Origin of the sequence: Sinorhizobium kostiense (genome assembly GCF_017874595.1) — a bacterium.
GTDB lineage: Bacteria > Pseudomonadota > Alphaproteobacteria > Rhizobiales > Rhizobiaceae > Sinorhizobium > Sinorhizobium kostiense.
Genome location: NZ_JAGILA010000008.1, coordinates 221558 through 276403 on the forward strand (window position 1 = coordinate 221558; position 54846 = coordinate 276403).

Sequence of the window (54846 nt, forward strand, 5' to 3'; positions counted from 1 at the left end):
CGTGGCGAAATTCATAATCGCGATAGCCCCTATCATAACAATCGGTTGGACCGATATTGCCGGGGCGGGTATTCACGAGTCAACGAGAGCGCTCTCGGTTTCGAGCTTCAAGGAGAAAAACGATGAATAATGAGCATTACCCCGGCGATGCCATCGATTGGAACGGCGTCAAGTACAGCACAATCCTGTCTACCGAGGCTACCGGTGGCAAGATGTCGATCGTCGACAGCCTCTCGCCCGTCGGCAGCGGCCCTCCTCGGCACGTACACGAGAGGGAAGACGAGATATTTGTGATCGTCACAGGCCGGTGCAAATTCTGGCTGGAGGGCGAAGAGTTGAGCCGCGGTCCGGGCGAGACGGTGTTCATCCCGCGTGGATCAGAACATACGTTCCAAATCGTCGGGGACGTCCCCTGCCGCCATCTCGTGATCCTGACGCCGGGGGGCTTCGAAGGCTTCTTTACGGAAATGGCGGCTGGCCAGTACTCCGTCGCAACCGATATGCCGGCGATCATGGAGGCCGCGGGCCGCCATCATCTCCGCTTTACCGGACCGCCGCTGGCGATCGACTGAAGACCGGGCAGGGGCGGAAAGCCCGCCCCCGCGTTCTCATCTCGCATCAGACCTGAGCGCCGTGGTCATGCGCCACATCCTTGTCTCCCGGGTGGGTGAAGAGCTTGCCTCTCTCCGCCCAGAGCGTCGCTACGATGGTCAGCAGGCCGAAGATCGCGAAGCCGCCGAACAGCGGCTTCAGCGTGCCATCGAAGAGCTGGCCGACTGTGCCGCCGATCAGCGCCCCGCCGGTCGTAGAGACGAAGCCGGTGATCGCGGTCGCGGTTCCGGCGAGATGTCCCATCGGTTCCAGGCTGATGGCGGTGAAGTTGGTGGCGATGACGGCGAAAAACATCAGCAGAACGGAGAACATGACATAGCTGACGACGAAGGCCGGCGTGCCCGCGAGCGACATGAGAAAGCCGGCGGCCGCCAGAATTGTGAACAGGATCATCGCCGTATGCGAGATGCGCCGCATGCCGAAGCTGCGGACGAAGAAGCCATTGGCGAAATTGGCAGCAGCAATGCCGCTCGCCGTTGCGGCAAACGCGATCGGCAGCCATTCGCCGAGACCATAGATTTCGCCGAAGACTTGCTGGACGGTCACGATATAGGCGCAGATGACCGCGGTGAAGAGCGTCATTCCGATCATGTAGCCGCAGGTGATGCGGTTCGTCAGCACCGTCCTGAAGCCGGAGAGCACGGCGCTCACCGACAGCGGCAGGCGCTCTTCCCGCGGAAGCGACTCCTTCATCCGCGTCAGCGCCCAGAAGAAGAGAACGGAGCCGATGCAGCCGATCAGCGTGAAGATCCAATGCCAGCTGGCATAGGAGATCACGAGCTGGCCGAATGATGGTGCGACGATCGGGACGATCATGAAGACGATCATCACATAGGACATGACGCGGGCCATCTCGCGGCCGCCGAAGCAGTCGCGAACGATCGCGAGCGTCGTGATGCGGATGGCGGCGGCTCCGATCCCCTGGATGAAGCGCAAGGCGAGCAGCAGCTCGAAGCTCGTCGCTTGCGAGGCGGCGAACATCGAGAGGGTGAAGACGCAAAGGCCGCCCATGAGGACGACGCGCCGTCCGAAGGCATCGGAAAGGCTGCCGAAGAAGATCTGCGAAAAGCCGAAGCCGAAGAAGAACACGCCGATGACGAGCTGCGCATCATTCGCATCGGCGATATCGAACGAATGTCCGATGCTCGGCAGGGCCGGCAGCATACTGTCGATCGCTATCGCGACACTTGCCGTCATGAGGGCGATGGTGATGACGAACTCGGTGAGCCCCATGTGAAGGCGAGCCGCGCCCGAAACCGCGCCAAGAGTATCCGATTGTCTGGTGATGGAAGACATTTCGAGTATCCGTATTGTAACCGGGGACTTGCGGTGCGTTCGAAGACCGTTAGCCCGCAGGGTTGTGCGGCCGGAAAAGCTTTCCGCCTTCGGCAATCAGCACGAAGGCGAGGGCGAAAACGGAGAGAGTGAAGAACCCGACGGCAAGCGGAGTCACTGTTCCGTCGAAGGCCTGACCGATCATCGCACCAATGAACGCGCCTCCGATTGTCTGTGTGAACCCGAGCACGGAAGAGGCGGTGCCCGCAACATGCCCGAGCGGCTCCATCGCCATTGCATTGAAATTGGCCGCCATCAGACCGAACTGAAACATCGCGGCCGATTGCAGGACAACGAAGAGCGCAAGCGGCAGCGGCCCTGCAAGGGACAGCGACATCCAGGCGAGGCTTGCCAGCCCGTAGCCCAGAAGAGCGGCATGCGAAAGCGCTCGCATGCCGAACCGCTGTACGAGGCGCGAATTGGTGAACGAGGCGAGCGCCATCATGCCGGCGAAAGCCGCGAAGACCGCCGGAAACCAGATTCCGAGACCGTAAATGCCGACGAGGATCTGTTGCGCCGAGTTGACGAAGCCAAACAGCCCGCCGAGGAGTACGGAGGTCGCCAGCGTATAGAACAGGGCAAGCCGGTTCGTCAGCACGATCCGGAAACCCTCCAGTATCACCGAGGCGGTGAACGCTCGCCGATAGGCCGGATCAAGCGTTTCGCGGAGGCTAAGGGCGACCGGAATCGAGATGGCGAGCGCGAAAAGCGCAATGACCACGAATATCATGTGCCACTCGGCAAAGATCATGATTACCTGACCGATGCTGGGTGCGACGACCGGAACGATCATGAACACCATCATCACCAGCGACATGATCTCCGCCATCTGACGGCCGCCGTAGACATCACGGACGATGGAGACGGTGACGACACGGGTCGCCGCTGCGCCGACGCCCTGGACGAAGCGGAAGATGAGAAGCGTGGTGAAGGTCGGGACGAAGACGATCGCAAGCGCGCACACGCCATAGAGCGCCAGGCCGCCCAGGAGCGGCGCCTTCCGCCCGAAACGGTCCGAAAGCGGGCCAAATCCCAATTGGGCAAAACCGAGGCCGAACAGGTAGGCCGAGATGATGTATTGGCGATCGTTTTCGTCGGCGACGCCGAGACTGGCGCCGATTTCCTGCAGCCCCGGCAACATGATGTCGATCGAGATCGCGTTGATCGACATGAGCATGGCCATGAGCGCGATGAACTGGGTTTTCGACAGCCCCGACAGGGCAGCAGTGTGGTCTATCGGCTTCGTCATTTCATGAAACCTGTAGTGGTTCTTGAGCCCATCCTTCGGCGAGAAGGCGAGAGGCTAGGCACAATGCCTTGATCATCCAAAGTAACTTCAGTACTGAACCGAACTGTTTGCAGCCGCCGGTAACGGCCGAATTGGCGAGAGGGGCCGGTCTGTTACCGAACGCGGCATGCGTCCGCAGACGCGCTCGGCTCGTATCGCAATGCGAGCATCGCGATTTACTCATGCAGCGCGCCGAAATTTAGCCGGGCGACATATAGGCCCGGAATCAAAAAAGGCGGTCGCCCCGCCTTTTCCGATCTGGCGAAAATGCCGCTGGTCGGGGTCAGGCGGCTCCCTTGACGGAGATCCCATTCTCCTCAAGCATCGACTGGAGTTCACCGGCCTGGAACATCTCCCTGACGATGTCGCAGCCGCCGACGAATTCGCCTTTCACGTAAAGCTGCGGAATGGTCGGCCAGTTGGAATAGTCCTTGATGCCCTGGCGCAGGTCCGCGTCGGCGAGCACATTGATGCCCTTGTAGTCGACGCCGACATAATCGAGGATCTGCACGACCTGGCCGGAGAAGCCGCACTGCGGAAACTGCGGCGTGCCCTTCATGAAGAGAACGACGTCGTTCGTCTTGACCTCGTTGTCGATGAAATCGTGAATTCCGCTCATGATGTATTCCTTCCTGCGCCGGCTTCAAGGACCGGATCTCGATTGCCGCTTAGATAGCATGCATGGGCGGAGTTTTCACCCCATCCAGGCGCAATAATTATTGATGGTCCTCAAAATGTGGCTCTAGGCCGAGCGGCGACGGGATTTGCTTCGGGCCGCTGCCGTGCGGCGACGGCTCGTCTGTTTTTTTGCCGGTTTTCGGATCGCCGCCTCGATGACGTCGGCGAGAATGCTACCGGTCTTCCGCGATCGGCGCTTCGTACGTTTCGTTGTGGTTCTCGTCGCGCCGGTCTTCTTGAGGATCTCCTTCAACGCGCCGTCGATCACGACGCCGACGAGCTCCTTGATCAGGTCTGCCATGCGCTTCAGTCCGGAGCGCTGGTCTGAAGCGCGAGAGCGTGCAGCATGCCGCCCATATTGCCCTTGAGGGCGTTGTAGACCATCTGGTGCTGCTGGACGCGCGTCTTGCCACGAAACGCTTCGGCCACGACTTCGGCGGCATAGTGGTCGCCGTCACCGGCCAAATCGCGGATCGTGACCTTGGCGCCGGGAATCCCAGCCTTGATCATGTCTTCGATATCGCCTGGTGTCATGGGCATGATACGCCAACTCCCTTGTTATTCTGCGAGGCGGCAACGTCTCTTGCCGCCCATCCATGACAGCAAGGGAACCACGATTCAGTGAAGGAAAGCAAATGCTGATTTGAAGCTTTCTGCGGGTGCGGTCGGATCAATTATCCGGCGCCAGATCGCCGCTCATGTAGTCGGGGAACCAGGCTTCATGTGCCGAGCGCAACGCATCGACCGCAACCGCCTTGGCGTCGCCGAGCTTGACTGCCTCCCCACCCGTCCTGCCGATGACGGGCAAGGCGACGCCTGCGGTCTTCGCCCGCTCCGCGACCGCTTCCACATTGCTTGAGGCGACGGTGACGACATAGCGGCCCTGGTCCTCGCCGTAGAAGACCGGAATCGGGTCGCGCCCCGCCGGTGCCTCGATCGTCGCACCGATGCCGGAGGCGATGGCCATCTCCGCCACGGCCATGGCGAGGCCGCCGGAGGAGCAGTCGTGGACCGCCGTCACCAGACCGCTTTCGATCAGGCTTCGGACGAAGTCGCCGACCTTGCGCTCGTGCGCGAGATCCACGTGCGGCGCCGGGCCGTCGGTGCGGCCATGGATATCGCGCATATAGACCGACTGGGCGATATGGCTGCCCAAGCCTTCCGGCGCGCCTGCGAGCAGGACCGTTTCGTCCGGCGCGGCGAAGCGGATGCGCGCCATCTTCGACCAGTCCCGTACCAGACCGACGCCGCCGATGGTCGGCGTCGGCAGGATCGCCTGGCCGTTGGTCTCGTTGTAAAGCGAGACGTTGCCGGAAACGATCGGGAAATCGAGCGTGCGGCAGGCGTCGCCGATACCTTTGATCGCATGCACGAACTGGCTCATGATCTCCGGCCGTTCCGGATTGCCGAAGTTGAGGTTGTCGGTCGCGGCGAGAGGCAGGGCGCCGGTCGCCGTCAGGTTGCGCCAGCACTCGGCAACTGCCTGCTTGCCGCCTTCGTAGGGGTCGGCCTCGACATAACGCGGCGTCACGTCGGAGGAGAAGGCGAGCGCCTTGCTCTGATGCTCATCAACGCGCACCACGCCGGCGTCACCGCCCGGCAATTGCAGCGAATTGCCCTGGATCAGCGTATCGTATTGCTCGTAGACCCAGCGGCGCGAGGAATTGTTCGGAGAACCGACAAGCTTCAGGAGCGCATCGGCGATATCGGCCTGCGGTATATCGTTCGTCTCGAGCGGCGAGGGGCTCTTGGCCGGCGTCCAGGGCCGGTCATATTCCGGTGCCTCGTCGCCGAGTTCCTTGATCGGCAGGTTCGCGACCTCTTCGCCCTGGTGCAGGATGCGGAAGCGCAGGTCGTCGGTCGTCTTGCCGACGATTGCGAAATCGAGGCCCCACTTGACGAAGATCGCCTTGGCCTCTTCCTCCTTCTCCGGGCGCAGCACCATCAGCATGCGCTCCTGGCTTTCCGAGAGCATCATCTCGTAGGCCGTCATCTGTTCTTCGCGCACCGGTACCTTGTCGAGGTCGAGCTCGATGCCGAGGTCGCCCTTGGCCCCCATCTCGACCGCGGAACAGGTGAGGCCGGCCGCGCCCATGTCCTGGATGGCGATCACGGCGCCGGTCTGCATCAGTTCGAGGCAGGCCTCGAGCAGGCATTTTTCGGTGAAGGGGTCGCCGACCTGCACCGTCGGGCGTTTCTCCTCGATCGACTCGTCGAATTCGGCCGATGCCATGGTGGCGCCGCCGACGCCGTCGCGGCCGGTCTTGGCGCCGAGATAGACGACGGGAAGCCCGACGCCCTCCGCCTTGGAATAGAAGATCGCGTCGCTCTTGGCGAGGCCCGCGGCAAAAGCGTTGACGAGGATGTTGCCGTTATAGCGTGCATCGAATTCGACCTCGCCGCCGACCGTCGGGACGCCGAAGGAATTGCCGTAGCCGCCGACGCCGGCGACGACGCCGGAGACGAGGTGCCGCGTCTTCGGATGGTCGGGAGAGCCGAAACGCAGCGCGTTCATGGCGGCGATGGGGCGCGCGCCCATCGTGAAGACGTCGCGAAGAATGCCGCCGACCCCGGTCGCCGCACCCTGATAGGGCTCGATATAGGAGGGGTGATTGTGGCTCTCCATCTTGAAGACAACGCAGTCGCCGTCATCGATGTCGACGACACCGGCATTTTCGCCGGGACCCTGGATGACGCGTGGTCCCTTGGTCGGCAACGTGCGCAGCCACTTCTTCGAGGACTTGTACGAGCAATGTTCGTTCCACATCGCCGAGAAAATCCCGAGCTCGGTGAAGGTCGGCTCGCGCCCGATGAGGCTCAGGATGCGCTCGTATTCATCGGGTTTGAGCCCGTGCGAGGCGATGAGGTCCGGGGAAATGGGGCGGGTGTTGGAAATCGTCATCGTCGACCGTCAATCCTTCGGGCGGCGCGCAAACCCTTCCGGGAGAATACGGCGCGTGCGAACCGCAATAGACACTGATATAAAGTGCTGCAGCGACCAAGGCGCGCCTGATCAAGGCGCACGGCGCTGCAGGGGAGCGTTTCGCGGCTTCTTTAGCCTAAGCGGCGCCGCGGCGCGACAGAAAAATACCGTCGATCAACAGGTCCCCGGCTCGGCGCCCTCGCCAAAGAAGAGGTCAGATCCGAGCCGCGTCTTGCAGGCAGCCTAGAACTGGTAGCCAAGCATCAGCCCGGCCCGGGTGAGGCCGCCATTGGGACCGTCGCAAAGATTGGCGTGCGAATTGTGCTCGATTGTCGCCGACAGGTTCCAGTTGGCGTCGAAACGATAGCCGGCGGCGGCATATTCGCGAAACAAAACACGGCATCCAAGCCGCGGCCCGTCGGAGCCGTCGCCGTCGAGCTCGCCATCGTGGAGCGTCGCGCCGACACCCAGCTCGACGAAGAACCTTTCGGTGAGGTCGGCGTCCCAGCTGAAGCCGCCATAGATCTGGTTGACACCATTCGACGAGGTTGCGACCGAAGTCCCGGCATGGATGCGTGGACGGAGTATCTTGTCCGTCAGGGTGCTCGCACTATTCGCCCCCAGAGGGTCGAAGAAGACCGTCAAAGACGGGAAGGCACCACTCTCCTGGTGCATTCCCTCCGCGACGGGCAGCGTGGCGCCGAAGCGCACTTCGTCGAACACCGGATCTTGCGCATGGGTCGTCGTGGTCGCGATGCCGGCTGCAAGCGCGACAACGGCCGCGACCGATTGGAAACCCGCGACCATAAACCTCCTCGAAAGGGCCATGCCGAAATCCTTCGAAACGAATCAACCTAATGCAACTAGCGCGACTATAGACCGCGCTTGCGTGCAGGAAAGTCGCCTTCGCAAGAAGATTTCAATCGAAGCTGTCGTAGCCGGCGCGGCCGCTATCGAGCAGGCGGCGCAGTATCTGGAAGCCCGTTTCAACCTCGGCGCGCTCGGCCGGCGAAGAGAAGCCGACGCGGATGCGGTGGAACACGCGATCGGACCGACCAGCCTTGAATTCGTCCTCGTCGTCGAGGAGCACGCCTTCCTGCAGCGCTGCCTGCTTGAAGGTTCCGGAAAGCCATGGATCCGGTAGCTTCAGCCAGAAGAACGGCACCTTCGGGTGGGAATTGAACTCAAAGCCGGCGAAGATATCGCGCGCCATCGCGTGACGCACGCCTATTTCCTCGACGCTGCGGCTGCGTAGCGTCGAAGCGGAGCCGGAAAGGACCAGTCGGGCGCACAATTCCGCAAGAAGGAAGGGGAGCCCGCCGCTGACCATCTTGTGGGCTATGCGAATGCGCTGGCTGAAATGCGGAGGGCAGGCGACCCAGCCGCCGCGGACGCCGGCAGCAACCGACTTCGAAAGGCCGCCGACGAGGAAGGTACGCTCGGGTGCGAGCTCCGCCAGCGGCGGAGCGGGATCGCCGGTCATCGCTCCATAAAGATCGTCTTCGATCAGCCAAACGCCATACTTGCGGGCGATACCGGCAATGGCCTGGCGCCGGTCCAACGGCATGACGGCAACCGTCGGGTTCTGCGCGCTCGGCATCAGGAAGGCAAGCTTCGGGTGCTGCTGCGCGCAGACCCGTTCAAATTCCTCCGGTATCAGCCCGAACCCGTCGCTTTCCAACAATACGACGCGCCGACCGATCAAGCCGGCGCTGCGGCTCACCTGCGAGTAGGTCAATGTCTCGAAGGCAATGCGGTCGCCGGGCGAGGTCACGGCGGAGATGACAGCGACCACCGCGGCGTGCGCGCCGAGCGTCGGCACGACATTCTCAGGCGCCGGACGAAAGCTGCCGCGCGCCAGCCATTGCGCGCCTGCCTCGAACCAATGATCCGGAAAATTGCGCGCATAGCTTGCAATGTCCGCGTGGTGCTGACGGCTGATGTCGCTCAGCAATCGCGCAAGGATATCACCCTGGCCGATGTCCGGTGCCGCGGTGCTGTCGAAGCGGAGCTTTCCGACCGGCGCGACGATCGGCCGGGTGCCTGCGAGCGACGTCGTCAGCGGGTCGGCTTGCTCTGGCGGGCGGCTCTCGGGACGATCGAGCACATAGGTGCCGCGGCCGACCTCGCCGCTGACGAGCCCGCGCTCGCGCACGATGTTGTAGGCACGACCGATCGTGCCGATGGTCACGCCGACGTCAAAGGCGAGATTGCGCTGCGGCGGCAGCTTCGCGCCAACGGGCAGCGTACCGTTGCCGATTGCCTGCTCGATCTGGTCCGCAATCCGCGCGTAAAGCGGGCCGCTGCCCTGCTGAATGTCCGGAAGCCAATTTGTCATGGAGACAATTATCTAGATTGCCTCGTCAAATATGTCAATTATCACTGTAACAATGGAGTCGTTAACCGGATGGTGCGAGCTATGGATACAATTGATACAATCCGACCTTTGTGCTCCTATAAGTCCCAGGGCCCGGAAGGAAATGTCTTCGCGCGCCTCTGGCGCTTCTATTGCGCGCGGGCGGCAAAGAGGCGCAGCCGCCTGGCGCTTGGGGAACTGAGTGCCGACCTGCTCAAGGACATCGGCTTGACCGAGGCGGAGGCGAGGCGCGAGTCGGCCGTCCCGTTCTGGCGATAGCGGGCGATATTGCTGCCCGTCAGTGGCTCGATCGCGAATTCGCTTTGGGCGACCAATGCTAAGCGCATTCTTGAGCTCATGATGGGCCTCGCCCCTGTTGCGCACGAGCGGTGGATGACCTGATTGGGTAGATTCCGCCTCCCCGAATGCCAAGGGCTGTAGCGGGTGGTAAGCGGTCGCAGTCAGTGAACTAAATAGAGAACAATGCTACCGATCACCTGGGCGAGTCCGAGCATGATGCAGACAGCAAGCAGGATCGGCTTCCACAGGGATTTTCTCCAGTTGGCCTTTGGTCCCTGCATTTGACGGATCGCCTGGGGCAGGTGCTGCCCGCCTGGGGCAGAAGTGTGTTCAAATCGACTTGAGCTTGACCCGCTGTTCCAGCTTCTCCGCGCTTTCCTTGCGCTCGCTATATCGATCGACGAGATAGGCCGACGCGTCACGCGTGAGCAGCGTGAACTTGACGAGTTCCTCGCAGACGTCAACGACGCGGTCGTAATAGGACGACGGCTTCATGCGACCGTTTGCATCGAACTCCTGGTACGCCTTGGCGACCGACGACTGGTTCGGGATCGTGATCATGCGCATCCAGCGGCCGAGCAGCCGGAGCGTGTTGACGGCGTTGAAGGACTGCGAGCCGCCCGACACCTGCATGACGGCAAGAGTCTTGCCTTGGGTCGGCCGGATCGATCCGATCGACAGCGGTATCCAGTCGATCTGTGCCTTCATGACCCCGGTGATCGCCCCGTGCCGTTCCGGGCTCACCCAGACCTGGCCTTCCGACCATTCCGAGAGTTCGCGAAGTTCCTGCACCTTCGGGTGACTGACGGGAGCGTCATCCGGCAACGGCAGGCCGGATGGATCGAAGAAGCGCACCTCGGCTCCGAGGTGTTCCAGCAACCGACCGGCCTCCTGAGCCAGGAGCCGGGAATAGGAAACCTGGCGCAGCGATCCGTAGAGGATCAGGATGCGCGGCGGCTGGGTCGAGAGCGGCGGCCGCAGCGCGTCGATGTCGGGCCTGCGGAGATGACGCGGATCGGCGGCGGGAAGATCAGACAATGCGGCGACCCGCTTCATCAAGGACCTTCTCGCCATCTTCCTTGACGAACGGTCCCTTGAACGCGTCGGCGGGCAGGATGTCGAGAATCGCCTCGGATGGCCGCGCCAACCGGGTGCCGATCGGTGTGACGACGAACGGTCGGTTGATGAGGATCGGGTGCTCTAGCATCGCTGCCAGGAGCTGGTCGTCGGAGAGTGCCGGATCGGCGAGACCGAGTTCGGCAAAGGGCGTTCCCTTCTCCCGGATTGCCTCGCGAACGGAGAGGCCGGCGTCGCCGATCATCTTCGCGAGTTCCTCGCGGCTCGGCGGCGTCTTCAGGTACTCGACGACCTTCGGCTCGATGCCGGCGTGGCGGATCAGGGCCAAGGTGTTGCGCGAAGTTCCGCATGCGGGATTGTGGTAGATGGTGACGTCCATGGTCATTCGGTTCCCTTGACGATTATGGGGGACACTACGGTGTTCCGGTCGGCAAGCATCCATCCCACCACGGCCGCGGCGACGAGCGCGCCGAGGACCTCGGCGACGATGAAGCCCGGTACGTCCGTCGGGCGGATGCCCGAAAATGTGTTCGAGAAGGCGCGGGCGACGGCGACGGCAGGATTCGCGAACGAGGTGGACGCCGTGAACCAATACGCCGCCGTGATGTAGAGGCCGACCAGCCATGGAATGGCGTCGGCGCGAAACCGCAGGCCCGCGAGGATCGTGAGGACAAGCCCGAAGGTGGCGACCGCTTCGGCGGTCCACTGGCCCAGGCCCGTGCGGACGGTTTCGGACACCTGGAACAGGGGCAGCTCGAACATGGCATGAGCAATCAGCGTCCCGGCGATGCCTCCGGCAATCTGCGCGAGGAGGTAGAGCGACGCCGCGAATGGCTCGATCTCGCGCTTTGCTGCGAATACCAGGGTAACTGCCGGGTTGAAGTGCGCGCCGGAGATCGGCCCGAGAATGCTGATCAGGACGACGAGGATCGCGCCCGTCGGAATAGTGTTGCCAAGCAGCGAGACCGCCACGTCGCCGGAGAGGCGGTCGGCCATGATGCCGGAGCCAACGACGGTCGCGACCAGAGTGGCCGTACCAAGGCCTTCCGCGGCAAGGCGGCGCTTGAGATCGAACGCCATGCGTCAGCCCGCCTTCGGAATGTTGCGGCCGATCTCGTCGAGCCTTCTCTTCAGAGCGAGCTTGTCGAGGCTCGTGACCGGCAGGCTGATGAAGATCGAGATGCGGTTATTGAGCATGTTATGGGCCGCGGCGAAGGCGAAGTGCCGCTCGGCCTCGCTGCCTTCGGCGGCCGCCGGATCGGGCACGCCCCAATGTGCCGTCATCGGCTGCCCCGGCCAGACCGGGCATTCCTCGGCGGCCGCGTTATCGCAGACGGTGAAGACGAAATCCATTTGGGGTGCGCCGGGCGCAGCGAACTCGTCCCATGCCTTCGACCGGGCGAAGGCAGTGTCGTAGTTCAACCCCTCGAGGAGCTGCAAGGCAAACGGATGCACTTCTCCCTTCGGCTGCGATCCCGCGGAGAAGGCCTTGAACCGGCCCATTCCGAGCCTGTTGAGGATAGCTTCGGCAATGATCGAGCGGGCCGAGTTGCCCGTGCAGAGAAAAAGGACGTTGTAAACTTTGTCGCTCACGGGCGCTCTCCAGTTTGGCTTAACAGGCCTGCGTCTCCTGCCTGGGATCGCAACAGGGGGTCAGATCGGTGATCAACGGCGTGCAGAGACTGGCGTTGCCGCCGCAGCAGTCTTGCAGGAGGTAGACCATTACGGCTCGGAATCGATCGAGGTCGACCCGGTAGATGATCGAGCGGCTTTGCCGCTCGCCAGAAACCAATCCCGCCTGCGAGAGCGTCGCGAGATGCGCCGACATGGTGTTCTGCGGCACGTCGACCAGTCTGGCCAGTTCACCCGCCGGCACGCCTTCGGGTTCGCGTTCAACGAGCAGGCGGAATGTCCTAAGTCGCGTCGGTTGGGCAAGGGCCGCTAAGGCAGCTATCGTCTGTTGTTCATCCATATATCCAGATTAATGGATTCATTATACCAAGTCAACGACAGCATCTGTTTCGCGTTTCGTGAACCTTTAAGCAGGGATGCTTTTGGTGGCAGCACCGGGAATTCCGGAACTATCTGCGAGCGGCCGTGTCGCCGCGAGTGATTGCGATCTACCCATGAAAGTCGAGTGAGGCCGACTACTCGATCCCCGGCATGTCGGCTATTCGCTCAGCGAAGTACTGGACCAGCAACTTGACTCGGGAAATGCCCGCACGCTCTGGGACGATCAGCATGCTCAGCGGTATGGATGGCAGCGAATAGCCAGGCAGGACCGCCTCGAGACGGCCTTCGGCCAGGAGATCATCGACCAACCAGCGATGCGCGGGTGCGAAGCCGCGTCCGGCGGCAAGTGCCTCGCGTGCAGCGAGCCCATGGTCGACGCGAAAACGCCCGCCAAAGGGCACCGCATGACGTTCTCCATCCGGCCCGTTCAGGACAAGCGTGTCGCTTCCCGCCACGTTCGTCATCCGGATGCCCTCAAGGCCGGAGAGGTCCCGCGGTGCCGTCGGCCTGCCCCGTGCCGCAAGATACTCCGGCGCAGCTACCAGTAGGCGCTGCGACTGGCCGAGCGGCCTGAGCTTCATGGAACTGTCAGTGAGTGGGCCCAGGCGCAAGGCGATATCGACACCTTCCCGGACCAAGTCCACTCGCTCGTCGGTGAGGCTGAGATCGACCCCGATGTCGGGATAGCGGTCCTGAAAGGCAAAGACCAGCCGGCTGACGTGCAGGACCCCAAAAGCCGCCGTGCAGGAGACCCGGATAGAACCGGCCGGCGCGCTGCGTGTGCCACGAGCTTCATCGACAGCTTGCTCCGCCAAGCGCAGGATCTGGACGCTGTGGGCATAATAGCGGCTGCCTTCTTCGGTCAAAGTGACGCGCCGGGTGGTCCTTGAGAGTAAAGGCACCCCAACGGCGTCCTCCAGTTCCCGCAACTGTCGCGAAACTGTTGACTGTCCGACCCCAAGTTCGCGCGCCACACCGGACAGGTTGCCGCGCTCGGCGACGCGGACAAATGTGCGCATGCGCTCGAGAGTGACGTCCGATTTATCCATGTTCCGGCACAATCTTATGCATTGCCTACATCTAGTGGATCATCTTTGCCTTGGCTAGATGAATGGGTAGTTTCCAATCGAGGATCGACGCCCATGAAAATTCTGCTTGTCTATGCACATCCCGAACCGCGCTCGCTGAACGGCGCCCTCCGCGACGTCGCCGTGCAGGAACTAAAGGCCCAAGGCCATGAGGTGCAGGTGTCTGATCTCTATGCCGATGGCTGGAAGTCGCAGGTCGACCGTGCAGATTTTCCCACGCTGGGGCAGGACGAGCGCCTTGTCCCGGCAGCCGCCTCCAAGAAGGCCTTCGAGGCCGGCACTCTCACCGAGGACGTCAGGGCCGAGATCAAGAAGCTTCTGTGGGCCGATGCCCTAATCCTCCAGTTCCCCATGTGGTGGTTCACTATGCCGGCGATCCTCAAGGGCTGGGTCGACCGCGTGTTCGCCTACGGCTTCGCCTATGGCGTCGGTGAGCACAGCGACAGACGCTGGGGCGACCGCTACGGCGAAGGTAAATTGGCGGGCCGGCGCGCCATGTTGGTCGTTACAGCCGGCGGTTGGGAGGAGCACTACGCAGACCGCGGGATCAATGGCCCGATCGATGACCTCCTGTTCCCGATCAATCACGGCATCCTCTATTATCCGGGCTATGATGTCCTTCCGCCGTTCGTGGCTTATAGGGTCGATCGTTTCGACGAGAGCGGGTTTGAGCCTGTCGCCGAGCGCCTGCGCGAGAGGATGCGTACACTCTTCACTGCCCAGCCTATCCCCTACCGGCAGCAGAATGCTGGCGACTATCTAATCCCAAGCATGCATCTTCGCCCAGAACTGGGCGATCCGACCGCAACCGGCTTCGCAATTCATCTGAACGATGAGGCCAGTGCCAACGAACAGTGAGCCAGCCCCGGTTCCAACAGGAGCCGGACGCGGAGCATAGGGAACGGTTACTTTGGGAGGAGTTTGCGCCACCTACTCGATGTCGGATGTCTGCATCCAGTTGGAAGTGGAGCTCACTTTCAGTTCACGAAGCTGGCGAGCAGACAGGTCATGCGGGCGTCATTTTCTTCATGGCTGTTCGGCTGAGCGAACGCGCGGTGACCTAGGTGGCAGCGTGTAGCTCTGTCACCATACGCTTGACCGCGGCTGCCAAGAGTGTCGAGCCACGCCAGTGCTCGTTGTTCTCCTGGCGGGTGACACGACCGCTGGCAATGCCGTCATACATACCAAGCAGCGCTTTGGCGACTTCTGGCGTGACGCCCGCCTCAGTCAAAACCGTAAGGCGCTGCTCTGACGGCAGAAATACCGGCTCGACGGGGCGGCCAAGAATTTCCGCAAAGGCGCTCGCCACATCGCGAGCGCTGCAATCCTCTTGTCCACCAAGCTCCACGATTCGCGTGCCCCCCCACGTCTGGGTCAGGAGCAGAGCAGCCGCCTCTCCGACATCTGTGGTGCTAACCATGGGGATCTTCTGCTCAATGTTCAGGAACGACGGCAGAATGCCCTCCGAGATGGCGGATTGAGCAACCTCCGACCAGGTTTCGATGAAATAGCCACTGCGAAGAAAAGCTGTGGCGCGCGCCGTGCCGGCAAGCGCAGTCTCGATTTCGTGCAGCGTGGCGATGACGCCGGTGTCGGAGGCATGCTGCGCACCAATCGATGACAGGACAACCATCTTGGCAAGGTTTGCGCGCCGTACTGCTTCGGCAAGAGCTTTGCCAAGGTCCGCCGCCTGTGCGAACGGATCACCGTCCAGAGGCGGCGGGCTCAGGAGGAACGCCGCCGACGCACCCTTGAGGGCGCGAGAGACGTGGTCCGCATTGAAAAGGTTGGCGAAGGCAACCTCGGCACCCAGCGCCTTCCATGGTTCACCCTGCTCCGGGCGGCGCAATACGACACGCACCTGCTCGCCACGCTCAATAAGCGCACGTGCTGTTTCGCCGCCAGCCCTGCCGCCTGCTCCAAAGACTACATGCATCGCCCTGTCCTCCAGAAGGTTCGTGAACGTCTCGATCGAGTTTGAAATAACGCTCGGCATTTCATGCGTCCAATGCATGCGTTATATAGTCAGTATGCGCGAAGTGAATTTACGTCAGGCTGACCTGAACCTACTCGTGGTGCTGGAGGCGCTCCTTGAGGAAAGGAGCGTTACCCGCGCTGCCAGCCGCCTCGGCATGAGCCAACCAGCCGTGAGTCGGGCCCTGGCGCGCCTGCGCGAGCTGTTCGACGATGGCCTGCTTGTGGAAGGGCGGGGTGGCTACATGCCGACGACGCGGGCCGAAGACATTCGACCAAAGCTGCGCAGAACTCTCGCGCAAATCGGCGACATGCTGGAGGCGAGTCACTTCGACCCGGCAGCCGCGACCGGCAATGTGCGACTGCTGATGCTGGACCTCGAGACCGCCGCGCTGGTGCCTCACCTGCTTGCCCGCCTCGCCACCGAGGCGCCGCGGCTCGACATCGACATCGCGGCACCGGGGCCTGGGGTCATCGAAGCGCTGGAGAACGATGCCGTGGATGCGGTGATTGGCGTCATCGACTCGGCGCCGGCAGGAATCCAACGACGCGGCCTCTATGACGACACTTTCGTCACGCTGATGCGCACCGGACATCCCGCGGCAAGCAGTAAGCTCACCCTGAACCGCTATTTGGAACTGGGACATATCGTGGTGAGCGTCACCGGCGAGGGCTCGGCGCCGGTCGACATTGCGCTGGCCAAGATGCCCCGCAAGCGGCGGGTGCGCGTCCGTGTGCCAAGCTTCCTGGCCGCAGTGGAGATCGCCGCCCAATCAGATCTAATCATGACGCTGCCGTCGAGTCTGGCGCGGACGGCGGCGGGGATGGGGCGGTTCGTTGCGCTACCCCCGCCGCTCGATCTTGGCAGCTTCACGATGAGCCTGCTTTGGCACGCGCGCCATCAGGACGAGCCCCGTCACATCTGGTTGCGGCGCACCATTGTCGCTGCGGCCAAGGCCGTCCTTGTGGCCGGGACGCAGAAAGCCGACGAGTAATGCTGCGGATTTGCATTGGTCAAACCGTCACGACGATCTTTCCGAACTGTTCATTGGATTCCAGAAAGCGATGCGCCTCGACAATCTGATCGAACGAAAAGGTCCTGGCGATGACGGGGTGAAGCGAACCCGATATCAGCCCTGCGATAATGAATGCTTTGGCGGCTTCCAACCGGACCGGATCGCCGATCACCTCGTGAACGAGAAAGCCGCGCAGCGTGAGGCTTTTGCTGAGCGCGGTGAACAGCGGAAAAGGCGTCTTCTCGGCGCTCAGGCCGCCATATTCGACGAGAATGCCACCAGGCGACATGGCAGCGGTCAAAGGCTCGAAGATCGGTCCGCCAACCGGATCGAACACCACCTGAATGCCTTGCGGGCCGGAAATTTCCTTCAGGCGGGCTTCCAGGTCTTCCTCCGCCGAGGCGATCACATGCGCCGCGCCGGCCTCCAGCAGAGCCTGTCTCTTGGTCGATGTCCTGGTGACCGCGATCGGTATTGCACCAACCTCGTTGGCAATCTGGATCGCGGCCAGTCCGACACTGCTTGACGCGGCGGTTATGACGACGAAATTCTGACGACCGAGTCCACCGATATCGATCAGCCCGCCATAGGCGGTGAGGTACTGCATCCAGACGGCCGCCGCCTCTTCCCAGCTAAGCGAAGCCGGATGCTTGACGAGGAGGGCGGCGGGAACGTTGGCAAGCTCGCCATAGCATGGCCAGCGGATCATCGATCTCGGCGGCACCAAACTGACCGCATCGCCGGGCACGAAACCTTCCACGCCTTCGCCGACCTTTTCGATGACGCCTGCGGCTTCCAGGCCAAGCCCGGAAGGCAATGTCGCCGTCTCGATATAGTTGCCCGACCGCAGCAGGGCATCGGCCCGGTTAAGGCCGAGCGCTTTGACCTGGATCCTGACCTCGCCCCGGCCAGGCTCCGGAACATCCACATTCTCGATCCGCAGAACTTCCGGACCACCAAGCTCGTGAAAGCGAACAACGCGCGTCATGGCTAGACTCCAAAATGAACGAATGAAATAAGCTATGTCAGCAGCGTTTGAGCGGATAAATGGCCGATTCTGCACCACAGTAGAAACCAGAGGTTTTGAATATGGATCGCCTGACCAGCATGGCCGTGTTCGTCAAAGCCGTCGATCTCGGTTCTTTCGCGGCGGCCGCAAGCGCACTCGATCTCTCCGGGCCAATGGTCGGCAAGCATATTCGGTTTCTGGAGGAGCGGCTTGGCGTGCGCCTCATCAACCGCACCACGCGGCGTCAAAGCCTGAGCGATTTTGGTCGCGCCTATTACGAGCGCTGCCGCGTCATTCTTGCCGAGGCGGAAGCCTCGGATGCGCTTGCGGCCGACCAGCTGTCCGAACCGCGCGGAAAACTGCGCGTCACCATGCCGGTCCATTTCGGCCGGCACTGCGTCATGCCCGTATTGCTGGGACTCGCCCGCCGATATCCAGCATTAGAGCTTGACCTCTCCTTTAACGATCGCCTCATCGATCTTGCAGAAGATGGCCATGATCTCGCCATCCGCACGGGCACACTGGCGGACAGGGCCGGATTGATCGCGCGTCGTGTCGCGCGCCAGCCAATGATCGTTTGCGCCGCTCCGGCCTACCTCGAAACCCATGGCCGCCCGAAGACGGTGGAGGAATTGGCGCAACACAAAGCAGTCGTCTATCGCCGATCCGGCCCTGTTCCGCCCTGGCTGTTCCCACAGCAGGCCCAAACGCCATTCGAAGTGCTTCCGGTGAACCGATTCCGCCTCGATGATCTCGATGCCATCGCCGATGCCGCGACAAGTGGGGCGGGGCTTGCATGGCTTCCATCCTGGCTGGTGAGGGAGCGGATCGAGACAGGCGCTCTTATCCGGGTTCTCCCCGATCAGGCACCGTTCCTTTATGATTGTCATGCCGTATGGCTGCAGACGCGGCATCTGCCGCTGAAGGTCCGCGTTGCCGTCGATGCTTTAGCGACGGAATTGCCCAGGTTCATGATGTGAAATTCAGGAGGCCGCTCATGCAGCACAAAACGGTGCATCACGTTTGCTGCGCAATCTCCCGAACGACGCGTCGAAGCCATTGGTGGCCGGGATCCGCGTCATGACGCGCATGCCAGGCCTGGACAACCCGAAACGGCGGAATGTCGATCGGCGGCGGAAAGAAGCGAAGCGGCAGCGGACTGGGCAGTGACCCAAACAGGCGGCGGGGCTCGGTGGCCACGAGGTTCGAGGATTCGACCAGAAGGGGCGCCATCAAGAAATGCCCAACGGTAACAGCGACCTTCCTCTTCAATCCGCGCTCCGCCAGGACGGCGTCGACATAGCCGTGCGGATTGCCTTTCGTCGACACCTGAAGATGTCGCAGGCATAGATAGCGGTCGAGGTCGAGGGGATCCGCAAGGGCCGGGTGGTCGCCTCGGCCAGCACAGACAAAATCCTCCTCGTAGAGCAGTTCGTCACGCAGGTGAGACGGCGGCTTGGGAAAGTTGCCGGCAATGAGTTCGACAGATCCTTCCTCCAGCATCGGCAGGCCGACACTGTGGCTGGTGTTGCGGATCACGAGCGATATCTTCGGCGCTTCGCGTTCCACCCGTGCGGCCAACTGGGGCAAAAGCACGAAGGCCGCATAATCCGACAGGCCAATCACGAACTGTCGACCGCTCTCTTCCGGTTCGAAGATCCGGCCACCGCGCAGAACACTTTCGACCTGCTCGAGGATTGAGCGGATGGCCGGGGCGGCGTCCAGTGCAGCCGGCGTCGGGATCATTCCGCGTGGCGAGCGGACGAAGAGAGGATCTCCGAAAAGCGCACGCAGCCGGTTGAGCGCGTGGCTGACCGCTGGCTGAGTAAGACCTATCCGCTGTGCAGCGCGGGTGGCATGCCCTTCCGCCACCAGAGCGTCGAACACCACCAGAAGATTGAGATCGATGCTCGCGATATTTACCAGCTTCATGAGAGCGATACTAAATATGCATTGGATTTATTGCAATCGCCGGTCGATGCTTTGGCTGCATCTCAGCGATCGGGTGACGATCGCCCGTGCCGTCCCAAAAGGCACCACATATCAAAACAGACCAAAGGATGCTCAAATCGATGATCAAGACATGGAATGGTGACCGCACCACAGATCGGGGCAGACGAACGATGATCCAAACAGCCATGGGCCTGATGACAGCGGCCGCTCTGGGCAATTCTGCGGCTGCTCAATCCAGCGAGGAACCAGGCGCTGATCGCCGCGCAAGGGGCCTCGAGGCGCTCAGGGCCGTTGGAGGCGGCGACGTCAGCCGGAACCTGGATCCGCTTTCTCCGGATCTTTCCACGCTACTCATCGAACATGCCTATGGCGACGTGATGGCGCGCCCAGGCCTGCCCCTGAAAACTCGCGAACTCATCAATGTCGCCGTCATTACTGCACTCGGCACGGCCCGCCCAGCTCTGCGCTTTCATATCGCCGGGATGCTGGAAACTGGCTGGAGCCCGCGCGAGGTTGTCGAAACCATGCTCCACAGTGTCGTCTATGGCGGTTTTCCTTTCGCACTAGACGCAATGCTACTCGCCCGCGACGTGTTCGCCGAGCGTGGCGTCACCGTCGGAACGGGCACGGAGCGGCCGGACGGCGACGATTGGGTGCTCGGCGTTGAACAACTGCTCAAGACTGGCGGGGATGACGCTGGCGCCTTTGTCCGACGTGTGATTGAAGGCAGCGGCCCATCCCCGGATCTCGATCGGCTGACGGTAGAATTTGCGCATGGCGAAATCTGGAATCGGCCGGGGCTCGCGCTGAAGGATCGCGAACTGGCGACACTCGCCATGGTGATCGCCGTCGGCAACCTCGACAGCACGGTTCGCTTCCATGTCGAGGCATGTCTGCGCACGGGTTGGACACGTGCCGAAATTACCGAATTGCTGATCCAGATGCCGGTCTATATCGGTTGGCCGCAGGCACTGGCGGCAGTAGCACCTGCGTTGGATGTCTTTGCGGAAGTGGAAGCGGGTGGCCTGGCTGCGCCGTCACTCACGGGCGAGGCCATCGCCACGCAACGCTCACAGTCGGAACCGGATGACGTACGCTTCAACCGGGGTGTGTCTGCGATGGCCGCAACCAGCCAGGTATCTGGCGAGGGCGTCGTCGATGCTTTCCGCGACATCGCGCCTGATCTCGGCCGCTATATCGTTGAGTTCGCCTATGGGGAGGTGTTCTCAAGGCCCGGCCTCGATCTCAAATCGCGGGAACTGGCCACAGTCGCCGCATTGACGGCGCGTGGAACAGCAGCGGATGGAACGCCGTTGAAGGTCCACGTTGAGGCGGCCTTGAACACCGGGGCGACAAAGCAAGAGGTGACAGAGGCCATTCTCCACATGCTTCCCTATGCTGGTTTCAGTCGTGTTCAGGCGGCAATGGCGGTGGCGACGCAAGTCTTTTCCGACCAGTAAATCGAAGTCGGAGAACCGCGGAGAGCAGGGATACTCCCTGCTTTCCCCAATGATCGAGAACGCAGGCAGGCTTTTTTGGAATTCTCGATGTGGTGGCAATGGGTCGATCTTTGCCGTCTTTGAGGAGCCTGCCAACGACTGTTGTGTGGCGAAACCGGCCGAAATCCCAGTCGTGTGAAGGCTGTCTTCGTCGCTTAAGTGTCATTTCGCCTTTACCGAAACAGACCCCATTTGTGTGAGCTTCGCCGGTTGCCGCAGTATCAGTGTGGGTGCCGAGGCATGCAAAAAGGGGGCGGGCTTATGTCGCGATTTCCATCCGAATGATATTCTCCCCGACCGTACTGCCTTGCCGAATGCAACGGGAGAAGAAGCGATGGCGAAGGGATACTGGGTGGCCTCCGTCGATGTTACCGATCCGGAGGGTTACGAAGCTTACAAAACGGAGAATGCGATCGCTTTTCAAAAATACGGCGCCCGGTTTCTCACCCGTGGCGGTCAATGTGAGATCGCCGAGGGAAGGCTGCGGTCGCGCATTGTCGTGATTGAGTTCCCCAGCTACGCCGAAGCACTGGAGTGCTATCATTCGCCCGAGTATGCGAAGGCCATGGCGCTGAGGCAAGGCAAGTCGGTGATGGATCTGGCGATCGTCGAAGGTTACGACAGCCAGTAGCGAGGGACAAAGAAGATGCAACTCAAAGTGCTACAGCGACCTTGCGCGTCCGATAAGACCCGCGGCGCTGTAGAACCACATCGCGTCAATTGCAGCCCTCGTCGCCCGCTGCCCAGCGGCGGACATCCGTCGTTATCCGGGCACCGACCGGTTCGCTGAGCAGAGGCCCGAACGCCTGCAGCCGGGCAGGATGGCCTTCGGCTTGGACAACGGCGAGGGGACGCGCCTCGGGCGAATTGCGTGGCACGATCAGGATGCGCGGCCGTCCGGAGAAGGAGTTAAGCTCCGGCGCGAGGCGATAGGCTTTGAAGGCGGGATCGCCCGATTTGAACCAGCAGCCGTTGGCGCCGAGCGCAACCCGTTCCATCGTCGGCAATGCGGCGGAACTCGCGGGTGCTGCGGCCGGACGACTGGACTGGCAACCGGCGATGAAAACGATGCTCGCGACAGCAGAGGCGAGCGCAAGGAAACGTCCGTATGACATGGAGGCGGCTTTACTCGTGACGATCGATGCCAGCTTCTAGCAGCAGGGAGGTTAAGCAGCGATTACGTCGAGCGCTGACGCAAAGAGTCCGCGGCCGTCCGAACCGCCATGGGCGGCCTCGATCAGGTTCTCCGGATGCGGCATCATGCCGAGCACGTTGCCCTTTGCGTTCACGACCCCCGCGATGTCGTTGATCGAGCCGTTCGGATTGGTGCCTTCGGCATAGCGGAAGACGACCTGGCCATTGCCTTCGACTGCCTTCAGCGTCTCCGCATCGGCGAAGTAATTGCCGTCATGATGCGCGACGGGGCTGCGAATGACCTGGCCCTTCGCATAGGCGCGGGTAAATGCCGTATCGGCATTCACGACTTGGAGTTTCACCTCGCGGCAGACGAACTTCAGCGAGGCGTTGCGCATCAGTGCGCCGGGCAGGAGCCCCGATTCGACAAGGATCTGAAAGCCGTTGCAGACGCCGAGAACGCGCACCCCTTGCTCGGCCTTGGCCTTGATCGCCTGCATCACCGGCATGCGCGCGGCGATGGCGCCGCAGCGCAGGTAATCGCCATAGGAAAAGCCGCCTGGAATGACGATCAGGTCGACATCCGGGATCTCCGTTTCGGTCTGCCAGACGGTGACCGGCGCCTTGCCAGAAATCTTGGTGAGCGCTGCGATCATGTCGCGATCGCGGTTGAGACCCGGAAGCTGAACGACGGCGGATTTCATGGACGTGGATACCTCGCCTTGGTCCTCGCGGCCTGAATGGGGCGAGGCAGTTTCAATGCGTTTGCGCATCCCCCGCCATCAGGCGAGGGAGATGCTGTAGTTTTCGATAACGGTGTTGGCGAGCAGCTTCTCGCACATGGCCTTGAGGTCGGCTTCGGCCTTGGCCTTGTCGGCGGTCTGGAGCTCGAGGTCGAAGACCTTGCCCTGGCGTACATGCCCGATGCCATCGAAGCCAAGGGCGCCGAGTGCACCCTCGATCGCCTTGCCCTGAGGGTCGAGTACGCCGTTCTTCAGCGTCACGGTTACGCGTGCCTTGATCACTTTTGCTTATTCCTCGAAATTACTCGACCAGCAGCCTTACTTGACCAGTACGGGGCCGGAACCGCGCGGCGGCTCGTTCTCGTTGATGATGCCAAGCCGGCGGGCCACTTCCTGATAGGCTTCGACCAGACCGCCCATGTCGCGGCGGAACCGGTCCTTGTCCATCTTTTCCTTCGTCTCGATATCCCAGAGACGGCAGCTGTCCGGCGAGATCTCGTCGGCAAGCACGATGCGCATCATGTCGCCTTCATAGAGGCGCCCGCATTCGATCTTGAAATCGACGAGCTGGATGCCGACGCCGAGGAAGAGGCCGGACAGGAAGTCGTTGATGCGGATGGCGAGCGCCATGATGTCGTCGAGTTCCTGCGGGCTTGCCCAGCCGAAAGCCGTGATGTGCTCTTCCGAAACCATCGGGTCGTCGAGCGCATCGGCCTTATAGTAGAACTCGATGATGGAGCGCGGCAGGACCGTGCCTTCGTCGATGCCGAGACGCTTTGCGAGCGAGCCGGCGGCGACGTTGCGCACGACGATCTCGAGCGGGATGATCTCCACCTCCTTGATCAATTGCTCGCGCATGTTGAGGCGGCGGATGAAATGCGTCGGAATGCCGATCTTGTTCAGATGCGTGAAGATGTATTCGGAAATACGATTGTTGAGCACGCCCTTGCCGTCGATGACATCATGCTTCTTCTTGTTGAATGCGGTAGCGTCATCCTTGAAGAACTGGATCAGCGTGCCCGGCTCGGGACCTTCGTAAAGGATCTTGGCCTTGCCCTCGTAGATACGGCGGCGACGATTCATGGATTTGTCTCTGTAGTTGTTGGCGCGCTTGGGCCGCGCATTGGAATTTTCTCAGCGGGTCCATATCCGAAAAGAACGCATTTCACAATCGGCGTATCTTCACTTCCCCCGTTTTAGATCAGCGTATCACGAAAGCCGGCAAAGACGAAAACGCATTGCACTTTCGGCAGGGTTCTGGATTATGGGTTGGCAGCCTCCGGCAGCACAGTTTTCAGGGAGATCGATGAATGACCACGATGAAGGATCGCGAGCAGGCCTTCGAGGCGAAGTTTGCCCTCGACGAGGAGTTGAAGTTCAAGGCCTTGGCGCGTCGCAACAGGTTGCTGGGTCTCTGGGCCGCCGGCCTTCTGAAGAGGGCCGATCCGGAGGCCTATGCCAAGGAAGTGATTGCCGCAGATTTCGAAGAGGCCGGCCACGAGGATGTGGTGCGCAAGATCAAGGCCGATTTCGACGCAGCCGGCGTCCCTCTATCGGAGGACGAGATCCGCGCTCGCATGCTCGAACTCCTTGGGGAGGCCGTCCAGCAGGTTCAGAACAGCTGATCCAGCCATCTCGTTGGGAAACCATCGCCGCCCGGTCAGGCTGATCGGGCGGCTTTTTTTCAACCCGCATGTGCCGGGCCGACATAGGGGAGGTCGGCTTGCAATCCTCGCTCTGTTCCCGAGGTCGGCTCACATGACACAGCCGGCCCTGCCGCATTGCTCATGGCAACCACTGTTTTTGCGCTAGATTGGCTGTTTGCAATACTCGGAACCCCGGTTCGATGTGAAGAGGTTTAGCCATGCCCCCGGATCTCTCGCAGCCATTCGAAGCGCCCCGCGCGCCAATGCCGTCGAACGCCGAGGACGGCCTTCGCCTCCGCCTCAGGCGCAATCGGCTGCTGGCGACATCCCTCCTGCTCTCCATGGTGGCGATTTTCCTGGGCACCCATCTCGTCCCCGAGCCCGGCTTTGCTGTCAGGCTGCTGCGGGCTGCCGCGGAAGCGGGAATCGTCGGCGGTCTCGCCGATTGGTTCGCAGTGACCGCGCTCTTTCGTCACCCGCTCGGCCTTCCGATTCCGCACACGGCGATCGTGCCCACGAGCAAGGAGCGCATCGGCCAAACCCTGGGCCGCTTCCTGGAACGGCACTTCCTGACAGAAGAGGTGCTCGTGCGAAAGCTCAGGAGCGCCAACATGGCGCAGCGTTTTGCCACCTGGCTTGCGGCGCCGTCGACCGCACCGGTACTCGCGGGAGCCGTGGTCTCTGCGCTGCCTTACGTAATCCGCACCCTGGACAACGCGGACCTGCAGGACTTTGCCCGACGCAGCCTCGGCAAACAGGTGCGTCAGGCTGACATAGCACCGGTCATGGGGCGTGCCATTGACGTCCTGACTGCGAGCGGCGAAACGGACGTGCTGTTCGAGCGCGCCCTCGGGGTCGCGGCACAATGGTTGGAGGAAAACCGCGAGCAGATCTTCGACCTGGTCAGGGAACGCAGCCGCTGGTGGATTCCCCGGACCATCGACCGAAAGATCGCGGATGCGATCGTTACCGGCTCCGCAGATCTCCTGAACAAACTGCGCGAACCGGACAGCGACGTTCGGCTGAAATTCCGCGAGGCGCTCCATCGGCTTATCGACGACCTGATCAATTCACCGGAGCAGCGCGAGCAGATCAACGCTTTCAAGAACCGGCTCCTGGAACACCCGGAGCTGCAGGCGTGGATCGCGGCGGCCTGGCATGAGACATCGCGCGTTATGTTGGAAGACCTCTCGCGGCCGAACTCGAAAGTCCGTAACGCGGTGGAGAGAATCTGTCTGCTGGTCGGTCGCGCACTTGCGGCCGACGAGACCATGTTGAAGCATATAGATGCGCTGCTGGAGAGACTTGCCGCCTACCTGGTCTCGTGGCGTCACGAGATCGGTACATTCGTCTCGGAAGTGGTCAGAAGCTGGGACACTCCGACGCTGGTGGATCGGCTGGAATTGGTCGTAGGCAGCGATCTCCAGTATATTCGAATGAACGGGACCATCGTAGGCGCCCTCGCAGGCTGCTTCATCTTCCTTGTATCCCAGATTTTGGGTTGACCGCTTCTTGCGCCCGGCGGCGTGGCGCGGCGGCTTTACATTTCTTTACATCTGCCGGGAAGGCTCGAAACATTGGGCTGTTAGCTTTCTTCCATTGCAGCAGGTGCTGCGGAGTGAAAGGAGACTGACCATGGAAAACGAGGACAAGAACCTGCCAGGCCCGAGCGTCGGCGAACCGGCTTCGAAAGCATGGGGGCGGCGCGTCGCGATCGGCGGCCTCGCGGCCGTCGCCGTTGTCGGCGCGGTCGGATATGCCGCCGCGCGCAGCGACGATTTCGGCTTCGGCATGGGCCGTTTCGGCGGCCAAATGATGCACGCGCATATGGGGGGTGGCTTTATGGAACACCGGATCGGCTCCGTGCTTGACGAACTCGACGCGACGCCAGAGCAGGAAGACAAGCTCTGGGACATCATCGACAAGGCCCGCACCGAGATCAGGCCGACATTCCGGGACTTCCGCGAGACGCGTGAAGAGGTTATCGAACTTCTCGGGCAGTCGACCATCGACCGCGCCGCCGCCGAGAAGCTGCGCAGCGAGCGCGTCGCGGCCATCGACGAGGCCTCGCGCAAGATGACGACCGCTCTCCTCGATGCCGCCGAGGTGCTGACGCCGGAGCAGCGCACCAAGCTCGTCGAGCATTTGAAGGAGCGTGGCGGCCGCGGCCGGTGGTAAGAGTGAGTCGGACGGGCGGCTGAACGGAGTGCAAGGATGGCGGAACGGGTCCTGATAGTTGACGACGACACGCGCCTGTCCGCCATGCTCGCAGACTATCTCTCCGGAAACGGCTACACCGTCCATACCGCGGCAACGACCACGGCGGGTCTTGCCGAGCTTAGCCGCCTTTTACCGGACGTCGTTATACTCGACGTCATGCTGCCGGACCTTGACGGCTTCGAGGCCTGTCGGCGCATGCGCGCCGTCTCCGATGTGCCGATCCTGATGCTGACCGCCAAGGGCGAGGAGATGGATCGCATCATCGGCCTGGAACTCGGGGCCGACGACTATCTGCCGAAGCCTTTCAATCCGCGCGAACTGCTGGCGCGGTTGAAGGCGATCCTGCGCCGCCGAAACGGCAATGCGGGGATTTCGCGGATCCTCCGCTTCGGGCGCCTGGAGATCGATCCGGGCTCGCGTTCGGCCAGGATAGACGGCCGCGAATGTGCGCTGACAAGCTACCAGTTCGACCTGCTGGTGGCGCTTGCCGAAAATGCCGGCCGCACGCTGTCCCGAGAGCAGTTGATGGACGCGGTCAAGGGCGAGGAGCTGGACGCCTTCGACCGCTCCATCGACGTCCACATATCGCGCATCCGCGCGGCCATCGAGAGTGACCCCAAGCACCCGAGGCGCATCATCACCGTCCGCGGCGTTGGCTATGTCTTCGCCCGTTTCCAGGACGACATGCATTAGATTCGAGGCCCAGAAGGATGCGCAGCCGCCTGTTCCTGAAAATCTACCTGACGCTGCTGGCGAGCCTTGCTGCAGTCGCCGTCGCAAGCGCCGCCTTCGTCTGGTTCGGAAGGGGCGAGGAGGACTTGAGCTGGCAGAGCCAACGCGCGCAGTTCGTCGCCGCGCTCATTCCGCCCGACATGGACCTGCGGTCCGTCGAGGCGACCCTGGAGCGGCTGTCAAAGGCGTTCGGCGCGGACATAGCTGTCTACGACCGGGGCGGGCGGCTGATTGCGAGTGCCGGACGGCCGCTCCCGCGCGACATTCGCGAGCGGCCCTGGCGCCATGGCAGAGGCACGTTTCACACCATGGTGACGGAACTCCCGGACGGTCGCGCAGTGGCGGCGCGCATGGAGCGACCGTTCCGCCCGGTCGGCCGCAATCCGCTTGCCTATCTCGCGTTGATCGCCGGCGTCATCGGTCTTGCCGCCTATCCGGTGGTGCGTCATCTGACTCGCCGCCTGGAACGCTTGCGCGCGGGCGTGGATGCCTGGGGCAGGGGCGATTTCGTGGCCCGCGTGCCGGCAAACGGCAGCGATGAGGTGGCGGCGGTGGCGAAGAGCTTCAACAAGGCCGCCGACCATGTGGAGCGGCTGATCAAGTCGCACCGCGCACTGCTTGCCAATGCAAGTCACGAATTGCGATCGCCGCTTGCGCGGCTGCGGATCGCGATCGACCTTTATGAGAAGGCGCCGGACGCGAAACGCAAGGAGGAGGTCGTCCGCAACCTCGCCGAGCTGGACACGCTGGTCGAGGAGATCCTGCTGGCGAGCAGGCTCGATCATGTCGAGAAGCTCGATGCGCCCGAGCCCGTCGACCTCCTGGCCGTTGTTTCGGAAGAAGGCGCCCGCAACGGCGTCGAGGTTTCCGGTACGCCCGCGACTGTCACAGGCGATGCGCGCCTGCTCGGCAGGCTCGTTCGCAATCTCATGCAAAACGCGCTGCGTCATGGCGGCCCGCCTGTCACGGCCACTGTGTCACGCACAGAGAGCACGGTTGAGCTCAGGGTCCGCGACCACGGCCCTGGCATACCGGAAAGCGAGAGCGCTCGCCTGTTCGAGCCGTTCTACCGGCCCTCGGGACGTAGCGAGGCAGCGGGTGGCTGGGGTCTGGGGCTGGCGCTGGTGCGCCAGATCGCCGAGCGCCACGGCGGCGCGGTCCGCTACGAAACTCCGCCCGGCGGCGGCGCCTCGTTCGTCGTGACGCTTCCAGTGCACCCCGGTCTAGCCGCGTAAGCGGCTCAGGAACTGGGCGAAAACCATGCCGCCTTCCGGCCAGGGGCCATGGCCGGATTCGGAGTTGATGTGACCGGCCTCGCCGGCGTCGATCAGAAGCGAACCCCAGGCATTGGCGATGTCGCCCGCATGTTCATAGGAACCGAACGGATCGTTGCGGCTGGCGATCAGAAGCGATGGAAAGGGCAGGGGATCGCGCGGATAGGGCCCGAAGGTCATGAAGTGTTTCGGACGAATATTCACGTTATCGACATCCGGCGGAGCCACGAGAAAGGCGCCCGCGATCTTTGCTTTGCTCTGGGGCAGCGCGTGAATCGCCGTCGCGACGCCGAGTGAGTGGGCGATGATCACGACCGGCTTTGCCGCGGCATCGAGCTCCTCGACCATCCGCGCCACCCAATCCTCACGCACCGGCTTCGCCCACTCCGCCTGAACGACGCGGCGGGCGGTGGAGAGCTTGCGCTCCCAACGGCTCTGCCAGTGATCCGGCCCCGAGTTCGTGTAGCCGGGAACGATCAGGATATCTGCTTCGGAAACCTTCATGATCGGCGCGATTTGGAGGCGAAAAGCGCCGAAGTCAAGGCGCAGGCGACAGGGCAAGCATTTTCTGTATAATCGAACGCGGCGGTCGCGGCGACAGCGGCCATTTTTGCCGCTGTCGCGGGTCCGTGGCCGCTCTGGTTCGTTGAGGAGTGTGAGCCATGACAACCTTCCATGTTCTCTCGGGAGCGCAGGAGAGCGTTCAACCCGAGATACGAAAGATTGGCATTGCAGATGTATTCGATGCGTTGCGTCTCGGTCTGGACGACTTCCGCGAGAAGCCGTCGCATTATGTTTTTCTATGTCTCATCTATCCCGTGGCCGGTGTCGTCCTGATGACATGGAGCGCGGGCGCGAACATGCTGCCCTTGCTCTATCCGCTGGCATCCGGCTTCGCCCTCATCGGGCCCGTCGCGGCGATCGGTCTTTATGAGATCAGCCGCCGGCGCGAACTCGGCATGGACGCGCGCTGGCCGCACGCCTGGCGGCTGCACCGTCATCCTGCGATACCGTCGATCCTGGCGGTCGCCGGACTCCTGTTCGTGATCTTCATCGTCTGGCTGCTGGTGGCCCAGGGCCTTTACGTCACGATGTTCGGCCCCACCCCGCCCGCGACGATCTCCGAATTCTGGAACAACATCGTTGGCACGGATCAGGGCTGGAATCTGATTGTCGTCGGCAATCTCGTCGGCTTCGTCTTTGCGGTGGTGGTGCTGTCGATCAGCGTCGTCACCTTCCCGCTGCTGCTCGACCGCGACGTCGGCGCGATTACGGCGATCGAGACATCGATCAGGGCGACGCTCGCGAACCCCATACCGGTCGCGACCTGGGGGTTGATCATTGCCGCCGGCCTCGTGATTGGCTCGATCCCGGTTTTCGTCGGCCTAGCCCTGGTGATGCCGATATTCGGTCACGCCACCTGGCACCTCTATCGGAAGCTGGTGGAGCCCCCCCAACCGGCGCGACCGTAAGCATTTGCGCTCGGAAGATGGTGGCCGGCGTCAGGCCGGTCACCGCACGTCTGTGCCGCGGAAAAATTTGTAATAGGAAGAGATTTGCGCAGCCGTGTTCGATGACAGCTTGAGCTTGACGCCGATCTTGTCGCCCCGACACCAGCGCACGATCCCAGTCAGACGGCCGAGTTCCTCGCTGTCGATCGTCACCTCCTGACCGCTGCTAAGACCGATGTCGAAAAGGAGCTGAAAACAGATTCCCTCGGCCGAAAGATCTTTCACGATGCCGTTGGTCGATCCGGTCTTGCACGTAACCTTTCCGGTTATCTTGGTTTGATCGCGCTCGGACGCGCGCTGCACGCTCTGCCTAAGGGTCATGGATGCCTCCAAACCTGACTTGAAAGGTCTGAAGTTTTTCACGCACTGATTGAAAAGACGCTAATGAAATCGCCCGCATCTGAAGCAAGCGCTCGGAGACGGGCGAAATCTCATCGCATCGGCCCGAAATCGGAGAGTTCGGCAAGCTCGATGCGCAGATTCAAGAGCTACAGCGACCTTGCGCGTCTGAAAAGACGCGCAAAGCTCTAGAAGCGGCAAGCCCGTGGCGATCAGGAAGCGCCGAAAACCCGGCGAAAGATCGTGTCAACGTGTTTGGTGTGATAGCCGAGATCGAACTTCTCACGGATGTCCTCGGCCGAGAGCGCCGCACGGACCTCCTGGTCAGCCAGCAGCTCCTCCAAGAAGTCCTTGCCCTCTTCCCATACCTTCATGGCATTGCGCTGGACGAGGCGGTAGGCGTCTTCGCGCGATACGCCGGCCTGGGTGAGGGCGAGGAGCACACGCTGCGAATGGACAAGTCCGCGGAACTTGTTGAGGTTCTTCATCATGTTTTTGGGATAGACGACGAGCTTGTCGACGACGCCGGTCAGGCGCGCCAGCGCGAAATCGAGGGTCACCGTCGCGTCGGGTCCGATCATGCGTTCGACCGAAGAGTGCGAGATGTCGCGCTCGTGCCAGAGGGCGACGTTCTCCATGGCCGGGACGACGAAGGCGCGGACCATGCGGGAAAGGCCCGTCAGGTTTTCCGTCAGCACCGGATTGCGCTTGTGCGGCATGGCCGAGGAGCCTTTCTGGCCCGGCGAGAAGTATTCCTCCGCTTCCAGCACCTCGGTGCGTTGCAGGTGGCGGATCTCGGTCGCAAGCCGCTCTATCGACGATGCGATGACGCCAAGCGTTGCAAAGTACATGGCGTGGCGGTCGCGCGGGATGACCTGGGTCGATACAGGTTCCGGCTTCAGCCCGAGTGCCTTCGCGACATGCTCCTCGACGCGCGGGTCGATATTGGCGAAGGTGCCGACAGCGCCGGAAATGGCGCAGGTCGCGATCTCCTCCCGGGCTGCGAGAAGGCGCTCCCTGCAGCGGTCGAACTCCGCGTAGGCTAGCGCCAGCTTGACGCCGAAGGTGGTTGGCTCCGCGTGGATGCCGTGTGAACGGCCGATCGTCACCGTATCCTTATGCTCGAAGGCGCGGCGCTTCAGCGCCTCGAGCAGCTTGTCGATGTCGGCAATGAGGATATCGGTCGCTCGGACGAGCTGGACGTTGAAGCAGGTGTCGAGAACATCAGAGGAGGTCATGCCCTGGTGTATGAAGCGGCTGTCCGGGCCGACGAATTCGGCGAGATGCGTCAGGAATGCGATGACGTCGTGCTTGGTGACCGCCTCGATTTCGTCGATGCGCGCCACGTCGAACTTTGCGGATCCACCCTTTTCCCAAATGGTTTTTGCCGCCTCCTTGGGGATGACGCCGATTTCGGCCAGGGCATCGCAGGCGTGTGCCTCGATTTCGAACCAGATGCGGAACTTCGTTTCCGGCGACCAGATGGCCACCATTTCCGGCCGGGAATAACGGGGGATCATGGGCTTATGCTTTCGTCGTCAGTGAAGGATGGCTGTGCCTCTAGCAAAGATGGCGGGTAAGCTCAACGCCATTGACGCCCGTCCGAGCGGACCAGATCACGATGATTCCAGGTCGGATCGACCCGGTTCGAGATCTATTCAGTCATGCATTCCAAAAGGTCATGAACTTTCCGTTCCGCCGCCTTCCAATGATCAAGCTCCTCAAGCGCATATCCGATTTTAACGTCGCAACTTCCAAGACGCGTGATTTGCTGGCAGTGCGGATGTTCGCCCGGCCGGGGAAGATCGCAGGTAATGACGTCGGTGATGGAGGATCGGTAACGCCATCTCTTATTGGTTCTCCTGATCGAAAGTTGGATGTGTCCCGGAAATTGCACTTGTCAATGCATGCAATTCAGGGGAATCTCCGCCGGCTTCCGGGAGGACGACCATGGCCGAGACTATTCACACGCCTAAGCAGGCAGGCCGCCGCGAGTGGATTGGACTGTGCGTCCTGTCGATCGCATGCCTGGTTTACTCGATGGACCTGTCGGTGCTGTTCCTCGCTGTGCCCGCGATCGTCGCGGACCTCGATCCATCCGCATCGCAGCTGCTGTGGATAAACGACATCTACGGCTTCATGGTTGCGGGCTTTCTCGTGACCATGGGGACGCTCGGAGATCGGATTGGCCGCCGGCGGGTGTTATTGATGGGCGCATTTGCCTTCGGCGTCGCATCCGTCTTCGCCGCTTTCTCAAACACCGCGGGGCAACTCATTCTGGCAAGAGCTCTGCTCGGCATCGCCGGTGCGACGATTGCGCCGTCAACGCTGTCGCTCATCGTCAATCTCTTCAAAAACGAGGCCGAGCGAAACAGGGCGATCGGCATATGGGGCGCGGCCTTTGCGCTCGGTGGTCTCGTCGGCCCGCTCATCGGCGGAATTCTGCTACAGTATTTCCATTGGGGATCGGTGTTTCTGATCAACGTACCAGTCATGCTCTTGCTTCTGGTCGTCGCTCCCTCTCTGCTGCCGGAATACAGGAATAATGACGCTGGCCGGCTCGACTTGACGAGCGTGGTGCTTTCACTCGCGACAATTTTGCCGATCATCTACGGCGTCAAGCATATGGCTGCCGACGGGTTCCAGCTTGCCCAACTCGTACCCATCGGATTGGGGCTTCTGGTCGGCCTTCTGTTTGTTCGGCGCCAGCGGCGCCTCACCGACCCGTTGGTGGACCCCGCTCTTTTCCGGGTGCCGGCCTTCACGGCATCGCTGATGGTAAACCTCGCCGGTGTCTTCTTCGTTTTCGGCGTCTTTCTGTTTCAGAACCTCTTTCTGCAGCTCGTGCTCGGTCTGTCACCGCTTGAGGCTGCACTTTGGTCGGCACCATCGGCCTTCGTCTTCGCAGTCATGTCGTTTCAGGCCTACCGTTTCACCAACCGCTTCGGACCCGTCAGAACCGTGCTCGGCGGACTTTTAATCAATGCAGTGGGAGCCGCCGCCATGGCTGTCGCCGCTTACGCCGAGAGCTTGGTCGGCGTCCTTGCTTCCAGCATGGTCATCGGCTTCGGCTTCGTCCCCGTCGTTCTCACGACGACCGGTTTGATCGTGGGGACTGCACCGCCCGAACGGGCCGGCTCGGCTTCGGCCATATCGGAGACGAGTGCGGAGTTTGGAGGCGCATTGGGTATCGCGGTGCTGGGCAGCTTGGCGACCCTGATCTATCGAATCGCGATGAACCGCGCCGACCTTAGCGACCTCACGCCCGTGCAAGCCGAGGCTGTTTCTGAGACTCTTGCCGGCGCGGTCGAAACAGCTCAGTCAATGCCGGGTTCGGCTACAGCTGTCTGGCTGGACGCGGCGAAAAGCGGATTCTCGCTTGGCTTTGCCGTATGCTGCGTTGTTGCAACGGTGACGCTCCTTCTTCTCGCGATCATCGCACGGCGGGTATATGCCACAGCCCACGTCGAAGAGAGCACTTTGTCCCCTCATTGAGGCTCGGGGCAATTCAAAGACATGCAGCGCTCCAAAGTGTTACCGCCGCGCGTCTGATAACAGGAAAGAGCCTTTCCGGGTTAAATGGAAACAATTCTGTTGGCTCAAGCGGAGCGGAATGTTTGCCCGGCTGGCGCGCGGCGTAGCCAAAGCATACGGCCTACAGCGCCGCGCGTCTTATCAGACGCGCAAAGGTCGCTGTAGCGCTTTGAAGCGCTGCATGTCTTTGTCCTTAAATCGAGGTCGATTTAAGGAGACATGCAGTAGCCAGCCGGACAAACAGGCCGCCCGCTTCAGCCAACCTCTACAGCGCCGCGCGTCTTATCAGACGCGCGAAGGTCGCTGTAGCACTTTGAATTGCTGCATGTCTTTGTCCTTGAAGCGAGATCGCTTCAAGGAGACGTGCAGTGGCCGGGCATCTTTCCGCCAGGATCAGAGGCGATCGCCTCGGCCGTACCTCGGGGTACGACCTGCGGCAATCGCCTCTGCCCTGACGAAAACCTGCTCCGGCAGAATGTTTCCATTTAACCCGGAAAGGCTCTTAGCGCGGGATGCGGGCGGAAAACCGCGCGCGCCTTTCCCCATCCCGCGCCAGCCAGAGGCTCGCAAGGACGAGAGCAATGGCACCGAGCGGCAGGTAGAGCCTCAAGCCGAGCACCAGGAACTGATAGAACGCCGAAACCGACGTGACGATGAATTGAAAGAACCACATGCGCGATCCGGCCGCCGCGTGCCATTGCGAATAGAACATCCGGTAATCGAGGCAAAACAGAAAACCCGTCGTCGCGACTGTACCGACAGCCAGGCATAGAAGGAATGCGGCGAAGCGGGTCTCGACCGCGCGATCCCGTGCGACATAGCGAGCTGCGGAAAGGGCAAGTGGCCACGCGATGAAGCCGCCGAGAGCGTACAGGTAAAGCACGCTTTGCAGGTGAAAGGTGGCATCATGCTCGCGCAGCCACAGCGCATGCCAGGCCGAGAGTGCCATCCAGAGCGCCCAAACGGGGCCGCCGATGAGAATCTCCGATAGGGACGGAACTGCGCGACGAAGGCGCTGCCGATAAGGCACAGGGAAAAGCAGATGCGAGCGGTCGTCCGGTTCCTCGCTCATCGAGCGAGCCACGTCGGGACCGCGATCCAGCGCCCGTCCGTCGTTCCCTCGAATCCGAGTGAGAGCACCAGGACCATGACTACGTGCACTTCGGAGCCGTCGTCGTTCACGCGGGTGACGACGCCGCCGATTCGATAGCCGGTCGGACAACGGCGACTTTCGGGAATTCGCGCATCGTCGTGGAGAACGTCCGATGCCGGCTCCCCGGCCTTCTCGGTCATTAGGAGGCTGAAGCCTTTGATCGTCTCCAGAAGATCCTTGCAAATCCCATTGGCGGCAAATGCTTTTTCTTTGATTTCCAGCCGGTATGTCTTTCGGAACGGCGCATCGGCCGGAAAGGACGCGTAGCGCAGCCTATGCGGATCGGCGTCCACCTCGGTAATCGGGTTAAAGGCGACAAGCGTGCCGGGCGTGTCGGCGAGCCGATAGGCATCGATCAAGGGTGCCGCGCGCCTGCGGGCGTCGCGACGGGCCCTTTGCAATGTGCCTCCGTCGGTTTCGTCGCGCGCGCGGACGGGGGATCCGGGCAGGAAACTGTCCGCGCCGGTATCGAGGAGATAGACTGTCGAATAGGGGAAGCCGGAGCCGTCCTCGACGCCGTATTCCTCGAAGGCGAAGACCTTGCCGTCGGACGAAAATCCGATCGGTTGAAAGTTGGCGTAGTCACCGGCAAGGGCTTGAGGCGCGGCGATCGTCGCTGCCATCAGGACCGTAGATGCAATTGCCGAGCGCAGACTCATCCGCGAGCCTTGTCCGCCGAGGCGCGGATCGCGTCAACGGCGCCGCGGTAGCTCTCGACGGAACCGCCCTTGAAGACCGCCGAGCCGGCGACGAGGACATTGGCGCCGGCCCGGGAGACGATTCCGGCCGTATCCGGTGTGATGCCGCCGTCCACCTCGATCTCGATCGGCCGATCCCCGACCATTGCCTTTATCCGGCGGATCTTCTCTTCCATCGCGCCGATGAACTTCTGACCGCCGAATCCGGGATTGACCGTCATCACCAGGATCAGATCGAGCTGATCGAGCACATATTCGATGGCGCTTTCGGGCGTCGCCGGATTGAGCGAAACACCGGCTTTCTTGCCGAGCGTTTTCACCGTCTGCAGCGACCGATGGAGATGCGGTCCGGCTTCCGCATGCACGGTCAGGATGTCGCAGCCGGCCTTGGCGAAGGCTTCGAGGAAGGGATCGGCCGGAGAGATCATCAGATGGCAGTCGAACGTCGCATTCGTGTACGAACGCAGTGACTTGATCACGTCCGGCCCAAAGGTGATGTTCGGCACAAAATGGCCATCCATGACATCGAGGTGAATCCAATCGGCGCCGGCCTCGACCACATCGCGAACCTCCTGGCCAAGTTTGGAAAAGTCGGCCGCCAGGATCGACGGGGCGATGCGAATGGGGTGGAACATGAACAGCCTCCGTTCTTTTTCGCGCCCATAACATTCCGCGGCTGCGCAAACAACACTACAGCTGCGATCATGTCCCGGCTGCGGTCCATGCGGGTTTCACGTCATTCTCCTTCGGAGCCGCATCGTGAACGCCGCGCGCTATCGCTCGTGCCATCGTGGCAGCGGCCGCAATGCCGAGATCGATGAAATCCTCGAGAACGGGTTTCCTGCCGCTGGTACCCGTCGCAAGCGCGAAGACGAGATCGCCGTCGAGAGGCGTGTGGGACGGCCAGAGCGCTCGCGAGAATCCGTCATGCGCGGAAATCGCCAGGCGCTTCGCCTCCGCCTTGGTGAGGACGGCGTCGGTGGCGATGACGGCGATAGTGGTATTGGCAGCTCCGGTCCGGGCCTCGCGAAACTTGAGGCGCGGCAGAGTGGCGTCCTCTGGCCAGGGGGAGGGCAGGCCAAGGCCGCCGAATTCGTCCTCGAGCTCGAAAGGGGCCGCCCAGAAATGCCGCGTATCGCCAACGGTCGCTGAACCGAGGGCATTGACGGCGACGAGCGCGCCGACGGTGATGCCGTTCGCAAGCACCGTCGACGCGGTGCCGAGCCCGCCCTTGAAGGTGGCCGTCAGTGCCCCGGTGCCGGCACCGGTGCTGCCGGTCGCAAAGGCCTTCGCCGCCGTGCGCGCAGCCTCATAGCCGAGCTCGCGATAGGGGGAGAAACGCCCCCAGCCCTTGTCGCCTCCGTTCATCAGGTCGAAGAGAATGGCCGCCGGAACGATCGGAATGTTGTGCGGACCGACAGGAAAGCCCCGGCCCAACTCACGAAGCGCAGCCTGAACGCCTGACGCGGCGTCGAGGCCGAAGGCGGAGCCGCCGGAAAGCACGATCGCGTCGACGGACTGGACGGTATTATGGGGGGCGAGCAGATCGGTCTCGCGCGTCCCGGGGGCGCCGCCGAGCACCGCCACCGCCGCGGTCGCCGGTGGGTCGCAGAGCACGGCGGTGACCCCTGATTTCACCCGATCGTCCTCGGCATTCCCGACCAGCAGCCCGGCGACATCGGTGATCGAGTTGCTCGGCCCCTTGCGCATCATTCGCTACTCTCGGCCATCGGTGCATCGACAAAGCGGCCGTCCTGCCATTGCATCAGCCTGTACGGGCTTTCGGCCCGCTCATGCGCCTTGTTGAAGCGGAGCGGCCCGAGCACCGTGCGATAGGGGCCTTTTTGCAGTGCATCCGCCAGGCTGCCTTCGTCCTTCTCCGCCTGCTCCTTTGCCTGCTCGAGGAGCGAGACCGCGGCAAAAGCCGGGAGGACGTAACCGTCCGGTTCAATACCGGCCCCGCGCATCGCCTTGATCACGGGTCCTGCCTCGCCCGACCGCGCAGGATCGGGAACGGTCACGGCGAAGACGCCATTCTCCAGCGGCACGTTGAGGTCGGCCGCATTCAGCACATCGCCACCGATCAGGGTGATCGGCACATTTTCAGCTTTCGCGTCGCGCGCGATCACGGCCGTGTCGTTGCGGTCGCCGCCGGTAAACACATGCGTCGCACCGCTTTTGGCCAGTCGGCGGACGAGGCTTACCTGCTGTTCCTGAGCCGGACGGTAGGTGTCGGTGAAGACTGGCGTGATCCCGATTTCGGCGAGCGCATTGCGAACGCCTTCGACAAGTTCTCGGCTGTGGATCGTTCCGTCGTCGATCAACGCGAGCGGCTTGTCCCTCCAGTTCGCGATGATGATTTCGGTGATCGCCGCCGCTTCGGCCTTGCCGTTTGGGGCGAGCCGGTAAAGCGGCCATTCTTTCTTGAGCGCATCCTCCATGAGGATGTCCGAGCGCACGCTGAGCGTGATCGCCGGAATGCCGGCTTCGGCAAGGGCCGGCAGCGCCGCCTCCAGGCTCTCGGTGCAGAGAAAACCGATCGCGGCCTCGGCTCCGCTGGCCACCAGGGCTTTGGCGAGCGCGTCGCCGCCGGCAGGATCGCAACTCTCGGGGATGATGGCGACCTCGCTCCCTCGGTCGCCGGCCTCAAAGGCCGCGCCGTCAACCATCTGCTTTCCGAGCATGGCGAACGGACCCTCGACAGGCGCGACCACGGCCACCTTCACCCCCGCGGCAAATGCAGGTAACGCCATTGCCATCTGAGCAACGAAGAGGCTCGTAACGATCGATTTCAACATCTCTTTTCCCGCTATCGCACGCCTTGTTTTAAGACAGTGGCCCCGCCCGTCAAAGGAAAAGATGGCGCGGGCGCCACCCTTGTCCGGTCCGAAAGTTGCGGTGGCCGCCGTGCATATCATGTCATCTGCGCCATACTCATGCGCTCCGGGGCAAGATTCTCCGAGCACCGGGTTTCATAATCTGCGTGACAGTTTATGTATGTGCGAGACCCGATCCGGAGCGAGACGTGTTGGAGAAGACCCGGCTGGACCCGATAGCCTACCGCGACGCGATGAGCCGCATGTCGCATCATGTGCAGTTGATCACTGCGGCCGACGGCGCCGAGCGGCGAGGCGTGACGATCACGGCCTCCTGTTCGGTCTCGGATGATCCGCCGACCGTGCTTGCCTGCCTCAACGCGGCCAATCCGCGCAACGACATTTTTTCGCGCAGCGGCAGCTTTGCCCTGAATCTCCTTGGCGCACAGCATCTGGCGCTGGCGCACGCCTTCTCCGGTCGCGATCAGCTCGACATGGAGCGGCGCTTCGGGCTCGGACGGTGGACGCAACTTGCGACCGGCGCACCCATTCTCACAGACGCAATCGTCGCCTTCGACTGCCGTTTGCTCGAGATCAAGATCATGGCGACCCACGCCATCCTCCTCGGCGAAGTGATCGACGTCCGGCTCGGCGAAAAGCAGCCGCCTCTCATTTATGTGGACCGGGGATACCGCACGCTCTGATCATTTCAAGGCGCCCGAGGTAAGGCCGGAGATGATACTGCGCTGCAAGAGAACAAAGGCGACCAGTATCGGCGTCACATAGATGGTCGCATAGGCCATGATGCCGTTCCATTCGTTGGTGTTGGGTCCCATGAAGCTGTTGAGCCCGATGCTGGCCGGTTGCAGCTCGGCCCTCTGGATCAGGGACCTCGAATAGACGAATTCGCCGAAGGCTTGCATGAAGATCAAGATGGCGCTGACTACGATGCCGTTCCGGGCAAGCGGCAAGGCGATACGGAAAAACGCCCCGACGCGGGAATCTCCGTCCACCAGGCCCGCCTCTTCCAACTCCTGCGGAACGCTCATGAAGGCCGTGCGCACCAGCACGACGAAGAATGGCATGCTCTTGGCGGCGATCGCCAGGATGACAGCGAGACGGGGATACTGGAGCAGGCCGATCTGTGAGAAGCCGACGAAGATCGGCGTGATCATCAGCGATGCGGGTAGGACCTGCAGCATGAGGATGAGGAAGAGACCGACATCCACCCAACCATTTCGATAGCGGGCCAGCACATAGGCGCAACCGGTGCCCAGGACCGAAATCACAGCGACGGCACCAAATGCAATAACCAGTGAGTTCCAGATATAGCGGCCCATGTTGCGGTTCTGCCAGACCTCGGCATAGATCTGCCACTGGGGATCGGCTGGCCAGAGGGCCGGAGGGCTTGCGAATATCGCCGAGCCCGATTTGAGCGCGGTGACGAACATCCAGTAAAGCGGGAACAGGTAGATGGCGGTGAACACGAGCGCCACCGCCAGCATCAGCTTTTCGCGGAAGGTGTGCCTCATCGGCGCACCTCATGGCGGGTCGATCGGACATAGACGATCGAGGCGAGGACCACGAAGACGATCATGATGACGGAGACCGTCGCGCCCTTGGCGAAGTCGTACTGGCGGAACGACAGTTCCCAGGCCCAGTACTGGGCAACATTGGACGAGTTGTTCGGTCCGCCGTTGGTGATGGCCGCGAAGAGATCGAACTGCTGCAGCGTGAAGATGAGCCCGAGCGCCAATATGGCACCGATCGAGGAGCGCATCATCGGCAGGGTGATGGTCCGGAAACGCTGCCACGCATTCGCGCCGTCAAGCTCTGCGGCTTCATAGAGGTCGGTCGGAATGGCGGACAGGCCGACCGACAGGAGGATCATGTTAAAAGACGTCCCAAACCAGATATTGGCGAGGATTACTCCCCACAAAGAGTAGTTCGGGTCAGAACGCCAGAAGACATTGCCATCCGTCAGCCCACTTTCGCGCAAGAGAAAATTCAGTACGCCGAAGTCGCCCGAGAGAATCCAGCTCCAGATCGCCCCGACGACGAGACCCGGCATCACCCATGAAACCAGGAAAAGCCCACGCAGCCAGCTGGCGCCCGGAAAATTCGTCCAGAAGAACAGGGCCAGCCCGAAGCCGATCAGGAACTGGCCGGCAATGGATGAGACGACGAACACGGCCGTGTTGGCGAAGATCGGCCAGGTTTCCGGTTGAGCGAAGAGTTCGGCGTAGTTCTTGAGGCCGACGAAGGGTCGCCAGAAGGTTCCCAGGCTGAACAGGTCCACTTGCTGGAAACTCATCAGAACATTGTAGATGAGCGGCAGTCCGGACAGGGTAAGCAGGAAGGTGAGCGGCAGCGCAACGAGCGAAATATCGAAGCCCTTGCCATCGACGAAACTGGACAAGATCCCCTTCATGGACACGCCCACCTCCGACCTCCCTTCCTTCAGCCGAGCACGACCTTGATCTTTTTCGCGGCCTGGTCCAGCGCTTCCCTGGAAGACATTTGCCCGGTAAGCGCTGCCTGGATGGCCTCCTGGATCGCCTTGGAGATCTTCGGCCATTCGGGATGCGGTCCCCGAGGCTTGGCGTATTTGAGCTGCTCGAGAAAGACCTTGAGCGCTGCATCCTTGAGCGGCTCGCCGGTCTCTGCGAAAGGAATATCGGTTCGGGCCGGCAGCAGGCCAAAGTCCCTGAACATGCGATGATCCTGGGAGACCAAATATTCCAGCACCTTGAACGCCTCGTCAGGATGCTTCGTGCTGGAGAAGATCGCCCAATTGAAGTCGCCCATGGAAGAGGACCGTTCGGCTCCCTCTTCCGGCACCGGCAGCAACGCCACGCCCCAGTCAAATTTCGCTTCGGCGACCATTCGGTCCAGTTCCCAGGGACCGGAAATTGCCATGGCAGCATTTCCCGAATTGAAGGTGGCGGTCGAATCCGACTGGCCGCGCGTCAGCGTGTCCGGGGATGCAAGCCTCTCGTCAATGAACGTTTTCCAGATGTCGAGCGCCTTGACCGCGCCGTCGGTGTTGATGTTTTGGTAGCTGGCACCCGCCATCTGAGCCCAGGGGAGGAACTGGAACGTGCCCTCCTCGTTTGCCTTGGCCGAAAAGGCTATGCCGTATACATTGGCAGCCGGATCCGTCAGTTTTCGGGCGGCGTCCACCAGTTCGTCCCAGGTTTGTGGCGGCCTGTCGGGATCAAGACCCTTCGCCTTGAACATATCCTTGTTGTAGTAGAGCGCGATCGTGTTCGTGGCCTTGGGAACGCCGTAGTGCCGGCCCTCCCACATGGTGGAGGCTAGCGGGCCGGGGAAGTAGACTTCCGGCTTGATCACCGTAGATTTCGCGATCCTGTCGGTCAGGTCGAGAAAGGCTCCGCGCGAGGCGAACAGCGCATGTTCCGGATTGTCAACGGCGATGATGTCCGGAGCCTGCCCAGTCGAATATGCGCGCAGCGCCTCGTTGACCAGATCGTCAAACGGAACCTCCCGGTACTCGACCTTTATGCCCGTATTGAGCTTGTTATAGTCGGCAATGAGGTTCGGCGCCGGCCGAACGTCGCGATCTTGCGACCAGACGGTGATCGTCGCATCGTCGGCCTTGGCCGCAACGCAGAGGTTTAAGAGGCTCGCAAGCGCGCAAGCGCCGCCCAGCACAGCGTATTTGTAGATACCCATGGTCTCCTCCTTGGTCATGAGGTAGTGGCGAATTCAATTCGGCCGCGCCCCGGCCATCTCCCTTGTCGTTTCCGCGCTGGATCTACGCTGCAAGAAGTTCAGCGAGCCCTAGTTTCCCAACGCTGCCAATTGAGCGGCCTCCTCTGCGCCTGCGATTTCGTCGCGGTCGAGAGGCAGAGTGAACTGAAAAACTGCCCCGCGCCGGTCATTCGCGCTAGCCCACAGCCGCCCCCCGTGAGCCTCGATCGTCGAACGGCAAATCGCCAGACCCATGCCCATGCCGGTGGATTTGGTGGTGTAGAAAGCCTCAAAGACCCGGTCCAAGCTTTGCGGATCCAGGCCGGGGCCCGAATCGCTCACGGCGACCAAGACGCCGTACGGGGCTTGGTCCTGCGTGCTGACCAGCAACCGGCGCTCCCCCTCATCAGTGCCGTTCATTGCCTCAATTGCATTCATGACGAGATTGAGGATTACCTGTTGCACCTGGACTCGATCGCCTTTCACGGATGGCAGCCCCGTCGCAAACTCGGAGTGGAGCGAGACACCGTGCCGGACCGCTTCCCTCCGGGTCAAGGCAATCACATCACGAACGGCTTCATTGAGGTCGAACCGCTCCCTGCGAGGGGGCGCCTTCTTGATCAAGGCGCGGATCCGGCCGACGACCTCACCGGCTCGATTGGCATTCTTGACAATACGGCCGAGCGCGTCTCGCACCTCCTCCAGGTTGGGAGGATGGCTGCCCAGCCAACGCAAAGCGGCCTCGGCGTTGGTGACCGACGCCGCCAGCGGCTGGTTCACTTCATGGGCGATCGAGGCGGTGAGCTGCCCCATTGTATCGACGCGGTTGGCGTGGGCCAGTTGCCCCTGCGCCTGGCGCAGAGCTTCCTCGCTCTCTCGCAACGCCCCTTCGGCTCGCTTGCGCTCGGTCAGGTCGAGCACGAAGGCGACACCCTGGTTTCCGCCTTCCTGGAAGGCTGCAGCACCGCACAGAACGGGCACGCGGGTGCCATCCTTGCGGAAATACTCCCTCTCGGCGGGGGGTATCGTTCCGGTCGCTCGCTCCTCTTCCGTCGCCATTGCGTCATCGAGCCAGTCCGGAGGCGACAGGTCCGTCCAGCGCAAGCGCCCGGCGACGAGATCCGCCCGGTCGTAACCCACCATGCAGAGAAATGCGTCATTGGCCTCAAGAATGCGGCCATCGGAGTCCCAGATGAAAATCCCGATGATATTGGCCTCGACGAGGCGCCGTATCTTCGCGCCGCGCTCGACGAGATCGCGGTACAACCGTGTATTTTCAAGCGAAATCGCTGCCTGAGAGGCGAGCAGCTTCAATACCGCCATGCGGGTTGGCGCGAAGACGCGAGCTGCGAGGTTGTTCTCGAGATAGAGCACTCCCGTCAACTGACCCTGGTTGAGCAAGGGCAGGCACAGAACGGAACGGGCTTGACGTTGACAGATGTACGGGTCTGCGGAAAACGGAGTTTGAGCCGTGGCGTCGCCGAGGACGACGCTCTCTTTTGTGCGCAAGACGTAATGAAGCACCGATTCCGGCAGCATGTTCGCTGTAACGGGCGCGTCGCACAGCTTCACCTCGGCCGCGTCACGACGAGTGGTGGCCTCCGCCGTGATCCGAGACTCGCCGTCATGTAAAGAGATCAACAGACCGCGCTCGGCCCCCGCCTGCTCGATTGCCGTGCGCAAGACCGTATCGATCAGCCTTTCGAGGACGATCTCGCCCGAGATGGCTTGCGACACCTTTATCACCGTCGCGAGGTCAAGTTGCTCTATCGGCGCTCCGAATGTCCGCGTCGGGGCGGCGGCTGGTTCGACCTCCCGCAGGTGCGGATACAACGCATCGAGCTGTTCCACCTTTCCATGAGCTCCCCAAGCCATGTAACAGTGCCGGGCGCCTCGCAAATGGGCGTGGGAATTGATCTGCAAGCCACGCGCCGCATAGAAACGCGCCGCCAGCTCGCAGGCGAGTGCCTCGTCGTGTACCAGGCCGTTGCCTCGGGCGGATTGGATGGCTTGTTCATAGAGACGCTCGGCCTCGTACCACCGCCCTTTCAGGCGAGCGATCTCGGCGCCGACCAGCGCGGCGCGGCTCGCGAAATTTTCCGGGCAGTTCTCGGCCCACTCCTGAAGCCGGCGTTGGTGGATGGCCAGGGCCTTGCGATGGCGGGCTCGCGCAGCAACGGGGACCGCGTCGCAGAGAGCGGCCCGCGCGAGCGCAGCGTAGAAGTGATATTCCGCCCGCTCGAAAATGGCTGGCGACATCCAAAGGAGGCGTTCTGCTTTTTCCGCCGCCGCGACGGCGGTGGCATGGTCGCCGGCGAGCAGGCGTGCCTGCAGCTTGCGGATCCAGTACAGGCAGGCGGCGACTGACAGACGCGGATCCTCCCCCAGATGCTGCTCGAATCGATCCTCATCGAAGTCGGCATCGTTGAAGGAGCCAAGCATCGCGGTCCTGCCGCAGAGCGTTCGGACAAGCCCGAACTGTGCAGTGATGAGGTCGACAACGAGCCCGAACTTCGACCGACGCGCAAAATCGAGCCCGGCCTCGGCCTCGCGCTGCACTTCGGCCAGCGGGTTGCCGGTCGCTAGAAGCTGAGTGAGGACATTGTTGCAACTGAAGGCCGCGTAGGTCAGGTCGCCGGCCCTGAGGGCCGCTTCGAAGGCGTGGCGTGCGATTGGACGGCCCGCGGCGAAATGCCGTGGCGACGATTTTGCAAGATTGCCGAAGGCCAGGTAGATGCGGGCCTTGAGGCGCTCCACTCCGCTCCGCTCCGCCATGTCAAGCCCAAGCTCGCCGAAGCGGAACGCCGCCTTGTAGTCACCGAAGAACAGCCCAAGCACGTTGCCCACCGCAGTGTAGGCGTAACACGATGCGTCGCTGTTGCCGTGCTCCAGGCTGAGGTTCCCCATGCGACCTATGACAAGGCAGCGAAGCTTCTCGTCGGTGAACAGGCAGGCGACACGAGCGAGGTGAGGACATCCATCGTCGCGCAAGCGACCGGATCGGCCATTGCAGGCATGTCGATCAGCGCCTCGATTGAACGGTCGCCGAGTTGCTGCCGAAGGCGCGCGTATTCCCGTTGGACATCGTCTGTGGTCGGGTGCGCCGGCCAATCGACCCCGACGCGGCGCAGGTAGTCGAGGCCGACTGCCACCGCACGGTCGCTTCGGCCGAGGGTCATGAAAAGGTCCACCTGCAGCCGGGTCACGGTGGCCAGGTCCGTGAGACTGATGGCGCGCCGTGCCAGTTCGGCGAGGTGCGCCTCCGCTTCCCCCAACGCACCGGTAAGAAACTCGCACTCGCCCCGGTTGAGTTCGAGCGCAAAGGCGAGTTCGTGTCGGCGCTCCCGGCCGCTCGCCGGCAAAAGGGCCAGCCCCGCGGTGAGATAAGTCAGCGCCGAGGCGTAGGCGGTGGAAGCTTTGGCGCGTCTGCCGGCGATCAAGTTCAGGCCGGCAACCAGTTCCCGTTCGCCGCTCGATCCGATCAATGCGAGGCCGCGGTTGAGCTGGCCGACGATCTCGAAGACGCGCTCCTCGACCGCGCCCGGCGGCGTGTTCGCGACCAGCCGCCGGCCGAGGGCGAGGTGCGCAGCGGCCCGCTTGCCTTCGGGGATGAGCGCATAAGCTGCCTCCCGAACGCGATCGTGCAGAAAGTGATAGGCCCCATGCTTCCGGAACGCCAACCCGGCTCGCTCCGCCTCCAGCAGTGCGGCGACGAGGCCTGCCTCGCTCTCGCCCAGAACCTGGCTGAGGGTGGCGATCTCGCCAAAGTTTCCCAGGCAGGCCAACTGTTGCAGCGCGCCCCGGGCTGCCTCGGGGAGACGCCGCATCCTGCCCAGCAAAAGATCGACAACATTGTCGGTGTAACCTTTGGCGTGAATGCGATCGAGATCCCAGGACCATCGTGCCTGTTGATGGTCGAAGGCCACCAGTCCTTCATCGGCGAGCGCTGTGAGGAACTGAATGGCGAAGAACGGGTTGCCGGCCGTCTTGTCGTGCACCAGCCGGGCCAGGGGTGCTGAACAGGCTGGCGTGCAGTGCAGGGCGTCCGCGACAAGCCGGCCGAGATCGTCGAGCCCGAGCGGCGCCAGCACGATCTCCTTCAAAGCGCCCATACTGCGGATCGCATCCAGCCGCCGCGTCAGCGGGTGTGCGGGCGTGACCTCGTTATCTCGGTATGCGCCAAGCAGTAGAAAATGGCGCAACTCTGTCTGGGTGGTGAGATATTCGAGCAGGTTGAGCGTCGCGGCGTCGAGCCACTGCAGATCATCGAGGAAGAGTACCAGCGGTCGCTCCGGTCGAGCGAACACGCCAAGCAGCCGGCAGAACACCATGTGGAAGCGGCGCTGCGCGTCCTGTGGCGGTAGCTCTGGTAACGGCGGCTGCGGGCCCATCAGCAGTTCGAGTTCCGGGACGAGTGTCACCATCAACTGACCGTTCGAGTCGAGCGCTTCACCGAGGGCCTCGCGCCAGCGGGTCAGTTCGGTCTCGCTCTTGCCGAGCAGCGGTCTGATCAGTTCCTGCAGCGCCTGTGCCAAGCCGCTATATGGGATGTCGCGCTTGTATTGGTCGAATTTGCCTGAGGCGACCAGGCCACCCAGCGGCACGAGCACCTTGCCCAGTTCGCGGATGACGGCCGATTTGCCGACACCGGAGTAGCCGGACACCAGCACCAGCTCCGGGGCGCCTCCCTCGGAGATTCGATCGAAGGCGGCGAGCAGAGTCTGAATCTCGCGCTCGCGTCCGTACAGCGTCTCAGGGACCAGAAGCTGGTCCGGCGTATCGTCTTCGCCGAGAGGAAAGTCATCGATGCGGCCCAGAGCCTCCCAGTCCCTCAGGCAGCGCCGCAAGTCGCGCTCCAGGCCGGCGGCAGTCTGGTAGCGCTGCTCGGCGGTCTTCGAGAGCAGCTTCATGGTGATCGCCGAGAGTGCCGAGGGCACCTCCTTCAGGCGCTCCGCAGGGGGCAGGGGTTTCCTGGCAAGATGGCAATGCACCCATTCCATCGGGTCGGCAGCCGCAAACGGCAGTGCGCCCGTGAGCATCTGGTACAAGGTGACGCCGAGGGCGTAGAGATCGGTGCGAGAGTCGACCGACCGGTTCATACGGCCGGTCTGCTCCGGTGCCATGTAGGCGAGGGTTCCGGTGATGGTCTCGGGCGCGTCGGATGACTGCCGTTGGCGAGTGACGCGCGAGGCAATGCCAAAACCGATCAGCCGAACCTCATCACCCGCGCCGTTCACCAAAATGTTGGCCGGGTTGATGTCCTTGTGGACGAAACCTCGCTCGTGGACCTTGCGCAGAGTCGAGGCGAGGCCGATCGCGATGCGCAAGGAATTTCCGACATCCATGGGTCCGTCGAGCAGCCGGGCGAGCGGCTCGCCGCCGGGGTCCTCAAGCACCAGCATGGTGCGACCGCCGTTGCGCACGAACTCCAGCGGCCGCACGGCCCATGCACCGTCAAGATCGTCCTTCAGTTCATATTCGTGGGCGAGGCGGGCGAGGCTCGATGGAGGCGGATGCTCACCAGCGGGGAGCACAGTCAGCACGGCATTCCACTGGCCGCCTGCACCCCGACGCCGTGCGCGGCACAGCACGCGTTCACCATCCTCCCACAAAACCTCCAAGGTGCTATCTCCATCAGCGCCGAACCGAGAGGATGGGTTCAACCGCCGAACTCGGTGGACAAGCTAGCGTTACCGACAGGTATCGGCAACATTGGCGCATATTCGTCAGCCCGGTTTGGCCGGAGCGAAAACATAGATGATTTATCACACACGATGTCCTCTGACGACGTATTTTGCAGCCGAATTCCTTCCGGTGAGCCCCTTGCGAGGCGATATCCTTGCGATAGCTGAACGTTGGCAAGCCATCCCTGCGGAGATAGCTCAATTCTCGGTTTCGTGCACGGGATCGGCAGGTATGAGAGCCCCTATACCCGCGTATAGGTGATCCCCTCCTCTTTAACACTCGATCATTCCCTCCTGACAATGGTCAGGCGGTGCGGCCTGCTGCTATCGTGAGGGTAGCTCCTCCCAGGGGCCGACGATCTTCGGCAATCGGCCCACCTTTGCCCCTCCCGTAACGGGAGGGGCTTTTTAATGGTTTGCGGCACGCGCGCTATCGTCCTGGTCTGCCTTAAGAAGTTGCCCGGAGCACAGGAAAGCGCCCCTTCATCTCCGCCTCGTGGCCGCCGATTCGGCATGAACGAGCCAGCCCGAACGGACGTGTTTCGATTTCGTCTGCCGATCTCGTCCCTGAGCAGCGCCCGGCCTCCCGGGCGCGCCGGTGCGATCCCGTAAAGGAGCTGATCAAGACGGACAGGCGGAAGGCGGCTCTTGCCCACAGCGTATCGGCGACCTAACGTTTCCCATGAGGTGGCATGACAATCCGGAACCTTGGCTGTCGCCGATCATGATGCTCCTGGCGAGCCGGTGGCGGTTCGGATTTGCCGCCCTTGTATTTGGATCGGCGCATGTTTTCCCTGAATGGGTTCCGACTGGAGGCATGCAACGGAGGAAACATGGCGCATCCGGAGACAGGAAGTATTCCCCAGTCCATCGAAGAGACGATGGCGATGCTGGAGGCTCAAGACTATCTCGCCGGAACAGCGCTCGCGACCGTTCTCTTTCTGGCGCTCAGGATGAAGCGCCCGCTGTTCCTCGAGGGCGAGGCAGGGGTGGGCAAGACGGAGATCGCCAAGGTTCTGGCCCGGTCGCTCGCTCGCCCGCTAATTCGCCTGCAATGCTACGAGGGGCTCGACGTCGCCTCGGCCGTCTATGAATGGAACTACCCGGCGCAAATGCTGGAGATCCGTCTGTCCGAGGCGACCGGCATGGTCGACCGGCAGAGGATCGAAAGCGATATCTTCTCCGAACGGTTCCTGATCCGCCGCCCGGTGCTCCAGGCAATTTCCGCAAGTGTCGGCCGCTCGCCGGTGTTCCTGATCGACGAACTCGATCGCACCGACGAGGCATTCGAGGCATTTCTCCTCGAGGTGCTTTCAGACTTCCAGGTGACCATCCCGGAACTCGGAACGATTCGTGCGAGCGAGCCGCCGATCGTCATCATCACCACCAACCGCACCCGCGAGATTCACGACGCGCTGAAACGACGCTGCCTCTATCACTGGGTCGACTATCCTAATGCGGCCCAGGAGCTGGAGATCATCCGGCGCAAGGTCCCCGGCTGCAACGAAAGCCTGTCGCGCGAGATCGTCGCCTATGTACAGAAATTGAGGACGATCGATCTCTTCAAGAATCCCGGCGTTGCGGAGACGATCGATTGGGCCACGGCGCTCACCGAACTCGACGCGCTTGCCCTCGATCCGGAGACGCTTGCCGATACGCTCGGCACGCTTCTCAAATACCAGGATGACATTGCCCGCATCGAAGGTGCGGAGGGACGCCGGCTGCTTGCAGAAGTCAAGGCCGAGCTGGCGGGGCAGGCCTAAAGCGCGATGGCCGAGCGCACAGACAGCGTCGCCATCCCGCCGCCGCCCGAGGGACGGCTTGCCGACAACATCGTCTACTTCGCCCGCGCTCTGAGAAGGGGTGGTATGAGGATCGGCCCGGCCGCGATAGCCGATGCCATCGAGGCCGTCGAGGCAATCGGCATAGGTTCGCGCGCCGAGTTCTACGCGGCGTTGCAATGCACGCTCATGACACGCCACGAGGACCAGGCCTTGTTCGACCAGGCCTTCCGCCTCTTCTGGCGTAAACGTGATCTCGTCCACAAGATGATTGCTCTGATGTCGCCGGTCGCCCCGCCGCGTGCCGGCGAAGAACGGCGGCGGCGGGCCGGCGAGCTCCGCCTCAGCGACGCGCTGCTCGGGGGGCGGAAGGACGAGCCGCCGGGTGAGGTGCCGGCCATCGAGCTCGACGCACGCCACACGGTTTCGGAGCGGGAAGTATTCCGCAAAGCGGACTTCGCACAAATGACGGCAGCCGAGATCGCGGAGGCGCGAAAGGCGCTGTCTTCGCTGCTCTTGCCCCTCGATCGCGTGAAGACGCGCCGCTTTCGCGCCTCGCGCAGGCCGATCCGCATCGATCCGCGCGCCACCATGCGCGATGCCATGCGACTTGGCGGCGACTTCATCCTGCCGCGGTTCCGCGAACCGCGCCTCGTTCATCCGCCGTTGGTCGTTCTCGCGGACATTTCGGGTTCGATGAGCCAATATACGCGGGTGTTCCTCCACTTCCTCCATGCGCTCGCGGAGCAGCGGCATCGCGTCCACACATTCCTCTTCGGAACACGGCTGACCAACGTCACCCGGCAGATGCGCAACCGCGATCCCGACGAGGCGGTCGACGAATGCGTGGCGGCGGTCAAGGACTGGTCGGGCGGTACGCGCATCGGCGAGACGCTCCATGAATTCAACCGCCACTGGTCCAGGCGCGTGCTTGGACAGGGCGCCATCGTTCTGCTGATCACCGACGGTCTCGAACGCGAGGACACGGCTGAGCTTGCAACCGAGATCGACCGGCTGCACCGCTCCTGCCGCCGGCTGATCTGGCTCAATCCGTTGCTGCGCTTCGACGGGTTCGAAGCGCGGGCAGGGGGCGTGCGCGCCATGCTGCCGCATGTCGACGAATTTCGTCCCGTGCACAACCTCGAGTCGGTCGCCGAGCTGGTAAAATCGCTCTCGGGGCAGAGGACACGCGATGCCGATCCGCGACGGTTCCTGAAAGGTGCGCAAGCAGGTCGCCAGCTGTCCGGCTCTTTCTGATGAAGCCGTGGATTGATTTATCGGTAATCGGCACGATGTATGATGGATAAGCCGGAGCGCCATGCGATGACGAACGAAATGAATGTCCTTGATCCGCTACAGATCGCGGAGGCCTGGTACAGCGAAGGGCGCACCGTTGCGCTGGCAACGGTCATCGAGACCTGGGGTTCAGCGCCGCGCCCGGTCGGCAGCCATCTGGTGATCGATGGCGACGGTAACTTCCAGGGCTCGGTCTCGGGCGGCTGTGTCGAAGGTGCGGTGATCGCCGAAGCGGCGGACGTGATCGATTCGGGCGCGGCGAAGATCCTGGAATTCGGTGTCGCGGATGAAACGGCGTGGCGCGTCGGCCTTTCCTGCGGTGGCCGAATCCGCGTCTATCTCGAGCGAGTCGACGGCTGACCCATGAAACTTGAGACCCTTCAGGCACTCAACGCCTCGCGCGCCGCCCGCCGGGCGGCAGTCGTCGTCACGGACCTTCAAACCGGCCGTGCCGAAGCATTCGTCGAGGGCGATCGCTTCCCGGACGAATGGAGTGCCGTAATTTCCGGCGCGCTTCGTTCGGGCCGGCCGGCGCTTGCGATGATCGAAGAGCGCTCGCTCTTCATCAACGTGCACCTGCCGCCGCCACGCCTGGTCGTCATCGGTGCCGTCCATATCTCCCAGGCCCTGTCGCGGTTCGCACCGGTTGCGGGGTTCGACATGACCATCATCGACCCACGCACCGCCTTTGCAACCACCGAACGGTTCCGGGACGTCGAGCTCATCGCCGAATGGCCGGACGATGTCCTCGCCGGACGGCCGCTCGACCGCTATACGGCGCTTGCGGCCCTCACGCACGATCCGAAGATCGACGATTACCCGATCCGGGCAGCGCTTGAGGCGGGCTGCTTCTACGTGGGCGCGCTCGGCAGCCGCAAGACCCATGCGAGCCGCACGGAGAGGCTTCAGGGGGCTGGAGTGGGACAAGAGGCAATCGAGCGGATCAAGGCGCCGATCGGTCTCGACATCGGCGCTGCGAGCCCGGTCGAGATCGCCGTTGCCATTCTCGCGGAAATCATAGCGGCGCTGCGCAACCGCGATGTCGACGGGCAGGGAGGTGCGCGATGAGGTTCGGTCCAGTGCCGCTGACGAAGGCGGAAGGCGCAATCCTGGCGCATGCCGTGAAGACCGCGACCCAGAAACTGCCGAAGGGACATCGGCTGAGCGTCGCCGACCTTGCTTTCCTCGCTGAGGCCAATGTGAAAGAGGTGATCGTCGCCCGACTCGAGGCGGGTGATGTGCCCGAAAACGAGGCTGCCGCGCGGATCGCCGACGCGATCGCGCCGGACCACCTGAGTTTCTCTCCAGCGGCGACCGGCAGGGTCAACGTCCACGCGACGGTTCCGGGCCTTTTTGTGGCCGATCGTTCCGTCGTCGATCGCCTGAACAGGATCGACCCAGCAATTACGCTCGCCTGCCTTGCCGATCATGTCGCCGTCGACGCCGGCGACATGGTGGCCACGATCAAGATCATCCCGCTTGCGGTACCGGGCACTTTCGTCGAACAGGCTGCGGCGATCCTCCGTTCCGAGCCGGCCTTCGAGGTAAAACCCTTTGCGCCGCTACGCGCCGCCTTGATCGCAACGGAATTGCCTTCGCTGAAGCCCCAGGTGATGGACAAGACGCGCGCCGTCCTCGCCGCGAGGCTTTCACGGTCCGGCAGCCGTCTCGACAACGAGCGCCGGGTAGCGCACACCGCGGAGGCGGTGGCTGGTGCGATTGCCGAGCTCAAGGCCACCCACGACCTCATCGTCATGTTCGGGGCTTCCGCCGTAGCCGATCCCGACGACGTTCTGCCCGCCGCCATCCGCCGGGCAGGTGGGAGCGTCGAGCATGTCGGCATGCCGGTCGACCCCGGCAACCTGCTCGTCCTCGGGCGCGTCGGCGAACTGCCCGTCTTGGGGGCGCCGGGCTGCGCCCGCAGCCCGCGCGAAAATGGCTTCGACTGGATCCTTGACCGGCTGCTTGCCGGTGAACGGCCGAGCCCGTTGGATATTACGGGGCTTGGCGTCGGCGGCTTGCTCAAGGAAATTCCGACGCGGCCGCAGCCGCGCGATACGGCCGTCCGACCGCGCCCCGGCCCCTTGACGATCATCGTTCTCGCAGCCGGTCGGGCGAGCCGCATGGGTGCCGACGGAAGACACAAACTCCTTGCCGAGTTCAACGGCGTTCCCTTGGTCCGTCGCACCGTGGAGACAGCTCTTTCCGCCACTGGCAAGGTCGTCGTGGTTACCGGTCATCGCGAGGCGGAGATCAGGGCCGCGCTTGCCGGACTGCCGGTGAGCTTTGTATCGAACCCTGATTACCCGAGCGGCATGGCTTCGTCGTTGGTGGCAGGACTTTCAGCGCTCGACGACAGCACCGGGGGCATGCTGGTGATGCTGGCGGACATGCCGGGCATCACGGCCGAGCATCTGTCGAGACTGATCGCCGCCTTCGATGCGCAATCGAGCCCGGTCGTCGTGCGTGCAGTCGCCGACGGACTACGCGGCAATCCGGTCATTCTGCCGCGCGAGACCTTTGGGGCCGTGCGGCAGCTCGTCGGCGATGTCGGGGCAAGGCACATCGTCGAAAGATGCGGACTGCCGATCGTCGATGTCGAACTGGGTGCGGCCGCCCGTATCGACCTCGACACCCCGGAAGCAATCATCTCGGCCGGCGGCGTATTGAAGGAGTGAACGATGGACAATGCGGCGATCGAGGAAATGTTCGAGACACTGGGACCGGTCACGATCCGCCGCATGTTCGGCGGCAAGGGCATCTATTTCGAAGGTGTGATCCTCGCAGTCGAGGTGGACGGCGAAATCCTTCTCAAGGGCGATACCGAAACGGCGCCGGCACTGGAGGAGGCGGGGAGCCGGCAGTGGACCTATGCCGGCAAGGGCAAGCCCGTAAAGATGCCCTATTGGAGCACTCCGGATTCGGCTTTCGACGACCCGGAGGAGATGGCCCGCTGGGTGCGGATGGCCCACGGCGCAGCGCTCAGGGCGAAGAAGTGAGGGCGGACAGGCTTGCCGCGGGTCAGTCTCCCCATATGTGGGAGAGGTGGCCAGTGGAGAAAATTCTTAAGGCGCAGATGCGGGCGGAAAACGCACCCTCTCGTCAACCACCTATTGCATTCGGCCGAGCGCCCGCACCGCATCCGCTGCAAAGCGCGATAGCGGCTGAGGCAGGGCGGACAGCTCGAACCAGCCGATATCGGACAGCTTATCCGGCTCTGTGAGGCGCGGCTCGCCGGAGAAGTCATCGGTCGCATAAATCAGCGAGATCCAGTGCTGGCGGTCGGTCTCGATCATCTGCTCGCTGACGCAGAGAAACCGCGTAGAACGGATTGAAAGTCCGCTCTCTTCCTCCGCCTCGCGGCGAGCGGCGTCCTCTGCGCGTTCCATGTGATCGACCTTACCGCCGACAATGCTCCAATGGCCGGCCTCCGGCGCCTTCAGGCGGCGG

At 62.5% G+C, this 54846-nt stretch carries 55 protein-coding genes and 1 pseudogene (2 of these 56 only partly in view); 21 read left to right on the plus strand and 35 right to left on the minus strand.

Translation table 11 applies throughout. The features are described 5' to 3' along the window. Window positions 1–15: the 5' end (the start) of a LysR family transcriptional regulator gene (locus J2Z31_RS24560; RefSeq protein WP_209605589.1), read on the minus strand. The gene continues 936 nt to the left of window position 1, outside the view; 15 of the gene's 951 nt are visible here — the first part of the coding sequence; it begins with the start codon at window positions 13–15; its stop codon lies beyond the left edge, outside the window. Between the two features lie 107 nt (window positions 16–122). Here J2Z31_RS24560 and J2Z31_RS24565 point away from each other — a divergent pair, with 107 nt between their 5' ends. After that, window positions 123–572: a cupin domain-containing protein gene (locus tag J2Z31_RS24565; protein ID WP_209605591.1), complete on the plus strand. Its 450-nt coding sequence runs from the start codon at window positions 123–125 to the stop codon at window positions 570–572. Between the two features lie 46 nt (window positions 573–618). Here the strand turns inward: J2Z31_RS24565 and J2Z31_RS24570 are convergent, their stop codons facing one another. The 8 genes from J2Z31_RS24570 to J2Z31_RS24605 form a co-directional block, all read right to left on the minus strand. Then, entirely contained in the window at window positions 619–1908 is a 1290-nt protein-coding gene (locus J2Z31_RS24570) for a multidrug effflux MFS transporter (RefSeq protein WP_209605593.1), read from the minus strand. A 49-nt stretch (window positions 1909–1957) separates the two neighbouring features. Beyond that, window positions 1958–3196 carry a multidrug effflux MFS transporter gene (locus tag J2Z31_RS24575; RefSeq protein WP_209605596.1) on the minus strand — a complete coding sequence of 413 codons (1239 nt, stop codon included), beginning with the start codon at window positions 3194–3196 and terminating at the stop codon, window positions 1958–1960. 322 nt (window positions 3197–3518) lie between these two features. Then, window positions 3519–3854, minus strand: coding sequence for a Grx4 family monothiol glutaredoxin (gene grxD, locus J2Z31_RS24580; protein WP_209605598.1), 336 nt, complete (start codon window positions 3852–3854; stop codon window positions 3519–3521). 123 nt (window positions 3855–3977) lie between these two features. After that, on the minus strand, window positions 3978–4214 hold the full coding sequence (locus J2Z31_RS24585) for a hypothetical protein (protein ID WP_209605600.1): 237 nt from the start codon (window positions 4212–4214) through the stop codon (window positions 3978–3980). A gap of 5 nt (window positions 4215–4219) precedes the next feature. Further along, window positions 4220–4453 carry a BolA family protein gene (locus J2Z31_RS24590; protein WP_209605602.1) on the minus strand — a complete coding sequence of 78 codons (234 nt, stop codon included), beginning with the start codon at window positions 4451–4453 and terminating at the stop codon, window positions 4220–4222. 130 nt (window positions 4454–4583) lie between these two features. Beyond that, the gene (gene purL / locus J2Z31_RS24595) at window positions 4584–6815 is read right to left on the minus strand and encodes a phosphoribosylformylglycinamidine synthase subunit PurL (protein ID WP_209605604.1); all 2232 of its coding nucleotides are present in this window, start codon (window positions 6813–6815) and stop codon (window positions 4584–4586) included. 264 nt (window positions 6816–7079) lie between these two features. After that, window positions 7080–7664 carry an acyloxyacyl hydrolase gene (locus tag J2Z31_RS24600; RefSeq protein ID WP_209605606.1) on the minus strand — a complete coding sequence of 195 codons (585 nt, stop codon included), beginning with the start codon at window positions 7662–7664 and terminating at the stop codon, window positions 7080–7082. Window positions 7665–7755: 91 nt separating this feature from the next. Next, on the minus strand, window positions 7756–9174 hold the full coding sequence (locus J2Z31_RS24605; protein WP_209605608.1) for an aminotransferase-like domain-containing protein: 1419 nt from the start codon (window positions 9172–9174) through the stop codon (window positions 7756–7758). Window positions 9175–9255: 81 nt separating this feature from the next. Between J2Z31_RS24605 and J2Z31_RS24610 the strand changes: the two genes are divergently transcribed. Next, window positions 9256–9471 (plus strand): DUF1127 domain-containing protein, encoded by a 216-nt coding sequence (locus tag J2Z31_RS24610; protein ID WP_234939634.1) that lies wholly within the window; start codon window positions 9256–9258, stop codon window positions 9469–9471. Between the two features lie 351 nt (window positions 9472–9822). Here the strand turns inward: J2Z31_RS24610 and arsH are convergent, their stop codons facing one another. The 6 genes from arsH to J2Z31_RS24640 form a co-directional block, all read right to left on the minus strand. Beyond that, window positions 9823–10548: an arsenical resistance protein ArsH gene (arsH, locus tag J2Z31_RS24615; protein ID WP_209605612.1), complete on the minus strand. Its 726-nt coding sequence runs from the start codon at window positions 10546–10548 to the stop codon at window positions 9823–9825. Further along, entirely contained in the window at window positions 10523–10948 is a 426-nt protein-coding gene (gene arsC, locus J2Z31_RS24620; protein ID WP_209605850.1) for an arsenate reductase (glutaredoxin), read from the minus strand. The genes arsH and arsC overlap by 26 nt, the downstream gene beginning before the upstream one ends. Window positions 10949–10950: 2 nt before the next feature. After that, entirely contained in the window at window positions 10951–11649 is a 699-nt protein-coding gene (locus J2Z31_RS24625) for an aquaporin (protein WP_209605614.1), read from the minus strand. A gap of 3 nt (window positions 11650–11652) precedes the next feature. After that, on the minus strand, window positions 11653–12162 hold the full coding sequence (locus tag J2Z31_RS24630; protein ID WP_209605616.1) for an arsenate reductase ArsC: 510 nt from the start codon (window positions 12160–12162) through the stop codon (window positions 11653–11655). A gap of 19 nt (window positions 12163–12181) precedes the next feature. After that, entirely contained in the window at window positions 12182–12541 is a 360-nt protein-coding gene (locus J2Z31_RS24635) for an ArsR/SmtB family transcription factor (protein ID WP_209605618.1), read from the minus strand. Window positions 12542–12716: 175 nt separating this feature from the next. After that, window positions 12717–13631 carry a LysR family transcriptional regulator gene (locus J2Z31_RS24640; protein ID WP_209605619.1) on the minus strand — a complete coding sequence of 305 codons (915 nt, stop codon included), beginning with the start codon at window positions 13629–13631 and terminating at the stop codon, window positions 12717–12719. Window positions 13632–13724: 93 nt separating this feature from the next. Between J2Z31_RS24640 and J2Z31_RS24645 the strand changes: the two genes are divergently transcribed. Beyond that, complete coding sequence (locus J2Z31_RS24645; RefSeq protein ID WP_209605621.1) at window positions 13725–14528, plus strand: NAD(P)H-dependent oxidoreductase; 804 nt, start codon at window positions 13725–13727, stop codon at window positions 14526–14528. A 202-nt stretch (window positions 14529–14730) separates the two neighbouring features. Here J2Z31_RS24645 and J2Z31_RS24650 read toward each other — a convergent pair whose 3' ends face one another. Beyond that, complete coding sequence (locus J2Z31_RS24650; protein ID WP_209605623.1) at window positions 14731–15606, minus strand: NmrA family NAD(P)-binding protein; 876 nt, start codon at window positions 15604–15606, stop codon at window positions 14731–14733. Between the two features lie 94 nt (window positions 15607–15700). On the opposite strand from J2Z31_RS24650, the gene J2Z31_RS24655 reads away from it, so the two are divergent. Continuing rightward, window positions 15701–16639, plus strand: a complete 939-nt coding sequence (locus J2Z31_RS24655) for a LysR family transcriptional regulator (protein WP_209605852.1) — start codon at window positions 15701–15703, stop codon at window positions 16637–16639. A 19-nt stretch (window positions 16640–16658) separates the two neighbouring features. On the opposite strand, the gene J2Z31_RS24660 is transcribed toward J2Z31_RS24655, so the two are convergent. After that, window positions 16659–17648 (minus strand): zinc-dependent alcohol dehydrogenase family protein, encoded by a 990-nt coding sequence (locus tag J2Z31_RS24660; RefSeq protein WP_209605625.1) that lies wholly within the window; start codon window positions 17646–17648, stop codon window positions 16659–16661. Window positions 17649–17749: 101 nt separating this feature from the next. On the opposite strand from J2Z31_RS24660, the gene J2Z31_RS24665 reads away from it, so the two are divergent. Continuing rightward, window positions 17750–18649: a LysR substrate-binding domain-containing protein gene (locus tag J2Z31_RS24665; RefSeq protein WP_209605627.1), complete on the plus strand. Its 900-nt coding sequence runs from the start codon at window positions 17750–17752 to the stop codon at window positions 18647–18649. A gap of 37 nt (window positions 18650–18686) precedes the next feature. On the opposite strand, the gene J2Z31_RS24670 is transcribed toward J2Z31_RS24665, so the two are convergent. Next, complete coding sequence (locus J2Z31_RS24670; RefSeq protein WP_209605629.1) at window positions 18687–19601, minus strand: LysR family transcriptional regulator; 915 nt, start codon at window positions 19599–19601, stop codon at window positions 18687–18689. Between the two features lie 140 nt (window positions 19602–19741). Between J2Z31_RS24670 and J2Z31_RS24675 the strand changes: the two genes are divergently transcribed. After that, entirely contained in the window at window positions 19742–21082 is a 1341-nt protein-coding gene (locus J2Z31_RS24675; protein WP_234939635.1) for a carboxymuconolactone decarboxylase family protein, read from the plus strand. A gap of 373 nt (window positions 21083–21455) precedes the next feature. After that, window positions 21456–21752, plus strand: coding sequence for a DUF1330 domain-containing protein (locus tag J2Z31_RS24680; RefSeq protein ID WP_209605631.1), 297 nt, complete (start codon window positions 21456–21458; stop codon window positions 21750–21752). Window positions 21753–21837: 85 nt separating this feature from the next. Here J2Z31_RS24680 and J2Z31_RS24685 read toward each other — a convergent pair whose 3' ends face one another. From J2Z31_RS24685 to purC, 4 genes are all read right to left on the minus strand, one after another. After that, complete coding sequence (locus J2Z31_RS24685; protein ID WP_209605633.1) at window positions 21838–22236, minus strand: hypothetical protein; 399 nt, start codon at window positions 22234–22236, stop codon at window positions 21838–21840. Window positions 22237–22287: 51 nt separating this feature from the next. Next, on the minus strand, window positions 22288–22959 hold the full coding sequence (purQ, locus tag J2Z31_RS24690; RefSeq protein ID WP_209605635.1) for a phosphoribosylformylglycinamidine synthase subunit PurQ: 672 nt from the start codon (window positions 22957–22959) through the stop codon (window positions 22288–22290). A 78-nt stretch (window positions 22960–23037) separates the two neighbouring features. After that, window positions 23038–23280, minus strand: coding sequence for a phosphoribosylformylglycinamidine synthase subunit PurS (purS, locus tag J2Z31_RS24695; RefSeq protein WP_209605637.1), 243 nt, complete (start codon window positions 23278–23280; stop codon window positions 23038–23040). 36 nt (window positions 23281–23316) lie between these two features. After that, window positions 23317–24081 carry a phosphoribosylaminoimidazolesuccinocarboxamide synthase gene (gene purC, locus J2Z31_RS24700; protein ID WP_209605639.1) on the minus strand — a complete coding sequence of 255 codons (765 nt, stop codon included), beginning with the start codon at window positions 24079–24081 and terminating at the stop codon, window positions 23317–23319. Between the two features lie 227 nt (window positions 24082–24308). Between purC and J2Z31_RS24705 the strand changes: the two genes are divergently transcribed. The 5 genes from J2Z31_RS24705 (at window position 24309) to J2Z31_RS24725 (ending at window position 28831) form a co-directional block, all read left to right on the plus strand. Then, window positions 24309–24623: a DUF1476 domain-containing protein gene (locus J2Z31_RS24705; RefSeq protein ID WP_209605642.1), complete on the plus strand. Its 315-nt coding sequence runs from the start codon at window positions 24309–24311 to the stop codon at window positions 24621–24623. Between the two features lie 239 nt (window positions 24624–24862). Beyond that, a complete protein-coding gene (locus J2Z31_RS24710) occupies window positions 24863–26149 on the plus strand; it encodes a DUF445 domain-containing protein (protein WP_209605643.1) in 1287 nt (428 codons plus the stop codon). Between the two features lie 130 nt (window positions 26150–26279). Beyond that, window positions 26280–26822 (plus strand): Spy/CpxP family protein refolding chaperone, encoded by a 543-nt coding sequence (locus J2Z31_RS24715; protein WP_209605645.1) that lies wholly within the window; start codon window positions 26280–26282, stop codon window positions 26820–26822. Window positions 26823–26858: 36 nt separating this feature from the next. After that, on the plus strand, window positions 26859–27557 hold the full coding sequence (locus J2Z31_RS24720) for a response regulator (protein WP_209605648.1): 699 nt from the start codon (window positions 26859–26861) through the stop codon (window positions 27555–27557). A gap of 17 nt (window positions 27558–27574) precedes the next feature. After that, a complete protein-coding gene (locus J2Z31_RS24725) occupies window positions 27575–28831 on the plus strand; it encodes a sensor histidine kinase (RefSeq protein WP_209605650.1) in 1257 nt (418 codons plus the stop codon). On the opposite strand, the gene J2Z31_RS24730 is transcribed toward J2Z31_RS24725, so the two are convergent. Beyond that, on the minus strand, window positions 28820–29374 hold the full coding sequence (locus J2Z31_RS24730) for an RBBP9/YdeN family alpha/beta hydrolase (protein ID WP_209605652.1): 555 nt from the start codon (window positions 29372–29374) through the stop codon (window positions 28820–28822). The two genes, J2Z31_RS24725 and J2Z31_RS24730, sit on opposite strands and share 12 nt — an antisense overlap. Window positions 29375–29532: 158 nt before the next feature. Here J2Z31_RS24730 and J2Z31_RS24735 point away from each other — a divergent pair, with 158 nt between their 5' ends. Next, window positions 29533–30342: a DUF2189 domain-containing protein gene (locus J2Z31_RS24735; protein ID WP_209605654.1), complete on the plus strand. Its 810-nt coding sequence runs from the start codon at window positions 29533–29535 to the stop codon at window positions 30340–30342. Between the two features lie 39 nt (window positions 30343–30381). Here J2Z31_RS24735 and J2Z31_RS24740 read toward each other — a convergent pair whose 3' ends face one another. Together J2Z31_RS24740 and purB are read right to left on the minus strand one after the other, a co-directional pair. Continuing rightward, window positions 30382–30702 carry a PilZ domain-containing protein gene (locus J2Z31_RS24740; protein WP_209605656.1) on the minus strand — a complete coding sequence of 107 codons (321 nt, stop codon included), beginning with the start codon at window positions 30700–30702 and terminating at the stop codon, window positions 30382–30384. A gap of 230 nt (window positions 30703–30932) precedes the next feature. Beyond that, a complete protein-coding gene (gene purB / locus J2Z31_RS24745; protein WP_209605658.1) occupies window positions 30933–32240 on the minus strand; it encodes an adenylosuccinate lyase in 1308 nt (435 codons plus the stop codon). Window positions 32241–32670: 430 nt separating this feature from the next. Here purB and J2Z31_RS24750 point away from each other — a divergent pair, with 430 nt between their 5' ends. Next, window positions 32671–34215: an MFS transporter gene (locus J2Z31_RS24750; protein WP_209605660.1), complete on the plus strand. Its 1545-nt coding sequence runs from the start codon at window positions 32671–32673 to the stop codon at window positions 34213–34215. A 541-nt stretch (window positions 34216–34756) separates the two neighbouring features. Here the strand turns inward: J2Z31_RS24750 and J2Z31_RS24755 are convergent. The 5 genes from J2Z31_RS24755 to J2Z31_RS24775 all read right to left on the minus strand — a co-directional run bounded on the left by J2Z31_RS24755 (window position 34757) and on the right by J2Z31_RS24775 (window position 38903). Beyond that, window positions 34757–35326, minus strand: a complete 570-nt coding sequence (locus J2Z31_RS24755; protein ID WP_209605663.1) for a hypothetical protein — start codon at window positions 35324–35326, stop codon at window positions 34757–34759. Then, the gene (locus J2Z31_RS24760; RefSeq protein WP_209605665.1) at window positions 35323–36066 is read right to left on the minus strand and encodes a DUF2259 domain-containing protein; all 744 of its coding nucleotides are present in this window, start codon (window positions 36064–36066) and stop codon (window positions 35323–35325) included. Before J2Z31_RS24760 ends, J2Z31_RS24755 begins: the two co-directional genes overlap by 4 nt. Next, window positions 36063–36740, minus strand: a complete 678-nt coding sequence (rpe, locus tag J2Z31_RS24765) for a ribulose-phosphate 3-epimerase (protein WP_209605667.1) — start codon at window positions 36738–36740, stop codon at window positions 36063–36065. The genes J2Z31_RS24760 and rpe overlap by 4 nt, the downstream gene beginning before the upstream one ends. 67 nt (window positions 36741–36807) lie before the next feature. Continuing rightward, complete coding sequence (locus J2Z31_RS24770) at window positions 36808–37818, minus strand: P1 family peptidase (protein ID WP_209605669.1); 1011 nt, start codon at window positions 37816–37818, stop codon at window positions 36808–36810. Next, window positions 37815–38903 (minus strand): branched-chain amino acid ABC transporter substrate-binding protein, encoded by a 1089-nt coding sequence (locus J2Z31_RS24775; RefSeq protein WP_209605671.1) that lies wholly within the window; start codon window positions 38901–38903, stop codon window positions 37815–37817. Before J2Z31_RS24775 ends, J2Z31_RS24770 begins: the two co-directional genes overlap by 4 nt. Before the next feature lie 230 nt (window positions 38904–39133). On the opposite strand from J2Z31_RS24775, the gene J2Z31_RS24780 reads away from it, so the two are divergent. After that, window positions 39134–39625: a flavin reductase family protein gene (locus J2Z31_RS24780; protein ID WP_408022057.1), complete on the plus strand. Its 492-nt coding sequence runs from the start codon at window positions 39134–39136 to the stop codon at window positions 39623–39625. Here J2Z31_RS24780 and J2Z31_RS24785 read toward each other — a convergent pair whose 3' ends face one another. The 4 genes and pseudogenes from J2Z31_RS24785 to J2Z31_RS24800 form a co-directional block, all read right to left on the minus strand. Beyond that, window positions 39626–40453, minus strand: a complete 828-nt coding sequence (locus J2Z31_RS24785; RefSeq protein WP_209605673.1) for a carbohydrate ABC transporter permease — start codon at window positions 40451–40453, stop codon at window positions 39626–39628. It abuts the gene before it with no gap. Further along, entirely contained in the window at window positions 40450–41352 is a 903-nt protein-coding gene (locus J2Z31_RS24790) for a carbohydrate ABC transporter permease (RefSeq protein ID WP_209605675.1), read from the minus strand. Before J2Z31_RS24790 ends, J2Z31_RS24785 begins: the two co-directional genes overlap by 4 nt. Window positions 41353–41381: 29 nt before the next feature. Beyond that, window positions 41382–42617, minus strand: a complete 1236-nt coding sequence (locus J2Z31_RS24795) for an ABC transporter substrate-binding protein (RefSeq protein WP_209605677.1) — start codon at window positions 42615–42617, stop codon at window positions 41382–41384. Window positions 42618–42725: 108 nt separating this feature from the next. Continuing rightward, a pseudogene (locus J2Z31_RS24800) lies at window positions 42726–48256 on the minus strand (trifunctional serine/threonine-protein kinase/ATP-binding protein/sensor histidine kinase). A gap of 896 nt (window positions 48257–49152) precedes the next feature. On the opposite strand from J2Z31_RS24800, the gene J2Z31_RS24805 reads away from it, so the two are divergent. The 6 genes from J2Z31_RS24805 (at window position 49153) to J2Z31_RS24830 (ending at window position 54395) form a co-directional block, all read left to right on the plus strand. Continuing rightward, complete coding sequence (locus tag J2Z31_RS24805; protein ID WP_209605679.1) at window positions 49153–50082, plus strand: AAA family ATPase; 930 nt, start codon at window positions 49153–49155, stop codon at window positions 50080–50082. Window positions 50083–50088: 6 nt separating this feature from the next. Continuing rightward, complete coding sequence (locus J2Z31_RS24810) at window positions 50089–51357, plus strand: vWA domain-containing protein (RefSeq protein WP_209605681.1); 1269 nt, start codon at window positions 50089–50091, stop codon at window positions 51355–51357. Between the two features lie 66 nt (window positions 51358–51423). Continuing rightward, window positions 51424–51756 (plus strand): XdhC family protein, encoded by a 333-nt coding sequence (locus J2Z31_RS24815; protein ID WP_209605683.1) that lies wholly within the window; start codon window positions 51424–51426, stop codon window positions 51754–51756. A 3-nt stretch (window positions 51757–51759) separates the two neighbouring features. Then, entirely contained in the window at window positions 51760–52464 is a 705-nt protein-coding gene (locus J2Z31_RS24820; protein ID WP_209605685.1) for an XdhC family protein, read from the plus strand. Further along, window positions 52461–54074, plus strand: a complete 1614-nt coding sequence (locus J2Z31_RS24825; protein WP_209605687.1) for an NTP transferase domain-containing protein — start codon at window positions 52461–52463, stop codon at window positions 54072–54074. Before J2Z31_RS24820 ends, J2Z31_RS24825 begins: the two co-directional genes overlap by 4 nt. A 3-nt stretch (window positions 54075–54077) precedes the next feature. Continuing rightward, a complete protein-coding gene (locus J2Z31_RS24830; RefSeq protein ID WP_209605689.1) occupies window positions 54078–54395 on the plus strand; it encodes a TfoX/Sxy family protein in 318 nt (105 codons plus the stop codon). 111 nt (window positions 54396–54506) lie between these two features. Here J2Z31_RS24830 and J2Z31_RS24835 read toward each other — a convergent pair whose 3' ends face one another. Then, window positions 54507–54846, minus strand: the 3' portion of a protein-coding gene (locus J2Z31_RS24835) for an NUDIX hydrolase (protein WP_209605691.1). Its footprint extends 77 nt past the window's final position; the window shows 340 of its 417 coding nt (coding positions 78–417); its start codon lies off the right edge, out of view — the gene reads right to left on this strand; the stop codon is at window positions 54507–54509.

What these genes read in the sequence shown, in the direction of transcription:
- purB (WP_209605658.1), bottom strand. Translation starts at nt 32,240, where the DNA reads ATGATCCCCCGTTATTCCCGGCCGGAAATGGTGGCCATCTGGTCGCCG.
- J2Z31_RS24785 (WP_209605673.1), bottom strand. Translation starts at nt 40,453, where the DNA reads ATGAGGCACACCTTCCGCGAAAAGCTGATGCTGGCGGTGGCGCTCGTG.
- J2Z31_RS24650 (WP_209605623.1), bottom strand. Translation starts at nt 15,606, where the DNA reads ATGCATGTAGTCTTTGGAGCAGGCGGCAGGGCTGGCGGCGAAACAGCA.
- J2Z31_RS24820 (WP_209605685.1), top strand. Translation starts at nt 51,760, where the DNA reads ATGAAACTTGAGACCCTTCAGGCACTCAACGCCTCGCGCGCCGCCCGC.
- J2Z31_RS24685 (WP_209605633.1), bottom strand. Translation starts at nt 22,236, where the DNA reads ATGTCATACGGACGTTTCCTTGCGCTCGCCTCTGCTGTCGCGAGCATC.
- J2Z31_RS24750 (WP_209605660.1), top strand. Translation starts at nt 32,671, where the DNA reads ATGGCCGAGACTATTCACACGCCTAAGCAGGCAGGCCGCCGCGAGTGG.
- J2Z31_RS24755 (WP_209605663.1), bottom strand. Translation starts at nt 35,326, where the DNA reads ATGAGCGAGGAACCGGACGACCGCTCGCATCTGCTTTTCCCTGTGCCT.
- J2Z31_RS24815 (WP_209605683.1), top strand. Translation starts at nt 51,424, where the DNA reads ATGACGAACGAAATGAATGTCCTTGATCCGCTACAGATCGCGGAGGCC.
- J2Z31_RS24825 (WP_209605687.1), top strand. Translation starts at nt 52,461, where the DNA reads ATGAGGTTCGGTCCAGTGCCGCTGACGAAGGCGGAAGGCGCAATCCTG.
- J2Z31_RS24725 (WP_209605650.1), top strand. Translation starts at nt 27,575, where the DNA reads ATGCGCAGCCGCCTGTTCCTGAAAATCTACCTGACGCTGCTGGCGAGC.
- J2Z31_RS24710 (WP_209605643.1), top strand. Translation starts at nt 24,863, where the DNA reads ATGCCCCCGGATCTCTCGCAGCCATTCGAAGCGCCCCGCGCGCCAATG.
- J2Z31_RS24610 (WP_234939634.1), top strand. Translation starts at nt 9,256, where the DNA reads ATGGATACAATTGATACAATCCGACCTTTGTGCTCCTATAAGTCCCAG.
- arsC (WP_209605850.1), bottom strand. Translation starts at nt 10,948, where the DNA reads ATGGACGTCACCATCTACCACAATCCCGCATGCGGAACTTCGCGCAAC.
- J2Z31_RS24570 (WP_209605593.1), bottom strand. Translation starts at nt 1,908, where the DNA reads ATGTCTTCCATCACCAGACAATCGGATACTCTTGGCGCGGTTTCGGGC.
- J2Z31_RS24770 (WP_209605669.1), bottom strand. Translation starts at nt 37,818, where the DNA reads ATGATGCGCAAGGGGCCGAGCAACTCGATCACCGATGTCGCCGGGCTG.
- J2Z31_RS24680 (WP_209605631.1), top strand. Translation starts at nt 21,456, where the DNA reads ATGGCGAAGGGATACTGGGTGGCCTCCGTCGATGTTACCGATCCGGAG.
- J2Z31_RS24565 (WP_209605591.1), top strand. Translation starts at nt 123, where the DNA reads ATGAATAATGAGCATTACCCCGGCGATGCCATCGATTGGAACGGCGTC.
- J2Z31_RS24585 (WP_209605600.1), bottom strand. Translation starts at nt 4,214, where the DNA reads ATGGCAGACCTGATCAAGGAGCTCGTCGGCGTCGTGATCGACGGCGCG.
- J2Z31_RS24705 (WP_209605642.1), top strand. Translation starts at nt 24,309, where the DNA reads ATGACCACGATGAAGGATCGCGAGCAGGCCTTCGAGGCGAAGTTTGCC.
- J2Z31_RS24625 (WP_209605614.1), bottom strand. Translation starts at nt 11,649, where the DNA reads ATGGCGTTCGATCTCAAGCGCCGCCTTGCCGCGGAAGGCCTTGGTACG.
- purC (WP_209605639.1), bottom strand. Translation starts at nt 24,081, where the DNA reads ATGAATCGTCGCCGCCGTATCTACGAGGGCAAGGCCAAGATCCTTTAC.
- J2Z31_RS24645 (WP_209605621.1), top strand. Translation starts at nt 13,725, where the DNA reads ATGAAAATTCTGCTTGTCTATGCACATCCCGAACCGCGCTCGCTGAAC.
- J2Z31_RS24735 (WP_209605654.1), top strand. Translation starts at nt 29,533, where the DNA reads ATGACAACCTTCCATGTTCTCTCGGGAGCGCAGGAGAGCGTTCAACCC.
- J2Z31_RS24660 (WP_209605625.1), bottom strand. Translation starts at nt 17,648, where the DNA reads ATGACGCGCGTTGTTCGCTTTCACGAGCTTGGTGGTCCGGAAGTTCTG.
- J2Z31_RS24655 (WP_209605852.1), top strand. Translation starts at nt 15,701, where the DNA reads ATGCGCGAAGTGAATTTACGTCAGGCTGACCTGAACCTACTCGTGGTG.
- J2Z31_RS24775 (WP_209605671.1), bottom strand. Translation starts at nt 38,903, where the DNA reads ATGTTGAAATCGATCGTTACGAGCCTCTTCGTTGCTCAGATGGCAATG.
- rpe (WP_209605667.1), bottom strand. Translation starts at nt 36,740, where the DNA reads ATGTTCCACCCCATTCGCATCGCCCCGTCGATCCTGGCGGCCGACTTT.
- J2Z31_RS24805 (WP_209605679.1), top strand. Translation starts at nt 49,153, where the DNA reads ATGGCGCATCCGGAGACAGGAAGTATTCCCCAGTCCATCGAAGAGACG.
- J2Z31_RS24640 (WP_209605619.1), bottom strand. Translation starts at nt 13,631, where the DNA reads ATGGATAAATCGGACGTCACTCTCGAGCGCATGCGCACATTTGTCCGC.
- J2Z31_RS24605 (WP_209605608.1), bottom strand. Translation starts at nt 9,174, where the DNA reads ATGACAAATTGGCTTCCGGACATTCAGCAGGGCAGCGGCCCGCTTTAC.
- purQ (WP_209605635.1), bottom strand. Translation starts at nt 22,959, where the DNA reads ATGAAATCCGCCGTCGTTCAGCTTCCGGGTCTCAACCGCGATCGCGAC.
- J2Z31_RS24670 (WP_209605629.1), bottom strand. Translation starts at nt 19,601, where the DNA reads ATGAAGCTGGTAAATATCGCGAGCATCGATCTCAATCTTCTGGTGGTG.
- J2Z31_RS24575 (WP_209605596.1), bottom strand. Translation starts at nt 3,196, where the DNA reads ATGACGAAGCCGATAGACCACACTGCTGCCCTGTCGGGGCTGTCGAAA.
- J2Z31_RS24740 (WP_209605656.1), bottom strand. Translation starts at nt 30,702, where the DNA reads ATGACCCTTAGGCAGAGCGTGCAGCGCGCGTCCGAGCGCGATCAAACC.
- purL (WP_209605604.1), bottom strand. Translation starts at nt 6,815, where the DNA reads ATGACGATTTCCAACACCCGCCCCATTTCCCCGGACCTCATCGCCTCG.
- J2Z31_RS24715 (WP_209605645.1), top strand. Translation starts at nt 26,280, where the DNA reads ATGGAAAACGAGGACAAGAACCTGCCAGGCCCGAGCGTCGGCGAACCG.
- J2Z31_RS24810 (WP_209605681.1), top strand. Translation starts at nt 50,089, where the DNA reads ATGGCCGAGCGCACAGACAGCGTCGCCATCCCGCCGCCGCCCGAGGGA.
- arsH (WP_209605612.1), bottom strand. Translation starts at nt 10,548, where the DNA reads ATGAAGCGGGTCGCCGCATTGTCTGATCTTCCCGCCGCCGATCCGCGT.
- J2Z31_RS24730 (WP_209605652.1), bottom strand. Translation starts at nt 29,374, where the DNA reads ATGAAGGTTTCCGAAGCAGATATCCTGATCGTTCCCGGCTACACGAAC.
- J2Z31_RS24600 (WP_209605606.1), bottom strand. Translation starts at nt 7,664, where the DNA reads ATGGCCCTTTCGAGGAGGTTTATGGTCGCGGGTTTCCAATCGGTCGCG.
- J2Z31_RS24665 (WP_209605627.1), top strand. Translation starts at nt 17,750, where the DNA reads ATGGATCGCCTGACCAGCATGGCCGTGTTCGTCAAAGCCGTCGATCTC.
- J2Z31_RS24795 (WP_209605677.1), bottom strand. Translation starts at nt 42,617, where the DNA reads ATGGGTATCTACAAATACGCTGTGCTGGGCGGCGCTTGCGCGCTTGCG.
- J2Z31_RS24720 (WP_209605648.1), top strand. Translation starts at nt 26,859, where the DNA reads ATGGCGGAACGGGTCCTGATAGTTGACGACGACACGCGCCTGTCCGCC.
- grxD (WP_209605598.1), bottom strand. Translation starts at nt 3,854, where the DNA reads ATGAGCGGAATTCACGATTTCATCGACAACGAGGTCAAGACGAACGAC.
- J2Z31_RS24635 (WP_209605618.1), bottom strand. Translation starts at nt 12,541, where the DNA reads ATGGATGAACAACAGACGATAGCTGCCTTAGCGGCCCTTGCCCAACCG.
- J2Z31_RS24675 (WP_234939635.1), top strand. Translation starts at nt 19,742, where the DNA reads ATGATCAAGACATGGAATGGTGACCGCACCACAGATCGGGGCAGACGA.
- J2Z31_RS24830 (WP_209605689.1), top strand. Translation starts at nt 54,078, where the DNA reads ATGGACAATGCGGCGATCGAGGAAATGTTCGAGACACTGGGACCGGTC.
- J2Z31_RS24790 (WP_209605675.1), bottom strand. Translation starts at nt 41,352, where the DNA reads ATGAAGGGGATCTTGTCCAGTTTCGTCGATGGCAAGGGCTTCGATATT.
- J2Z31_RS24590 (WP_209605602.1), bottom strand. Translation starts at nt 4,453, where the DNA reads ATGCCCATGACACCAGGCGATATCGAAGACATGATCAAGGCTGGGATT.
- J2Z31_RS24760 (WP_209605665.1), bottom strand. Translation starts at nt 36,066, where the DNA reads ATGAGTCTGCGCTCGGCAATTGCATCTACGGTCCTGATGGCAGCGACG.